General features: G+C 34.7%; 58 protein-coding genes and 1 tRNA gene (1 of these 59 cut by a window edge). 28 read left to right on the top strand and 31 right to left on the bottom strand.

Translation table 11 applies throughout. From position 1 onward, the window contains the following. Nucleotides 1-127 precede the first annotated feature (127 nt). The 3 genes from carB to rpmH all read right to left on the bottom strand — a co-directional run bounded on the left by carB (nt 128) and on the right by rpmH (nt 4,201). Nucleotides 128-2,980, bottom strand: coding sequence for a carbamoyl-phosphate synthase large subunit (gene carB / locus ACRDEC_RS08285; protein ID WP_431497867.1), 2,853 nt, complete (start codon nt 2,978-2,980; stop codon nt 128-130). Between the two features lie 43 nt (nt 2,981-3,023). Further along, a complete protein-coding gene (locus ACRDEC_RS08290; RefSeq protein WP_431497868.1) occupies nt 3,024-3,860 on the bottom strand; it encodes a GNAT family N-acetyltransferase in 837 nt (278 codons plus the stop codon). 179 nt (nt 3,861-4,039) lie between these two features. Then, complete coding sequence (gene rpmH, locus ACRDEC_RS08295) at nt 4,040-4,201, bottom strand: 50S ribosomal protein L34 (protein WP_007136275.1); 162 nt, start codon at nt 4,199-4,201, stop codon at nt 4,040-4,042. A gap of 157 nt (nt 4,202-4,358) precedes the next feature. Here rpmH and ACRDEC_RS08300 point away from each other — a divergent pair, with 157 nt between their 5' ends. After that, nucleotides 4,359-4,874 (top strand): DUF2892 domain-containing protein, encoded by a 516-nt coding sequence (locus tag ACRDEC_RS08300; protein ID WP_431497869.1) that lies wholly within the window; start codon nt 4,359-4,361, stop codon nt 4,872-4,874. Between the two features lie 160 nt (nt 4,875-5,034). Then, on the top strand, nt 5,035-5,730 hold the full coding sequence (locus tag ACRDEC_RS08305; RefSeq protein WP_431497870.1) for a TlpA family protein disulfide reductase: 696 nt from the start codon (nt 5,035-5,037) through the stop codon (nt 5,728-5,730). Between the two features lie 4 nt (nt 5,731-5,734). Here ACRDEC_RS08305 and ACRDEC_RS08310 read toward each other — a convergent pair whose 3' ends face one another. The 3 genes from ACRDEC_RS08310 to ACRDEC_RS08320 are packed head-to-tail and all read right to left on the bottom strand — an operon-like array spanning nt 5,735 to nt 7,698. Continuing rightward, complete coding sequence (locus ACRDEC_RS08310; protein WP_431497871.1) at nt 5,735-6,103, bottom strand: sulfite exporter TauE/SafE family protein; 369 nt, start codon at nt 6,101-6,103, stop codon at nt 5,735-5,737. A gap of 10 nt (nt 6,104-6,113) precedes the next feature. Further along, nucleotides 6,114-7,001 carry a lytic transglycosylase domain-containing protein gene (locus ACRDEC_RS08315; protein ID WP_431497872.1) on the bottom strand — a complete coding sequence of 296 codons (888 nt, stop codon included), beginning with the start codon at nt 6,999-7,001 and terminating at the stop codon, nt 6,114-6,116. 40 nt (nt 7,002-7,041) lie between these two features. Beyond that, nucleotides 7,042-7,698 carry an alpha/beta hydrolase gene (locus ACRDEC_RS08320; protein WP_431497873.1) on the bottom strand — a complete coding sequence of 219 codons (657 nt, stop codon included), beginning with the start codon at nt 7,696-7,698 and terminating at the stop codon, nt 7,042-7,044. A 107-nt stretch (nt 7,699-7,805) separates the two neighbouring features. Here ACRDEC_RS08320 and ACRDEC_RS08325 point away from each other — a divergent pair, with 107 nt between their 5' ends. After that, entirely contained in the window at nt 7,806-8,090 is a 285-nt protein-coding gene (locus ACRDEC_RS08325; protein WP_431497874.1) for a GNAT family N-acetyltransferase, read from the top strand. 67 nt (nt 8,091-8,157) lie between these two features. Continuing rightward, on the top strand, nt 8,158-8,499 hold the full coding sequence (locus tag ACRDEC_RS08330) for a hypothetical protein (protein ID WP_431497875.1): 342 nt from the start codon (nt 8,158-8,160) through the stop codon (nt 8,497-8,499). Here the strand turns inward: ACRDEC_RS08330 and mtaB are convergent. The 4 genes from mtaB to ACRDEC_RS08350 all read right to left on the bottom strand — a co-directional run bounded on the left by mtaB (nt 8,496) and on the right by ACRDEC_RS08350 (nt 13,342). Continuing rightward, a complete protein-coding gene (gene mtaB, locus ACRDEC_RS08335) occupies nt 8,496-9,824 on the bottom strand; it encodes a tRNA (N(6)-L-threonylcarbamoyladenosine(37)-C(2))-methylthiotransferase MtaB (RefSeq protein WP_431497876.1) in 1,329 nt (442 codons plus the stop codon). The two genes, ACRDEC_RS08330 and mtaB, sit on opposite strands and share 4 nt — an antisense overlap. A gap of 467 nt (nt 9,825-10,291) precedes the next feature. Beyond that, on the bottom strand, nt 10,292-11,689 hold the full coding sequence (gene aspA, locus ACRDEC_RS08340) for an aspartate ammonia-lyase (RefSeq protein WP_431497877.1): 1,398 nt from the start codon (nt 11,687-11,689) through the stop codon (nt 10,292-10,294). 87 nt (nt 11,690-11,776) lie between these two features. Beyond that, nucleotides 11,777-12,952 (bottom strand): GlmU family protein, encoded by a 1,176-nt coding sequence (locus tag ACRDEC_RS08345; protein ID WP_431497878.1) that lies wholly within the window; start codon nt 12,950-12,952, stop codon nt 11,777-11,779. Between the two features lie 138 nt (nt 12,953-13,090). Next, a complete protein-coding gene (locus ACRDEC_RS08350; protein WP_431497879.1) occupies nt 13,091-13,342 on the bottom strand; it encodes a type B 50S ribosomal protein L31 in 252 nt (83 codons plus the stop codon). A 221-nt stretch (nt 13,343-13,563) separates the two neighbouring features. Between ACRDEC_RS08350 and ACRDEC_RS08355 the strand changes: the two genes are divergently transcribed. Genes ACRDEC_RS08355 through ACRDEC_RS08370 form a run of 4 tightly spaced genes read left to right on the top strand, consistent with a single transcriptional unit; the run spans nt 13,564 to nt 18,653 of the window. After that, nucleotides 13,564-14,103 (top strand): DUF4199 domain-containing protein, encoded by a 540-nt coding sequence (locus ACRDEC_RS08355; RefSeq protein WP_431497880.1) that lies wholly within the window; start codon nt 13,564-13,566, stop codon nt 14,101-14,103. Nucleotides 14,104-14,107: 4 nt separating this feature from the next. Next, a complete protein-coding gene (locus tag ACRDEC_RS08360) occupies nt 14,108-15,064 on the top strand; it encodes a glycosyltransferase family 2 protein (RefSeq protein WP_431497881.1) in 957 nt (318 codons plus the stop codon). Nucleotides 15,065-15,095: 31 nt separating this feature from the next. Beyond that, entirely contained in the window at nt 15,096-16,823 is a 1,728-nt protein-coding gene (locus ACRDEC_RS08365) for a phospho-sugar mutase (RefSeq protein WP_431497882.1), read from the top strand. Next, complete coding sequence (locus tag ACRDEC_RS08370) at nt 16,824-18,653, top strand: ABC transporter ATP-binding protein (protein ID WP_431497883.1); 1,830 nt, start codon at nt 16,824-16,826, stop codon at nt 18,651-18,653. A gap of 24 nt (nt 18,654-18,677) precedes the next feature. Here the strand turns inward: ACRDEC_RS08370 and ACRDEC_RS08375 are convergent, their stop codons facing one another. Genes ACRDEC_RS08375 through ACRDEC_RS08385 form a run of 3 tightly spaced genes read right to left on the bottom strand, consistent with a single transcriptional unit; the run spans nt 18,678 to nt 23,584 of the window. Continuing rightward, nucleotides 18,678-19,394 (bottom strand): hypothetical protein, encoded by a 717-nt coding sequence (locus ACRDEC_RS08375; protein ID WP_431497884.1) that lies wholly within the window; start codon nt 19,392-19,394, stop codon nt 18,678-18,680. Between the two features lie 36 nt (nt 19,395-19,430). Continuing rightward, nucleotides 19,431-21,890 carry a TonB-dependent receptor gene (locus ACRDEC_RS08380; protein ID WP_431497885.1) on the bottom strand — a complete coding sequence of 820 codons (2,460 nt, stop codon included), beginning with the start codon at nt 21,888-21,890 and terminating at the stop codon, nt 19,431-19,433. A gap of 5 nt (nt 21,891-21,895) precedes the next feature. Then, the gene (locus ACRDEC_RS08385) at nt 21,896-23,584 is read right to left on the bottom strand and encodes a M23 family metallopeptidase (RefSeq protein ID WP_431497886.1); all 1,689 of its coding nucleotides are present in this window, start codon (nt 23,582-23,584) and stop codon (nt 21,896-21,898) included. 187 nt (nt 23,585-23,771) lie between these two features. On the opposite strand from ACRDEC_RS08385, the gene ACRDEC_RS08390 reads away from it, so the two are divergent. The 3 genes from ACRDEC_RS08390 (at nt 23,772) to rny (ending at nt 26,135) form a co-directional block, all read left to right on the top strand. Then, nucleotides 23,772-24,062 carry a hypothetical protein gene (locus ACRDEC_RS08390; RefSeq protein ID WP_431497887.1) on the top strand — a complete coding sequence of 97 codons (291 nt, stop codon included), beginning with the start codon at nt 23,772-23,774 and terminating at the stop codon, nt 24,060-24,062. An 8-nt stretch (nt 24,063-24,070) separates the two neighbouring features. Next, nucleotides 24,071-24,364: a cell division protein ZapA gene (locus tag ACRDEC_RS08395; protein ID WP_431497888.1), complete on the top strand. Its 294-nt coding sequence runs from the start codon at nt 24,071-24,073 to the stop codon at nt 24,362-24,364. 208 nt (nt 24,365-24,572) lie between these two features. Then, entirely contained in the window at nt 24,573-26,135 is a 1,563-nt protein-coding gene (gene rny / locus ACRDEC_RS08400) for a ribonuclease Y (RefSeq protein WP_431497889.1), read from the top strand. A gap of 133 nt (nt 26,136-26,268) precedes the next feature. Here rny and ACRDEC_RS08405 read toward each other — a convergent pair whose 3' ends face one another. Next, on the bottom strand, nt 26,269-26,934 hold the full coding sequence (locus ACRDEC_RS08405) for a flavin reductase family protein (RefSeq protein ID WP_431497890.1): 666 nt from the start codon (nt 26,932-26,934) through the stop codon (nt 26,269-26,271). Between the two features lie 569 nt (nt 26,935-27,503). Between ACRDEC_RS08405 and ACRDEC_RS08410 the strand changes: the two genes are divergently transcribed. The 3 genes from ACRDEC_RS08410 to ACRDEC_RS08420 all read left to right on the top strand — a co-directional run bounded on the left by ACRDEC_RS08410 (nt 27,504) and on the right by ACRDEC_RS08420 (nt 29,475). Further along, nucleotides 27,504-27,962, top strand: coding sequence for a hypothetical protein (locus ACRDEC_RS08410; protein WP_431497891.1), 459 nt, complete (start codon nt 27,504-27,506; stop codon nt 27,960-27,962). Between the two features lie 323 nt (nt 27,963-28,285). Further along, nucleotides 28,286-28,693 (top strand): hypothetical protein, encoded by a 408-nt coding sequence (locus ACRDEC_RS08415; protein ID WP_431497892.1) that lies wholly within the window; start codon nt 28,286-28,288, stop codon nt 28,691-28,693. Nucleotides 28,694-29,085: 392 nt separating this feature from the next. Continuing rightward, nucleotides 29,086-29,475 (top strand): hypothetical protein, encoded by a 390-nt coding sequence (locus ACRDEC_RS08420; protein WP_431497893.1) that lies wholly within the window; start codon nt 29,086-29,088, stop codon nt 29,473-29,475. Nucleotides 29,476-29,643: 168 nt separating this feature from the next. On the opposite strand, the gene ACRDEC_RS08425 is transcribed toward ACRDEC_RS08420, so the two are convergent. Further along, nucleotides 29,644-29,811 (bottom strand): hypothetical protein, encoded by a 168-nt coding sequence (locus ACRDEC_RS08425; RefSeq protein WP_431497894.1) that lies wholly within the window; start codon nt 29,809-29,811, stop codon nt 29,644-29,646. Between the two features lie 302 nt (nt 29,812-30,113). Between ACRDEC_RS08425 and ACRDEC_RS08430 the strand changes: the two genes are divergently transcribed. From ACRDEC_RS08430 to bla, 3 genes are all read left to right on the top strand, one after another. Then, on the top strand, nt 30,114-30,695 hold the full coding sequence (locus ACRDEC_RS08430; RefSeq protein WP_431497895.1) for a hypothetical protein: 582 nt from the start codon (nt 30,114-30,116) through the stop codon (nt 30,693-30,695). A gap of 175 nt (nt 30,696-30,870) precedes the next feature. Next, nucleotides 30,871-32,244 (top strand): tetratricopeptide repeat protein, encoded by a 1,374-nt coding sequence (locus tag ACRDEC_RS08435; protein WP_431497896.1) that lies wholly within the window; start codon nt 30,871-30,873, stop codon nt 32,242-32,244. Nucleotides 32,245-32,418: 174 nt separating this feature from the next. Beyond that, nucleotides 32,419-33,333, top strand: a complete 915-nt coding sequence (gene bla, locus ACRDEC_RS08440; protein ID WP_431497897.1) for a class A beta-lactamase, subclass A2 — start codon at nt 32,419-32,421, stop codon at nt 33,331-33,333. Between the two features lie 394 nt (nt 33,334-33,727). On the opposite strand, the gene ACRDEC_RS08445 is transcribed toward bla, so the two are convergent. From ACRDEC_RS08445 to ACRDEC_RS08455, 3 genes are read right to left on the bottom strand one after another with little or no spacing between them, the layout of a single operon-like run. Then, entirely contained in the window at nt 33,728-34,477 is a 750-nt protein-coding gene (locus ACRDEC_RS08445) for a hypothetical protein (RefSeq protein ID WP_431497898.1), read from the bottom strand. Further along, on the bottom strand, nt 34,464-35,192 hold the full coding sequence (locus ACRDEC_RS08450) for an imm11 family protein (RefSeq protein WP_431497899.1): 729 nt from the start codon (nt 35,190-35,192) through the stop codon (nt 34,464-34,466). Before ACRDEC_RS08450 ends, ACRDEC_RS08445 begins: the two co-directional genes overlap by 14 nt. Further along, on the bottom strand, nt 35,189-35,776 hold the full coding sequence (locus tag ACRDEC_RS08455) for an AHH domain-containing protein (protein WP_431497900.1): 588 nt from the start codon (nt 35,774-35,776) through the stop codon (nt 35,189-35,191). Before ACRDEC_RS08455 ends, ACRDEC_RS08450 begins: the two co-directional genes overlap by 4 nt. A gap of 70 nt (nt 35,777-35,846) precedes the next feature. On the opposite strand from ACRDEC_RS08455, the gene ACRDEC_RS08460 reads away from it, so the two are divergent. Continuing rightward, entirely contained in the window at nt 35,847-36,197 is a 351-nt protein-coding gene (locus ACRDEC_RS08460) for a hypothetical protein (RefSeq protein ID WP_431497901.1), read from the top strand. A 110-nt stretch (nt 36,198-36,307) separates the two neighbouring features. Here ACRDEC_RS08460 and ACRDEC_RS08465 read toward each other — a convergent pair. Beyond that, nucleotides 36,308-36,381: transfer RNA gene (locus ACRDEC_RS08465), tRNA-Met, on the bottom strand. Nucleotides 36,382-36,525: 144 nt separating this feature from the next. Between ACRDEC_RS08465 and ACRDEC_RS08470 the strand changes: the two genes are divergently transcribed. After that, complete coding sequence (locus tag ACRDEC_RS08470) at nt 36,526-36,918, top strand: START-like domain-containing protein (RefSeq protein WP_431497902.1); 393 nt, start codon at nt 36,526-36,528, stop codon at nt 36,916-36,918. Between the two features lie 53 nt (nt 36,919-36,971). After that, nucleotides 36,972-37,784 carry an aminotransferase class IV gene (locus ACRDEC_RS08475; protein WP_431497903.1) on the top strand — a complete coding sequence of 271 codons (813 nt, stop codon included), beginning with the start codon at nt 36,972-36,974 and terminating at the stop codon, nt 37,782-37,784. On the opposite strand, the gene ACRDEC_RS08480 is transcribed toward ACRDEC_RS08475, so the two are convergent. The 5 genes from ACRDEC_RS08480 to ACRDEC_RS08500 form a co-directional block, all read right to left on the bottom strand. Continuing rightward, complete coding sequence (locus ACRDEC_RS08480; protein ID WP_431497904.1) at nt 37,781-38,341, bottom strand: YqgE/AlgH family protein; 561 nt, start codon at nt 38,339-38,341, stop codon at nt 37,781-37,783. The genes ACRDEC_RS08475 and ACRDEC_RS08480 overlap by 4 nt on opposite strands. A 115-nt stretch (nt 38,342-38,456) precedes the next feature. Next, nucleotides 38,457-38,732 (bottom strand): HU family DNA-binding protein, encoded by a 276-nt coding sequence (locus tag ACRDEC_RS08485; protein ID WP_135527544.1) that lies wholly within the window; start codon nt 38,730-38,732, stop codon nt 38,457-38,459. A gap of 179 nt (nt 38,733-38,911) precedes the next feature. Then, nucleotides 38,912-39,862, bottom strand: coding sequence for a methionyl-tRNA formyltransferase (gene fmt / locus ACRDEC_RS08490; RefSeq protein ID WP_431497905.1), 951 nt, complete (start codon nt 39,860-39,862; stop codon nt 38,912-38,914). Further along, a complete protein-coding gene (locus tag ACRDEC_RS08495; protein ID WP_431497906.1) occupies nt 39,859-41,757 on the bottom strand; it encodes a RecQ family ATP-dependent DNA helicase in 1,899 nt (632 codons plus the stop codon). The genes fmt and ACRDEC_RS08495 overlap by 4 nt, the downstream gene beginning before the upstream one ends. A 56-nt stretch (nt 41,758-41,813) precedes the next feature. Beyond that, the gene (locus tag ACRDEC_RS08500) at nt 41,814-42,350 is read right to left on the bottom strand and encodes an AAA family ATPase (protein WP_431497907.1); all 537 of its coding nucleotides are present in this window, start codon (nt 42,348-42,350) and stop codon (nt 41,814-41,816) included. 137 nt (nt 42,351-42,487) lie between these two features. Here ACRDEC_RS08500 and ACRDEC_RS08505 point away from each other — a divergent pair, with 137 nt between their 5' ends. From ACRDEC_RS08505 to ACRDEC_RS08520, 4 genes are all read left to right on the top strand, one after another. Continuing rightward, the gene (locus tag ACRDEC_RS08505; RefSeq protein ID WP_431497908.1) at nt 42,488-42,772 is read left to right on the top strand and encodes a DUF493 family protein; all 285 of its coding nucleotides are present in this window, start codon (nt 42,488-42,490) and stop codon (nt 42,770-42,772) included. Then, nucleotides 42,773-43,489 carry a DUF4290 domain-containing protein gene (locus ACRDEC_RS08510; RefSeq protein WP_431497909.1) on the top strand — a complete coding sequence of 239 codons (717 nt, stop codon included), beginning with the start codon at nt 42,773-42,775 and terminating at the stop codon, nt 43,487-43,489. A gap of 77 nt (nt 43,490-43,566) precedes the next feature. Continuing rightward, on the top strand, nt 43,567-44,877 hold the full coding sequence (murA, locus tag ACRDEC_RS08515) for a UDP-N-acetylglucosamine 1-carboxyvinyltransferase (RefSeq protein ID WP_431497910.1): 1,311 nt from the start codon (nt 43,567-43,569) through the stop codon (nt 44,875-44,877). Between the two features lie 65 nt (nt 44,878-44,942). Further along, nucleotides 44,943-45,713, top strand: a complete 771-nt coding sequence (locus tag ACRDEC_RS08520; protein WP_431497911.1) for a sulfite exporter TauE/SafE family protein — start codon at nt 44,943-44,945, stop codon at nt 45,711-45,713. A 35-nt stretch (nt 45,714-45,748) separates the two neighbouring features. Here ACRDEC_RS08520 and ACRDEC_RS08525 read toward each other — a convergent pair whose 3' ends face one another. The 3 genes from ACRDEC_RS08525 to ACRDEC_RS08535 all read right to left on the bottom strand — a co-directional run bounded on the left by ACRDEC_RS08525 (nt 45,749) and on the right by ACRDEC_RS08535 (nt 49,296). Then, a complete protein-coding gene (locus ACRDEC_RS08525) occupies nt 45,749-48,223 on the bottom strand; it encodes a DUF5686 and carboxypeptidase regulatory-like domain-containing protein (RefSeq protein ID WP_431497912.1) in 2,475 nt (824 codons plus the stop codon). 39 nt (nt 48,224-48,262) lie between these two features. Further along, entirely contained in the window at nt 48,263-48,685 is a 423-nt protein-coding gene (locus ACRDEC_RS08530; protein WP_431497913.1) for a type II 3-dehydroquinate dehydratase, read from the bottom strand. Nucleotides 48,686-48,756: 71 nt separating this feature from the next. Further along, nucleotides 48,757-49,296, bottom strand: a complete 540-nt coding sequence (locus tag ACRDEC_RS08535; protein ID WP_431497914.1) for a porin family protein — start codon at nt 49,294-49,296, stop codon at nt 48,757-48,759. A gap of 220 nt (nt 49,297-49,516) precedes the next feature. Between ACRDEC_RS08535 and ACRDEC_RS08540 the strand changes: the two genes are divergently transcribed. Together ACRDEC_RS08540 and ACRDEC_RS08545 are read left to right on the top strand one after the other, a co-directional pair. After that, nucleotides 49,517-50,071: a porin family protein gene (locus ACRDEC_RS08540; RefSeq protein WP_431497915.1), complete on the top strand. Its 555-nt coding sequence runs from the start codon at nt 49,517-49,519 to the stop codon at nt 50,069-50,071. 191 nt (nt 50,072-50,262) lie between these two features. Beyond that, complete coding sequence (locus ACRDEC_RS08545; protein ID WP_431497916.1) at nt 50,263-50,931, top strand: outer membrane beta-barrel protein; 669 nt, start codon at nt 50,263-50,265, stop codon at nt 50,929-50,931. 70 nt (nt 50,932-51,001) lie between these two features. Here ACRDEC_RS08545 and ACRDEC_RS08550 read toward each other — a convergent pair whose 3' ends face one another. Continuing rightward, complete coding sequence (locus tag ACRDEC_RS08550) at nt 51,002-51,598, bottom strand: porin family protein (RefSeq protein ID WP_431497917.1); 597 nt, start codon at nt 51,596-51,598, stop codon at nt 51,002-51,004. A gap of 56 nt (nt 51,599-51,654) precedes the next feature. Here ACRDEC_RS08550 and xerD point away from each other — a divergent pair, with 56 nt between their 5' ends. Continuing rightward, nucleotides 51,655-52,560, top strand: coding sequence for a site-specific tyrosine recombinase XerD (gene xerD / locus ACRDEC_RS08555; protein ID WP_431497918.1), 906 nt, complete (start codon nt 51,655-51,657; stop codon nt 52,558-52,560). 6 nt (nt 52,561-52,566) lie between these two features. On the opposite strand, the gene hisS is transcribed toward xerD, so the two are convergent. Continuing rightward, nucleotides 52,567-53,937 (bottom strand): histidine--tRNA ligase, encoded by a 1,371-nt coding sequence (hisS, locus tag ACRDEC_RS08560; protein WP_431497919.1) that lies wholly within the window; start codon nt 53,935-53,937, stop codon nt 52,567-52,569. 293 nt (nt 53,938-54,230) lie between these two features. Here hisS and ACRDEC_RS08565 point away from each other — a divergent pair, with 293 nt between their 5' ends. Then, nucleotides 54,231-55,472: an ABC transporter permease gene (locus ACRDEC_RS08565; RefSeq protein ID WP_431497947.1), complete on the top strand. Its 1,242-nt coding sequence runs from the start codon at nt 54,231-54,233 to the stop codon at nt 55,470-55,472. On the opposite strand, the gene prmC is transcribed toward ACRDEC_RS08565, so the two are convergent. Next, nucleotides 55,473-56,330 (bottom strand): peptide chain release factor N(5)-glutamine methyltransferase, encoded by an 858-nt coding sequence (prmC, locus tag ACRDEC_RS08570; RefSeq protein ID WP_431497920.1) that lies wholly within the window; start codon nt 56,328-56,330, stop codon nt 55,473-55,475. A gap of 1 nt (nt 56,331) precedes the next feature. Beyond that, nucleotides 56,332-56,668 carry the 3' portion of a GNAT family N-acetyltransferase gene (locus ACRDEC_RS08575; RefSeq protein ID WP_431497921.1) on the bottom strand. The gene runs 149 nt beyond the window's last position, so only the last 337 of its 486 coding nucleotides appear in the window; the start codon falls outside the window, past its right edge; its stop codon occupies nt 56,332-56,334.

Raw genomic sequence — 56,668 nt, forward strand, 5'->3', positions numbered from 1 at the left:
TTCAACAACTAATTTTACACATTCAAGCTTTAATGCAAAATTATACTTGACTTTTCTTTCCATAAAAATACCCCCAAATAGTGTCTAACTTTTTGGGGGCAGTGCAAATTTAAATTGGGGCTTTTTTTTATTTAGTCAAGTACATTTTTCTTCTGGAATACAATTCGTAGAATTGATCGTCTTTTAAATCATCAATAAAAAGGATACTTTCTCCTGTACTTTTCATTTCAGGTCCCAAAGCTTTATTTACATTCGGAAATTTGCTGAAAGAGAAAACAGGTTGCTTGATAGCATATCCTTTCAATTGCGGGTTGAAAGTAAAATCGGTTACTTTATTTTCACCCAGCATTACTTTTGTTGCATAATTAACATACGGTTCGCCATACGCTTTTGCGATAAACGGCACTGTTCTGGAAGCTCTTGGATTGGCTTCGATGATGTAAACCGTATCGTCTTTGATAGCAAACTGAATATTGATTAAACCTACGGTTCGTAAAGCCAAAGCAATTTTCTTCGTATGATCCTTAATTTGCTGCATGACAAATTCTCCTAAATTAAATGGAGGCAATGTTGCATTACTATCCCCTGAATGGACACCGCAAGGTTCGATATGTTCCATAATGCCTATGATGTACACATTTTCACCGTCACAGATTGCATCTGCTTCCGCTTCAATTGCTCCGTCAAGATAATGATCCAATAATAATTTATTCCCCGGAATACTCTTCAGTAAATCGATTACGTGTTCTTCCAATTCCGGTTTGTTAATCACGATTTTCATTCCTTGTCCACCCAAAACGTACGAAGGACGAACCAACAAAGGAAAATCTAAGGTATCTGCTAATTTTGATGCTTCTTCAGCACTTTCAGCAATACCGAATTTCGGGAATGGAATATTCAATTCGGTCAGTAACTCGGAGAAACGTCCTCTGTCTTCGGCTAAATCCAAAGCATCAAAACTTGTTCCCAGTATCTTTATTCCGTATTTTGAAAGCTTTTCAGCCAGTTTAAGAGCCGTTTGACCTCCTAACTGCACAATCACACCTTCCGGTTTTTCGTGACGTATAATGTCGTAGATATGTTCCCAGAATACAGGTTCGAAGTATAATTTATCAGCCGTATCGAAATCGGTTGAAACCGTCTCCGGGTTACAGTTGATCATGATGGTTTCGTAACCACATTCTTTGGCAGCCAAAACACCGTGAACACAAGAATAATCAAACTCGATTCCCTGCCCTATTCTATTTGGTCCTGAACCCAAAACCACTACTTTCTTTTTAGGAGTAACAATACTTTCGTTAGAAACATATCGCTCGCCGTTTGCCGTTTCGATTTCTGCTTCAAAAGTTGAGTAATAATAAGGGGTTAATGCCTTAAACTCAGCAGCACAAGTATCCACCAGTTTATACACACGATTGATATTTTTCTCATCACGCAATTTGTATACCTGACTTTCCAGACAACCCATCATGTGACCAATCTGCCTGTCGGCGAAACCTTTTTGCTTTGCTTCCAAGAGTAAGTCTTTCGGCAAAGTATCGATTGAATATTTTGAAATTTCTTTTTCTAAAGCGTATAATTCTTCGTATTGCTTCAGGAACCACATGTCAATTCTTGTAATTTCATGAATTCTTGACAATGGAATTCCCATTGCAATCGCGTCATAAATCACGAAAACCCTGTCCCAGCTTGCGTAAGTCAGTTTTTCGATAATTTGCTCGTAGTTTTTATATCCTTTTCCGTCAGCTCCTAATCCGTTTCTTTTGATTTCCAAAGATTGAGTGGCTTTGTGTAACGCTTCCTGGAACGAACGCCCGATTCCCATAACTTCACCAACCGATTTCATCTGCAATCCTAAAGTTCTGTCAGAACCTTCAAATTTATCAAAGTTCCAACGTGGGATTTTCACAATAACGTAATCCAGAGTTGGTTCAAACAATGCTGAAGTTAACTTCGTGATTTGATTTTGAAGTTCATCCAAATGATACCCTAAAGCTAATTTAGTGGCAATTTTTGCGATTGGGTAACCCGTTGCTTTTGAGGCTAAAGCCGATGAACGCGATACGCGGGGATTGATTTCAATAGCTACAATATCTTCCTTATCATCAGGAGAAACAGCAAACTGCACGTTACAGCCTCCAGCAAAATTACCAATACTGCGCATCATCAGAATGGCCATATCACGCATTTTTTGGAATGTTGTGTCTGATAAAGTCATCGCTGGCGCCACTGTGATTGAATCTCCGGTATGAATACCCATTGGATCCATATTTTCGATAGTACATATAATAACTACGTTATCGTTTTTATCGCGAAGTAATTCCAGTTCGTATTCTTTCCATCCCAATAAAGCTTTATCAATTAAGACTTCGTGGATTGGAGACGCTTCTAAACCATACGTTAAGGCGGCATCGAAATCTTCTTTTTTATGCACAAACGCCGCTCCGGTTCCTCCTAAAGTAAACGAAGGTCGGATTACAAGCGGAAAACCAAACTTCTGAGCAATCTCTTTTCCTTTTAAGAAAGAGGTTGCCGTTTCTGCCGGTGCAGTTGGCACGTCTATTTTTTGAAGCAATTGTTTGAATTGCTCTCTGTCTTCGGTAATATTAATGGCATTGATATCGACACCAATTAATTTTACTCCGAAATCCTGCCAAATTCCTTTTTCATCCGCTTCCAGGCAAAGATTTAACGCTGTTTGTCCTCCCATTGTAGGCAAGACAGCATCGATTTGCGGATGCGCTTTCAGAATTTCGATAATTGATTTTGTCGTAAGCGGTTTTAGATAGACATGATCAGCCATAGTTGGATCCGTCATGATAGTCGCCGGATTTGAATTAATCAAAATCACTTCGATTCCTTCTTCTCTTAGCGAACGGGCTGATTGCGAACCTGCATAATCAAATTCGCAGGCTTGTCCGATTACGATTGGTCCTGAACCTATGATTAAAACCGATTTAATTGAATTGTCTTTTGGCATTGTGTAGTTATTGTTGTTTATTAATTATTATGCGTTTTTAATTTTAAATGGCGAGTGTCATTTCGTATTGTCTGATAAACATTCCTAAACCATTTGATTGCAGGAACTTTGCAGTTGCAATGGCACTATTGTCGACGTTTATGATCGTAACCGGCATAGTATCTTCCGAAATGATATAATCCAGAAGCTGTTTGCCCAAACCTTTCCTTCTATTCTCTTTGTTTACTGCAAACTGATGAATTCTTTTGGTAATCGGATTGAAAATAAGATATCCCATTAAATCCTTCTGATCGTAAATTCCGATGGAAACATTCGTTTGAAACAGATTCTCGACAGCTGTTATTGAATTTTGCCATGATGGTTTGCAATCCCAAAATTGTTGCAGCTGATTCCAGTCGTACTCTTTCAAAGGATGGATGTTTGTACTATCGGTTCCTTTTTTATTTAAATTCCCTTTATAACAACCTAACTCCCGGCTTACCTGAAACCCTAATTTTTCATAGGTGTGCTTTGCAGCAGTATTTTCAGTCAGTACTTCCAATTGAATTTGGCTGAAATTCTTTCTTTTAAGCTCCGGGATAATGAAATCGTACAGCTTTCTCGTAATACCTTGTCCTCTGCTCTCCGGGATTACTCCGGTTCCGGCATTATAAGCCGTGTTTTTTCCATCAATTACATCTTTACCATGAAGGATAACACCTATTAATTTGTCTTCTTCAAAGGCTCCGACAGAAAGTGACAAATCGATACTGTCGCTTATAATCTTATTTTTAAATTGTTCTTCTGAAAGTTTAAAAGGGAGAATGTAGTCCGAAAAAGACAGATTAAAAGTATCAAGAATTTGATTAATACCGACATTTTCTAATGTGCCAATTGTCATTTAAACTTATTTTAGATTAATTTTCTTCCTTAACCATTCTAAAATTGAGGATATAAAAATAAAAAGTTCGTTGCTAAAAGCTTACTATTATTTCAAAAACTTATGCTTTTTTTTGAACATGATATAAAAAAAAGGCGATACTAATAGTAACGCCTTTTAATATGTTCAACAGTCAAACATTATTTTTTGTGTCTTGGTTCACAAGAAACAGTTAATTTATGTCTTCCTTTTGCTCTTCTACGAGCAAGCACTTTTCTTCCATTCGCAGAAGCCATTCTGTCCATAAAACCGTGCTTATTTCTTCTTTTTCTTTTCGATGGTTGAAACGTTCTCTTACTCATAACTTTGTATCTTTAAAATCTTATATAATATCTTTGTTTTGGGTTGCTTAAAAACCGAGTGCAAATATACAACCATTTTTTTTTCTTGCAAGTGGTTTTATAAAAATAATTTTAAATCGTTTTACTATATTTGCAATTCATTATAAAAAAACAAAATATGTTTCATAGAAATATTAAACTCGTAATAGCTGCATTGTTAGTAATTGCTGGTGTTTGGCAGTTTACCGAAAGTAATATAGGCAATGGTATTTTTTTAATTTTATTAGCAGTAATTCCTGTTTTTCTTTACTTTAAGAACGAATATATTCTTTTGGCCTTCTTAAAATTGAGAAAACAAGACTTTGAAGGAGCAAAAAACTGGTTGGATAAAATAAAAAATCCGGAAACAGCCTTAATTCAAAAACAACAAGGTTATTATAATTACCTTCATGGACTGATGCTTTCACAAACCAATCTGACGCAAGCAGAAAAATACTTCAAAAAAGCGATTAGTTTAGGCTTGAGCATGGATCAGGATCTGGCTCTTGCCAAATTAAATCTAGCTGGGATAGCAATGAGCAGAAGAAGAAAAATTGAAGCAACAAATCTGTTAAACGAAGCTAAGAAATTAGACAAACAAAACATGCTGAAAGATCAGATTAAAATGATGAAAGACCAGATGAAAAAAATCTAGTTCAACAACACAATATTCCTACAAAAGCCACGTTTTTAACGTGGCTTTTTTTGTTATTTTAAGCATGTCATCGGAAATAACACACCATTCATCGAAATAAGAAACACTGTTGATTATCAACACGATAGATTTATATCTTTGCAACATAAACGCATTGACTATGAGAAAAATTTACTTACTATTTATGCTTTTCACCTTTTGTTTTTTTGGTTATGGCCAAGAGAACGGGTCGGGTTTTGCCAGTGCCGTAAGACAACATTTAAAAAAGTACAATGTCCAATCGGATTTGGCATTTGAAAATAAAGATTGGCAAAAAGGTCAGATTTTATTTGATTCTCTGGTTTCCAATTATCTGATCGGAACAACCTTTGAAGACTACACTTTAAAGAGTTTTGAAAAAAGAAAGGTCAAACTCAGCAGCTTTAAAAAACCGCTTTTCATCCTGACTTATGCTTCCTGGTGCATTCCAAGCAAAGGAGAAATTCCGGCATTAAACAAATTGGCTCAAAAATACAGCAAGGATGTGAAATTTGTAATTCTGTTTTGGGATAAAAAACATAATGTAAAAAAAATAGCCCGTAAATTCCACCATAACATCACCATATGTTATGCTCACGAAACGTACAAAAATGACGCTAATATTGTTTCGAATTTGAAACATACATTAGGATTCCCTACATCTTATTTTTTAGATCAGGATTTAAAAGTGGTCAACATAAAACGTGGCGGTGCACAACCTGACAATAAAAGCACTTATGTAAAAGCATACACTATGAATTACAATGCTTTCAGAGAAGGTTTGGGTAGCCTGCTTATTGAAAAAAATATTACCGACGAGCAGCTAACAACAAATTAGCCGTTTATTTTTCCAGCAACATTTTTCCGGCCATAATAATAAGAACAATGCTAAAAATCTTTTTTAGCATTTTTTGGTCTAGGTTTACAGCAAACTTACTGCCAAAATAACTGCCTACAACAAAGAAAATAGCAATGACAATAGCAAATTTCCAATTGATATACCCTTCTTTATAATAATTAAAAACAGCAATTGCCGTCACAGGCGCCAATAGCACGGCTAAACTCGTTCCCTGAGCCTGATGTTGCGAAAATCCAACCAGCAAAACCAATAGCGGAACCATTATTATACCACCTCCAACACCAACTAATCCGCTTAGCATTCCAGCCAAAAGACCTATTATTATTAATGATGCAATGGTTGCTGTAGTCATATTTTTCATTTTAGTTATATCCTTTTAACGGAATTTCTATAGTGTATTTCTTTTTGTTCGGATTGTCTAATTTTTTATCACGCAACCATGGATTATGGTACTTCAGGATTTTATAATTGATTCCCTGCGTTTTTGCAAACGATGCTAAATCTGTAATAGCACTGTCTACTTCAATTTTTCTGGTTGGCAAATTTTCATATAATTCGGTTTTCGGAATAGCAAACCCATATTTTACGGGGTTTTTCATAATTTCTTTCAACGCTAAAATCCTAAAAACATACCTTGCCGTTTCTTCTGTTAACAGTAAATCATAATAATCATTCACCTGCTGAAATTCTATTTGCTTTGCAATGCCATTCATACCTCCATTATACGAAGCCGCAGCCAGTGTCCAGGAACCAAATTTTTCTTTTGCCGAAAGGAAATATTTACAGGCAGCTTCAGTTGCTTTTTCAAGATGATAACGTTCATCAACCGTTTCCGTAACTTCCAGCTTTTTCTCTTTTGCCGTATCAGGCATAAATTGCCAAACTCCACGAGCTCCTGAACCCGAAACAGCATTAAGAAGAGAGCTTTCAATTACGGCCAGGTATTTAAAATCATCCGGGACATTATTTTTTGCCAAAATAGGCTCAATAATAGGAAATGCTTTGTTGGCTCTTTTTATAATCAGAATTGTTGAGGAATGCAAATTTTCATTAACCAGCAACTCTCTATCCATTCTTTCTTTGACATCGTAAATATGCAATGGTGCTTTTTCACCTGCAAAATCAATTGAATCCGGCAGCGTTGTCAAAGACGTTGCGTTTAATCCTTTATGAACTGTTGTCGCGTTAATCAATATACTACTTACTCCAATTATTGAAATAAGGAATGCTATTTTCTTAATCATTTTCATGTGCTTTTCTTTAAAAATGTAAAAATAGTAAATGCTAACCCTATTTCAGAATGATTTCCGGTAAATTGCTGTTAAACCATCTAAACCTGTTGAGAATCATCAAATGAGTACCTCCATTAATTTTAATACAATCCTTAATATTCTTAATTGGAAAAACCTCATCCGCGTCACCATGAATATGAATTACGTTTTCATCTATTGTTGTTCTGCTCCAATTCAGGACGTTTTCAATTGCCCAATCCAAATACTTTTTATCGTTAACGGAAAGATATGTTTTGTACAGCTCCAGACGTTTTTTAATCAGATCTCCCTGACCGTATTTTAATAAAAATTCAAGATGGGAAATCCAGCTGGTAGGAATGAGTTTGTATGCTTTTGTATTCTTGGCCAACTTCATTCGCAACGGAAATTCCTCATTGCATTTCACACTTGATATAATGATTATTTTTCTGAACTGCATTATTTTTGACATTTCCTGAACCAAAATACCTCCAAAAGAAACACCAATCAGGATTGCATTTTCATGCTGTATTTTGGCAGTCATTCTTTTGGCGTAATGCTCCAATGTTTCTTTAGGTTCCGGCAAAAACCACTCTAAAAAATGCGCTTCAAAAAGCTTTTCAGGCAATTTTATCCTTTCAAAAATTTTTGGACTGGCAGCCATTCCCGGCATAAAATAGACATGGACTTTATTCATTATTTAACTCTTTTAATAGCAAAGCCGGTTAATTATTCTTAATTTTGCATAAAAATAATTTATTTGATTGACTTGTCTCCATGGTCAATATTATTTTTTTAAAAAATATGGAAATCAAAGACAATACTTTTTCTAGACAGTTCGAAGCTTTAGCTGACGGAAAGCTGATTACGGTTGAATATTCTTTTCAGGAAAAGAAAATATTCTTAACAAGGATGAGCGTTCCTGAAAATTTTGACAACGAAGAATTCATCTCCGACTTTCTAAAAGACATCATGGCCATTGCTATTGAAAGAAAATTAAAAGTAGTCCCAATCTTACCAAAAATAGCTGCTTTTTTCAAGAAGAACCCAACTTATAAAGAATTACTCCCGCCGGGAATCAGAATATAAATTAAAAAGCCGTTTCAAAAATGAAACGGCTTTTTTGTTTTTTCGAAAAAACATATATCTTTATTCCATGAGTTCAGAAGAAACAAATCACAAAATCATCGAGTTTTTTGAAAACGTAGAAAAATATTACGGATGCAGAACCGAAATCACGGAGGGCTTGACCGGAGATTCCACTAACTTTGATGTGGATCACACCACTTGGAATCTGTCGGAGTTTACCTTAATTCGTTCTGCGTATCGAAACAATGGCGGTAAATTCATGTTAGAAGGCGACACTATGTATTATGAAATAGATGCTACTTCAATCATCCGACTTGAAGAACCCGGTCGTAATAAATTTGAATTTATAGAACAATATAGCGAAAATGTATTTCGGATTACGAAAATCAGGTTTCACTATAAGTACTAAACCTCAACACTCAAAAACTCCATTCGCACACTACCGTCATCATCAATTCTTGTCAGATTAATATCGTGCAGGGTATTGACTAATTCCGGATTCCAGGGCGTTTTTACTTTGACATAATTTTCCGTAAATCCGTGAATATACCCTTCTTTGTTCTCGCCTTCAAACAAAACAGTTCTGTCAGTTCCTAATTGACTTTCATAGAAGGCTCGGCGTTTTTTAACCGATAAACCGCGCAGCATTTTGCTTCGTTTCGCCCGAACATTTCCAGGAACGACTCCTTCCATCGTTGCAGCTTCTGTGTTATCTCTTTCAGAATACGTAAAAACGTGCAAATACGAAATATCCAATTCGTTTAAAAAATTATAGGTTTCCAGAAACAATTCGTCTGTTTCACCTGGAAAACCAACAATAACATCTACACCAACACAAGCATGAGGCATTACTTCGCGAATTTTAGCTACTCTGTCAAAATACAATTCACGCAGGTAACGGCGTTTCATTTTTTTCAGGATTGTATTGCTTCCTGATTGCAGTGGAATATGGAAGTGCGGGACAAAAGTTCTGCTTTTGGAAACAAAGTCAATCGTTTCGTTTTTTAATAAGTTGGGCTCAATTGAAGATATTCTCAAACGTTCAATTCCTTCTACTTTGTCCAAACTCTGAACCAATTCGTAAAAAGTATGCTCGTGTTTTTTATTTCCAAACTCTCCTTTTCCGTAATCCCCGATATTCACACCGGTAAGTACAATTTCTTTAATGCCTTGTTGTGAAATTTCTTTGGCGTTTTTTAGGACATTATCCATCGTATCACTACGTGAAATACCACGAGCAAGCGGAATAGTACAATACGTACATTTGTAATCACATCCGTCCTGCACTTTCAAAAACGCACGGGTTCTGTCTCCAATCGAGTAACTTCCCACATAAAAATCCGCTTCTTCAATTTCGCAGGAATGCACTTCGCCCATATCGTTTTTGGACAAATCATTAATATAATCCGTGATTTTGAATTTTTCTGTTGCGCCTAAAACCAAATCCACACCATCAACATCTGCTAATTCCTCCGGTTTCAACTGTGCATAACAACCTACGGCAGCGACAAAAGCCTTATCATTCAGCTTCATGGCTTTTTTTACAATCTGCTTGAACTGCTTATCAGCATTTTCGGTTACAGAGCAGGTATTGATAACATAAATATCAGCAACCTCTTCAAAATCGACACGGTCAAAACCCTCTTCCTGAAAGTTTCTTGCAATGGTTGATGTTTCTGAAAAATTCAGTTTGCAACCCAAGGTATAAAAAGCAACTTTTTTCTTGTTCTCCATAAAAATCCTTAATCAATGAAATCGTTGTCAAAAAATTAAGTCCGCAAATTTAAGCACAAAAATCGGTTTGAAAAAATTAATAAAAACTTATATATCAATAATTTACCCAATACAAACAAAGCCAACCTCACGTATTACGTCTCAATCTCCAATGACCACGTTACTTAACGGGGCAAACGGGGTCCCGGACATCATTGACCACGTCATACCACGTGGTCAATGACGTTACAGACGTGGTAAACGAGGTTATGAACGTGGTTTTTGGCGTTCCGAACGTCATCAGGCACGTCCCTTAACGTGGTTTTTGACGTCCCGGACGTGGTAAATGAGGTTGCGAACGTGGAAAGATACGTTACTCAACGTGGTTTTTGACGTTCCGAACGCCATCAGACACGTCACCTAACGTGGTAGTTGGAGTCCAGAACGTCATAAACGGAGTCCAGAACGTGGTCATTAGGGTTTTGGGTTTACTTAATTGCTTTGGGAGCCAGCATATTTTCCGGATTTAGAATATCGTCCAGTTGCTCTTTGGATAGAATCTCATGTTCTAATACCAAATTGTACACACTTTTGCCGGTTTCCAAGGCTTCTTTGGCAATTTTTGTACTGTTTTTATACCCGATATACGGATTTAAAGCGGTCACAATACCAATGCTATGCAATACCATTTCGCGGCAATGCTCCTCGTTTGCTGTAATTCCATCAATACATTTTGTACGCAAAGTATCCATTCCGTTAGCCAATAAAGTCATTGATTCCATGATAGCATAAGTCAATACCGGCTCCATTACGTTCAGTTGTAATTGCCCTGCTTCGGCAGCCATCGTAACGGTCAGATCATTTCCGATAACCCGATAACAAACCTGATTCATTACTTCCGGAATTACAGGATTTACTTTCCCTGGCATGATAGAAGAACCCGGTTGCATTGGCGGTAAATTGATTTCATTAAACCCGCATCTTGGACCTGAAGAAAGCAATCTCAAATCGTTGCATATTTTAGAAATTTTAATGGCCATCCGTTTCAATGCCGATGAATAAATCACATAAGATCCCGTATCCGGTGTCGCTTCAATTAAATTAGGAGCAGAAACTATGGCTAATCCTGTTACTTTTGCTAAATTCTCAGCACACATTTTGGCATAACCCGGAGCTGCATTTAATCCGGTTCCGATGGCAGTTGCTCCCATATTGGTTTCCAGAAACAAATTAGAATTCTGTGTCAATCGGTCAATTTCTTCTTCCAAAGTAGCTGCAAAAGCTTCAAATTCCTGCCCTAAAGTCATAGGAACCGCATCTTGTAATTGCGTTCTTCCCATTTTTAAAACATGTTTGAACTCTTCTCCTTTTTTTCGGAAAGACTGAATTAAGTCCTTAAGATGCACAATCAGCTTCATATTCGAATGAATTCCCGCAATCCGGATAGAAGTCGGATAGGCATCGTTTGTAGATTGGGATAAATTGACATGGTCATTTGGCGAACAATACTGGTATTCTCCCTTTTGATATCCCATAAGTTCCAAGGCACGATTGGCTAAAACTTCATTAATATTCATATTGGTTGACGTCCCTGCTCCTCCCTGAATCATATCGATTGGAAATTCTTTATCGAATTTACCCGAGATAACTTCTTTAGCTGCTGCTACAATTGCATTTTTTAGTTTTTCATCTAACAATCCTAATTGGAAATTAGTTTCGGCAGCGGCCCACTTTACATAGGCCAACCCTTTGATAAATTCCGGATACTGATACAGTTTTACTCCTGAAATATGAAAATTATCGATAGCTCTCTGAGTCTGGATTCCGTAGTAAGCAGCAGCAGGAACCTGCAAATCTCCTAATAAATCGTTTTCTGTTCTGTACATGATTTTCAAAAATTTAGAGAATAAATTTACAAAAAAAACCACGACTGCTTTTACAATCGTGGTGTTATAATTTGCTTAAAGTTTAAGCTATTCCTTTCTCCATTTTTTGGTTTCTTCAAAAACATGCTCTAAGATCTTCGCATCTTCTTCTGAAAATTCGACATGACGGCGAGACATTACCACTTTAGCAACTTCAAAAGCTTTTTTAGTGAGATAGGTTGTAAAACCCGAAGCACCACCCCAAGAAAAACTTGGTACAAAGTTGCGTGGAAATCCACTACCGAAAATATTAGCACTTACACCTACTACTGTTCCTGTATTGAACATCGTGTTAATGCCGCATTTACTGTGATCACCCATCATTAAACCGCAGAACTGTAATCCGGTTTTAGCAAAACCTTCTGTTTCATAGCTCCACAATTTTACTTCTTCATAATTATTTTTCAAATTGGAATTGTTACTGTCGGCACCAATGTTACACCATTCTCCTAAAACAGAATTCCCAAGAAAACCATCATGACCTTTGTTTGAATACCCAAAAAGAACCGAATTATTAACTTCGCCTCCAATTCTACAGTGAGGACCAACAGTTGTTGCGCCGTATACTTTAGTTGCCAGTTTGACCTGAGCCTCTTCACATAATGCGAATGGCCCTCGAATAACTGACCCTTCCATAATTTCAGCATTTTTTCCAATGTAAATTGGTCCTGTTGAAGCATTTAGTGTTACAAACTCTAACTTCGCTCCTTCTTCAATAAAAATATTTTCCGAAGAAAGCACATTAACACTTTTTGGAATCGGCTGAGAGCTTCTTCCTTCGGTTATTAATTCAAAATCTTCCCGCAACGCCGCATCATTCTTAGCAAAAATATCCCAGGTATGTTCTATTTTAATACAATCTTCATTGAATTCGATAATTTCGTACGTATCAAAATCGACTTCCTCCTGAGTATCATTAGTATAAAAAGCCACAACCTCGTCCCCATGAAAAATGGCTTGATTCGCTTCCAGGCTACTTACCATTTCGGATAAAATTTCATTTGGCAAAAACGAAGCATTAATCATAACATTGTCTTCCATTTCAACCATTGGAAATTTATCCATTAAGTATTCTTCAGTCAAAGTCGTTGTGGTATAACCCAAATGTTTCTCCCATTTTTCACGAATGGTGAGAATTCCAATACGGATATCGGCAACTGGACGTGTAAACGTAAAAGGAAGTAACGCATTGCGGACAGTTCCATCAAAAAGTATATAGTTCATTTTTTAAGTATTATTTCATACCGTTCGGCTTCGCCTTGGGTCTAAGTTGAGAGTACCAAAGTTACAAAGTTTTCGGACAGATTAAAATAAAAAAAGCCTCTCGGAATGGAGAGGCTTTTGTATAGGATAAAACAGCTATTATTTGCTGAATTTAGCGTATTTGTTTTTGAATTTATCAATACGTCCTGCAGTATCGATAAGTTTAGATTTACCTGTGTAGAAAGGGTGAGAAGTTCTAGAAATCTCCATTTTGTACACTGGGTATTCAACACCTTCGTGAGTAATAGTTTCTTTAGTTTCAACTGTAGATTTAGTAACAAAAACATCGTCATTTGACATGTCTTTGAAAGCAACTAATCTGTAATTTTCCGGGTGAATTCCTTTTTTCATGATAAATCTTTTTATTAATGGCTACCTTAGGTCTTGATGCTTTTTTATTTCAAAAAGGTATCAACTGACAGTAACTTTTTGTTTTAACTTTATTATTTTAGGGTGCAAATGTACAACTATTTTTTTAAAATCAAATGATTAAGTAACTTTTTTTGAAACACAAAGACTAATCGTAGATACAGTAGAATTCTTATATTTGTACATTAATTTAAAACCTGATAATGGAAAATCAAAAATCAACTTCAAAGCCGCAAATTGAATTTGGGCTTTTTTACGGACTTGCAATGGTACTGTCATTTGTAATTATTTATGTCTTAAATGTTGACCCGTTTGAAAACCCTTTAATTGGAACATTAAGCAGTGTTTTCAGTTATTTATTATTTCCAATAGTTTTCATATACATGGGAATCAACGCTTTCAAGAAAAAAAATCAAGGTTTTGCTTCTTTAGGAGAATGTCTGAAAACAGGTGTAACCATTGCTTTTATTGCTGCTTTACTGCTTGCCGTTTTTAATGTTGCTTTTAATTATGTTTTCCCTGAATACATAGAAGAAATTTTAAATCAGACCAAAAAAGTCATGCTGAAACAAAACCCAAGCATGACAAGCGATCAGATAGAAACAGCCCTTTCTATAACAAAAAAATTCTCGTCACCAGTATTTTCTGTTCCAATAACATTATTAATGTTTTCTTTTCTGGGATTGATTTATTCGTTAATTATTGGTTTAATAGTTAGAAAAGACCGTCCACAATTTAATTAATTACATGAATATTTCCGTTATAATTCCTTTACTCAACGAACAAGAATCGTTGCCTGAATTAACATCATGGATTACTAAAGTCATGAATGCGAATAATTTCTCTTATGAAGTTATTTTTATTGATGATGGAAGTACTGATGATTCCTGGCAGACTATACAGCAATTATCAGACGAAAATCCAAACATAAAAGGCATTCGTTTTTTAAGAAATTATGGAAAATCACAAGCATTACACGCTGGTTTTGCCAAAGCCGAAGGTGAAGTAATTATCACCATGGATGCTGATTTACAAGATAGTCCTGATGAAATTCCCGGTTTATTTTCTATGATTACTCAAGAAAATTATGATTTGGTTTCAGGATGGAAGAAGAAACGTTATGACTCGGTTGTTGCAAAAAACCTGCCTTCTAAATTATTCAATTGGGCTGCCAGAAAAACTTCCGGCGTGGAATTGAATGATTTCAATTGCGGACTTAAAGCCTATAAAAATATAGTCATTAAAAACATAGAAGTTTCAGGCGAAATGCACCGTTACATTCCTGTTTTGGCCAAAAACGCCGGATTTTCAAAGATTGGAGAAAAAGTAGTACTTCACCAAGCCCGAAAATATGGCGAATCTAAATTTGGAATGAGCCGTTTTATCAATGGCTTTCTGGATTTAATTACCATTTGGTTTTTATCAAAGTATGGCAAAAGGCCTATGCACTTATTTGGCGCTTTTGGCGTTTTAATGTTTATTATTGGATTCCTTTCCACTTTTTTAATTATCGGGTTAAAATTATTCAGGCTATATTCAGGCTATGAAACCATATTAGTAACCAGCAATCCTTTGTTTTATATTGCATTGACAGCAATGATCATAGGAACACAATTATTTTTAGCCGGATTTTTAGGAGAAATCATTTTAAGGACTAAAAACAACGAAGAAAGGTATAAAATTTCAACCGAAATAAACCTTTAGGACATTCAACCTGTACTTTTAAATTAAGAAAATGCACATCGAACAACATATTTTAGATCAGGTAAATATTTGGTTAACACCAACATTTGATGATAAAACGCAGGAAGCAATCAAAGAAATGATGACTTCTTCTCCTAAAGAACTGGAAGACAGTTTTTATAAAAACCTGGAATTCGGAACCGGAGGAATGAGAGGTGTCATGGGTGTAGGAACTAACCGTATCAATAAATATACTCTAGGGAAAAACACTCAGGGATTATCCGATTATTTAAAAAAATCATTCCCTAACGAACAACTCAAAGTTGCCATTGCTTACGACTGCCGTCATAACAGCAATACATTGGCAAAAGTAGTTGCTGACGTATTTTCAGCAAATGGGATTAAAGTGTATCTGTTTTCAGATATGCGCCCCACTCCCGAACTTTCGTTTACTGTAAAACATTTAAACTGTCACGCAGGAATCGTTTTAACCGCGTCACACAATCCGCCGGAATATAACGGTTATAAAGTATATTGGCAAGACGGAGGCCAACTCGTACCACCACAGGATAACGAAATTATTCAGGTTATCGAAGCCTTGAACTATGACCAAATCAAATTTGAAGCAAAAGAGGATCTAATCGAATACATTGATACAGAAATAGACGAAGCTTTTGCACAATCTACTATTGAAAATGCCGGTTTTAATACTTCGGCTGCAGCCAAAGAAAACTTAAAAATCGTTTATACGTCATTACATGGAACTTCTATAAAATCGATTCCGAATATTTTGGCAAAAGCAGGATATACAAATGTAAATATTGTTGCTGAACAAGCCGAACCTAATGGCGATTTCCCAACCGTAAAATCACCAAATCCGGAAGAGCCCGAAGCATTGACCATGGCTTTGGCTTTGGCAGAAAAAACAAACGGGGATATTGTTATTGGAACGGATCCCGATTCGGACCGACTGGGTGTTGCTGTTCGCGATAATGATGGAAAAATGATTCTCCTTAACGGAAATCAAAGCATGGTTGTCATGACACATTTTCTGCTTCAGCAATGGAAAAAGCAAGGAAAACTAACTGGTACAGAATTTGTTGGTTCAACAATTGTTTCAACACCGATGATGCTAGAACTGGCTTCCGGCTATGGAGTAGAATGCAAAGTAGGATTGACCGGTTTTAAATGGATTGCCAAAATGATTAAGGATTTTCCAAACCAAAAATTTATTGGCGGCGGAGAAGAAAGTTTTGGTTTTATGGTTGGCGATGCAGTTCGCGATAAAGATGCGGTAGCTGCTACACTTCTGGTTTGCGAAATGGCGGCTTTAGCCAAAGAAAAAGGAAGCACTTTATACCAAGAGTTGCTTCAAATGTATGTCGATTATGGTTTTTATAAAGAGCATTTAATTTCTATTACAAAAAAAGGAATTGAAGGTGCCAACGAAATCAAACAAATGATGGTTGATCTTCGTGAAAAACCTTTAAAAGAAATCAATGGCGAAAGAGTCGTTATGATTGAAGATTATCAAAATGCGACTGCCAGAAATCTTTTTACGGATGAAGTCAGTACTTTAAATATTCCAAAATCAAATGTATTGATATATTATCTGGAAGACGGAAGTAAAATTTGTGCCAGACCAAGTGGAACGGAACCAAAGATTAAATTTTACTTTAGCGTGAATTGTGCTATTGAAAATACGAATGAAGTCCCGGAAGCTGAAATTTACTTAGACAACAAAATAAAAAACATTATTGCTGAAATGCAATTGAACTAAATGAACAGTACTTTTTTTAAAATATTACGTTACGCGTTACCTTACAAAAGATTTGCATTTTTAAATGTCTTTTTCAACATTTTATATGCCATTTTTAACACGTTATCATTCGTAATGCTGATACCGATGTTGAATGTGATGTTTGACAAAACCAAAAAAGTCACAATTGAGCCTGTATACACTGGATTTACAAGCCTTCCCGCCTATTCCAAAGACTATATTGATTATATTGTCACCAAAACAAGTGACGAAAAAGGCCCTCAATTTTCGCTTTTACTGATGATAGTTTTAGTAATAACGATGTTTTTACTGAAAAATCTTTTTAATTATCTGGCGATGTATTACGTTACTTTTTTGCGTAATGGTACTTTAAAGGATTTGCGTCTTGCCTTGTATGATAAAGTAATTCACCTTCCGCTTTCCTTTTATTCTGAAAAAAGAAAAGGAGATGTTATGGTTCGTTTGACCAATGATGTTGGAGAGGTTCAATTTTCATTTTTATCCATTCTTGAAATCATCGTCAAAGAACCGTTAACTATCGTTTTCACGATAGTTTCCATGTTTTACATCAGTACAAAATTAACTTTGTTTGTGTTTTTCTTCATTCCGTTGTCAGGTTTTTTAATATCGCTGGTTGGGAAAAGTTTAAAACGAAAATCGAATCGGGTTCAACAGGAATCGGGAATTTTCTTATCTATCCTTGATGAAACATTAAGTGGCTTAAAAGTCATTAAAAGTTATAATGCCGAACCTAATTTTCAAGGGAAATTTACACAGTCTGCTCAAAATCTGTACAGATTCTCTAACAGCTTGGTCAACAGAAATAATTTATCAACACCGATAAGTGAATTTTTAGGAATTGTTGTTATTGCAACCCTGTTGTGGTTTGGTGGAAATATGGTGCTAATTGAAAAAACATTGGAAGGAACTGCCTTTATTGCTTATATGGGATTGGCTTACGGTATTTTAACTCCGGCAAAAGCAATTTCAAAAGCTTCCTATACTTTAAAAGGAGCTATGGCGGCGGCAGATAGAGTTCTTGAAATTTTAGGACAGAAAAATGAAATTACTTCCAAAGAAAATGCGATTCTAAAAAATACTTTTGAAGATAAGGTTGAAATTAAAAACATCAACTTCCGTTATGAAGAAGAAAATGTACTGAAAAACTTTTCTATTGAAGTTCCTAAAGGAAAAACCATTGCACTTGTAGGACAATCCGGCAGCGGAAAAAGTACTATTGCCAATCTACTGACACGCTTTTATGACGTCCAGGAAGGAACTATAAAAATAGACAATATTGACATCAAAGATATGAATCTGCAGTCTCTTCGCGGTTTGATGGGATTGGTTACACAGGATTCGATACTTTTTAATGATACTATCAAAAACAATATCCTTTTAGGAAAAGAAAACGCTACGGACGAAGAAATCATTGAAGCCTTAAAAATCGCCAATGCTTATGAATTTGTAAAAGATTTGCCTTTGGGTATCGAAACCAATATTGGTGATTCCGGAAATAAATTATCCGGTGGTCAAAAACAACGATTGTCTATTGCTCGTGCTGTTTTGAAAAACCCTCCGATTATGATTTTGGATGAAGCAACTTCGGCATTAGATACTGAAAGTGAAAAATTCGTTCAGGTTGCATTGGAAAACATGATGCAAAACAGAACCTCAATCGTAATTGCACACCGATTATCAACCATTCAAAAGGCAGATAATATCATAGTGATGCAAAAAGGAGAAATCGTTGAACAGGGAACTCACGAAGAACTCTTAGCATTAAAAGGAACCTACAACAAATTAGTTATGATGCAGTCATTTGAATAATGCAACGTACTTATTTCAAAAAAATTATCCGATTGGAGAGTAATCTTCTACTTTCCAATCTTTAGATAATAAGTTTACATAATGGTAATGCACTTTATCATTTTTATCAAAAGCTCCATTTTTATTAATATCTTCAATAGTTCTGAAGTACATTCTGTTTTGGACTTCAACAATATTCCAATCAATTAACTCTTGTAATTCTCCGGAAAGTTTGGTGAATTTTGCACCACTAAACTCACTGATATAAAGCGATTTTATATCATTTACATCAATCTTACCATCTTTATTTGTATCTGAATCAACCAAAGAATAAACTAAAATTTGCCTCTTGGTTTTTGCAGCAATCAGATTTAGAAAAGTGGCAGTCTGAATTTGAATCTTCTTATCAGTTAACGGTCTTAAAGCCGTGGAATCAATATGCTGAAATTTTATATTTTCAAAATAGCCGGTTAATTCAAATCGGTTATAATTAGACAACGCGTAACTTACGGAATTCGTCTTACTGGATCCGTAACTTCCATTTACTTCCGAAACACGAACATCACCTATAGCGTGAAGCAGGTATCTTGTCCCTTCCATATGAATAGGCAAATCGGCAATTTCAATTTCTTCAGTCGTTTTTTTAACAGGCTCGGCTACTGTTTTGGTATCTTCATAAATCACCTTTGGTTTTTCCTTATTTTGGCAGCTGGCAATTAAAACCAACAATGGAAAAATAGTATATATAGGGAATTTTTTCATGTCTCAGAATTTATATCAAATATAAGATTTTTTGAATTACAACTTCATATTCAGTTTTAAACTAAAAACACGGGTAGTCAAATAATTAGGAACCCCATATTGAGATTTTGTATATACATCCCTAACCCAGGTATTTGTAATGGCATTTTGATTATTAAATAAATTAAATATCTCCAACCCTAATGATAGTTCTTTGAATTTTTTTAACCAATTTCCTTCTTCTTTAGCTCTGGCTCTGTCTGTAAAAACATAGGAGAAACCAGCATCCGCACGACGGTAGTCACGCAAACGAAATTGATAGTCATACGGATCTGCGTAAGAAGGCGAACCTCCCGGCAATCCTGTATTGTAAACTAAGTTCAGGTACATTTTACACGCTGGAATATTTGGAATGTAGTCTTGAAAAAGAATTCCGAATTTTAATCTTTGGTCTGTAGGCCTGGCAATATATCCTTTGTTTTCAATATTTTCTTCCGTTTTAAGATAACCGAAACTCAGCCAAGACTCCGTGCCGGGAACGAACTCTCCATTTAACCTTAAATCGAGTCCTTGTGCATAAGCTTTCGCATTATTATCGGCTTCATATCGAATCCTGACATTATCTAGAGTGTACGGATTGACATCGGTTAATGATTTATAATAAATTTCAGAAACCAATTTAAATGGTCTTTCCCACATTTTGAAACTATAATCGTTTCCTAAAACAATATGCACCGATTGTTGGGCTTTTACATTTGGCCTTACCTTTCCTTGCGAATCCCTTAATTCTCTGTAAAAGGGCGGCTGGTGATACAATCCTCCCGAAATCCTGAAAAGCATGTCTTTTTCCCAATCAGGTTTTATAGCAAATTGCGCTCTAGGGCTAAAAGTAGTCTGCGCTTTACCATCGATATTATCACCGCTTACCTGCCATTGGTGAGCTCTTATTCCAATATTGGTAAAAATATCATTATTTCCCCATCGTGAACGTCGGTTCCATTGTACGTACCCGGAAAACCTGTCAATATTAGCATAATTTACCGCTCTTAAATTACTATAAGGCACTAATGGTCCAACATAAGGATTATAAGGCTGTTCGTTAATTGGCAAATCAATAATCGGAGGATTTAATGAAAAACCCGCAGAATCAATTACCTCCCACTCTCTCAGTCTGTCACGGATATCTTCACGTGTGTATTTAATTCCCCATTCAATCTGATTGTCGTCCTTTTTATGAGATCCTTTGACTTCTGCATTTATAATTAAAGCATCCAAATCGTTTCTGGCATGGCTTAACTGAGAACCGATGGCTTGTGAAAAATTAACATCACCAAAAGTTTCAGAGCCTAAATTTGAATCCACTTCACCCAAACGGTATTGGGCCAGGATATCAAAATATTCCTGTTCCATGGTATGGTAAGCTGAAGCAATAAATTTCAGATTAAAATTATCGTTTACAGCATAAGACGATTTAAAAGCACCAAAAAAAGTAGTATATCTGTCTTTTTCCTGTCCTTCATAAACAACCAAAAGCGCAATAGGTTCGCTAAGCGTTCCAAAATTAGTCTGACGCGATAATGGTCTGTAATCGTATTTATTTTGAGAAATGTTTCCTAAAAAACTAAGTTGTAACTTCGTGTTTGGCGTAAAAGTGACATACGATTGAACATCCGCAAAACGAGGTCTGAAATTGGTTTCCGTTTGTTGACTATTTACCAGCAAACTATTGTCACGATATCTGACACCGGTAATGGTAGTCCATTTTTGATTGTTTGAAGCTGTTTCAACTGCTAGACTTCCGCCGAGGAAACTCGCTTCAAGTGCAGCCCCAAATTTCGTAGGACGACGGTATGTGATATCTAAAACCGAAGACAATTTGTCTCCGTATTTCGCTTGAAAACCTCCTGCAGAAAAATCAATATTCTGAACCATGTCCGTATTCGTAAAGCTCAATCCCTCTTGTTGTCCGGAACGCACTAAAAAAGGACGATAGACTTCAATTTCGTTCACATAGACTAAATTCTCATCATAATTACCCCCACGAACAGCATATTGCGTACTCAATTCGTTGTTAAAATTAACTCCGGGTAATGTTTTCAGGATATTTTCGACCCCGGCATTGGCTCCGGGAATCAATCGGACAGTTTTAGGTGAAATAGTAGTTACTCCTTCAACCCTTTTGTTTCTGTTATTTGTGATTACTACCTCGCCTATTTGCTCAACATTGCTTTTAAGGATAATATTAAATTCATAATCTTCATTTGGCTTTAATTCCAAAGAAACTACCGCTGCTTTAAGCGAGAGATGTGAAAATTTTAAATTCGATTTTACGTTGGCCGGAATAGTCAGAATATAAAACCCATTAGCATTTGATATGGTTTTCTTTTCCTGAAAAGTAATATTTGCATTTTCTACCGGTTGGTTGTTTTCGTCAAGTATGATCCCTTTAACCCTTGCTGTCTGAGCAAATGAAAATAAAGAAAAGACAAAAAATAATAGTGTGAATTTGGTTTTCAAAATAGTTATTTTGTTTTAAAAAAATATGATTCAAATGTAGTTGAATTCCCTAAATTATCCTTAACAATAATTTTAAAATCATTTCGGCCGTTTTCGAAAATGTTATCTGATAAATTATGTGTTAACCGATGGGATTTGGATTCATATTCCATTAAAATCCATTTCCCGTTCAAATAAGCATTGTATTCTTTAATCCCTGACAAATCATCAAAAATAGAAATTTTTAATGTTTTCTGATCTTCTAAATCATCACCTTCCTTAAAATTAGCATTGTAAACTTTAGGCGCAACCAAATCTTTCATCAAAAAGAATTTACCCAGGTTTTTTGTCCTGATGGAAAATAGGCTGTCTTTTTTGTAGGTGCTTCGGTAAACTGCTTTACCATCATCAAGATTGGCTATAAACATTTTCTCTCTTTCTTTTGTCGGAATGTCGGTAACATCAAAAGTAATGGTCATGTTTTCCAACGCTGCAACAGAATCATCATGCAGGAATAATTCATTGTTTTTTACATCGAAATTCAGGAAGAAATCTTCATCAAAAGTATTTGCCGGAATAAATACCGAAATAGCATCTTTAGCATAGCTATTGTCATTTCTGGCTTTTAACAGATAAGGTGTCTTTTTTTCCACTTCATACACTGCTGGTAATTTAGCATACGAAATAGGAATATTTACAATACTGCTGTTGCCATTAAAATCCTGAACGACAATTCTGTAATTCAGGGAAAAATTAGAAAACACACTGATAATTCCATCATTTTTAATCTCTTTCATAATACTGTTTGGATATTGAGATCCTACAAACAATTTCTGATACCGTTGTTTTTGAGACTGGTATCTCGGATAATCGATAAAAGTGTTGATGTATTTTGTTTCTTCAAACGAAAAGGTCTCAAATTCATACCCGAAATAAGGCAATCCGTTTAAAAAAGTGGTTACTTGAAAAACACCATTCTTGCCATAATTAAAATCCGAGGTATCGTAAGCGTTTATCCCAAAAGCCAATTTACCGCTTGCAACCACCTGACCAGCAAGATATGTGCCGTCGCTTTGTAATGAAAGATTAATAAAAATAGGCTTTGCAGAATTATTTACTTGTGAAGAATCTCCTATCGGATACGCTAAAAGTCCTGTAATCTGAGGCGCTTTGGTATCTTTAATTTTAGAATCAAAACCAAAAAAAAGTGGGTTAATAATCTTTTCCGTTTTAGTATCGCGAAACTCAAAATGCAAATGCGGTCCGCCCGAACTTCCCGTATTCCCGGAATAAGCAATGAGATCTCCTTTTTTTACAGGTATTTCGTCCGGCTTGGGAAACATTTCAATTTCAAAACTTTGTTTTGTATATTGCTCCTTATTCACTTTTTTTTGAATCAAAGGACTGTAAATCTGTAAATGTGCATACACCGTAGTAAATCCGTTGGGATGGTCTATATAAATTGATTTCCCGTAGCCTCCTGTTCCAATTTTAATCCTTGAAACAAACCCGTCAGCACTGGCATAAACCGGAATTCCTTCCCTCTTTTCGGTTCTGAAATCAAGTCCAGAATGAAAATGATTCGGTCTTAATTCACCAAAAGAACCAGCTATTGAAAGAGGAATGTCCATTGGAGAACGAAAATAATCTTTGGGATACTTATCTTGGGCTAAAACTGAATTAATAAATAATAGTGTGGCAACTAAAAATCTCATAAAAAACATTTTGCGCTAATATAGCGAAAAATTCTACAAAACGGAAGCAGGAAACATATTGATAACACTAACATTTTTAATCAATTGAGAACTAAAATTGATAAAATTTATTTTTTTTTTCAAAGTTATTGTTATAATTGAATAGGAATATTAACTTTGTGAAGTTATGTAATGAATTTTTGTTGGAATGAGCGAGATTGGTGCAATAGTTGATTCTCTTGAAGTTAGATTTCAAAGGCTTTTCAAAAAAATGGAAAGTTTACAACAGGCAAACCAAGAATTGACGGTGAAGTTGGAAGAATCTGATGCGATTATAGAAAATCAAAACCAGGAAATTAAAAATTTGAAATCCGATTTCGACTCCATAAAAATTACAAATTCATTACTCGGTAGTGACGAATATAAACGAGATACGAAACTAAAAATAAATTCATTAATTAGAGAAATAGATTATTGTATTGCGCAACTTTCTGATTAGAAAGAATAATGAGTGAAAAACTAAAAATAAAAATATCGATTGCAGACCGGGTTTACCCATTAACGGTAGATCCAAGTCAGGAAGAAGGGCTCAGAAGCGCTTCAAAAAAAATTGATGCAATGATAAAACAGTTTGAACAGAATTATGCCGTTCGCGACAAACAGGATGTTTTAGCAATGTGCGCGTTACAATTTGCTTCTCAAGTAGAACAAAAACAAATTGACAAGTCAACAATAGAGGAAACAGCGAGGTTGAAACTTGAAAAATTAAATGAATTATTAGGCGAATATCTTGACAAATAACACGTTCTTTACATACACTAAAATACTACCTACATTAGTACTTATTTGATAAACTCAACACTAACAAATTAAAATGAGCAAATCATCGTAACTATAGCAAGCCTTTCAGTAGGAAGCTTGAACTGCGAGTTAGCTCAAAACTTGTCAATACGAGTTTATACAATTCTCCTAATGTAGGTTTTTTTATATATAAACCTAGAAAACAAACATGGACATTTTAACAATAATTATTGGAATAGTAATAGGAGTAGCTGGCGGTTTTGGAATTGCAAAATTCATGGAGAAAAGCAATGTTTCCAATTTAATTAAAAACGCAAAAAAAGAAGCTGCATCTATTCTAAAAGACGCAAATCTTGAAGCTGAAAATACCAAAAAAGATAAAATCTTACAAGCTAAAGAAAAATTTATCGAACTGAAATCGGAGCACGAACAAGTAATTTTGTCTCGTGATCGTAAAGTAGCGGAAGTTGAAAAAAGAGTCCGTGACAAAGAATCACAAGTTTCTAATGAATTGGCTAAAGCCAAAAAAGTGAACGATGATTTTGAAGCAAAAACTAATGAATATCAAACAAAAATTGAGTCATTAGAAAAGAAAAGCTCAGAAATTGACAAAATGCACAAAAGTCAGGTAGAACAACTTGAAGTTATTTCAGGTCTTTCTGCAGAAGACGCTAAAAATCAATTGGTTGAAAGCTTAAAAGCTGAAGCCAAAACCAATGCAATGGGCTATATTCAGGAAACTCTTGAAGAAGCAAAACTGACTGCACAACAGGAAGCAAAGAAAATCATCATCAACACTATTCAACGTGTTGGAACAGAAGAAGCGGTAGAAAATTGCGTTTCTGTTTTTAACATTGAATCTGACGATGTAAAAGGCCGAATTATTGGGCGTGAAGGTCGTAATATTCGTGCTATTGAAGCTGCAACCGGTGTAGAAATTATTGTAGATGATACACCTGAAGCCATTATTCTTTCTTGCTTTGACCCTGTTCGAAGAGAAATTGCGAGACTGGCTTTACACAAACTAGTTACTGACGGGCGTATTCACCCAGCTCGTATTGAAGAAGTTGTTGCAAAAACAACCAAACAAATTGACGATGAGATTATCGAAGTTGGTAAACGTACCGTTATTGATTTAGGAATTCATGGTTTGCATCCTGAGCTAATAAAAGTAGTAGGACGTATGAAATACCGTTCTTCTTACGGGCAAAATTTATTGCAGCACTCCAGAGAAGTATCTAAACTTTGCGGAATCATGGCTGCTGAACTTGGATTGAATGTAAAACTGGCCAAAAGAGCAGGTTTACTTCACGATATAGGTAAGGTTCCGGATACGGAAAGCGACTTACCTCACGCACTATTAGGAATGCAATGGGCCGAGAAATACGGTGAAAAAGAAGAAGTATGCAATGCTATTGGAGCGCACCACGATGAGATCGAAATGAAATCGTTACTTTCTCCTATCGTACAGGTTTGTGATGCTATTTCAGGCGCAAGACCGGGCGCAAGACGTCAGGTGTTGGATTCCTACATTCAGCGTCTAAAAGACCTTGAAGACATCGCTTACGGATTTAATGGCGTTAAAAGTGCTTATGCTATCCAAGCAGGTAGAGAATTACGTGTTATTGTAGAAAGTGAAAAAGTAAGTGACGATAATGCTTCTAACCTTTCTTTTGAAATTTCACAAAAAATACAAACCGAAATGACGTATCCAGGTCAGGTGAAAATCACTGTGATCAGAGAAACAAGAGCGGTAAATATTGCTAAATAGAGCATCATTTTTCAAATACACAAAAGGGCTGCATATTGCGGCCCTTTTCTTTTCACATTTACTTCAGATGTGTCTAAAGCTACTCCAATCGTTTGTATTTAAGGAATTACGGCAAATAAAACCTACTTCCGTTTTAACCATTTAATACGAACTCTCTATCGTAGGTATTGTATAAATTTTCCGGTATTTCTGCAAGTGTAGATTCATGAACTTTATTTCCAAGAGTATAAAATTCTTGAAAACTCATAATTAAAGGCTTCCATTTATCAGGATCAACCCGGTTCGGATTGTTATCTAAAATGATAGATTCATCCAAGTAAACCCTTGTTATTTTTAGTTCAACAGTTATGATATTTCCCCGTTGATTAACATCCTCTTCGGCTAATCCATGAATGGCTTCTACAACGGCTTCCATTTGCACTGGGCATTCTTTGACCCTAACCGCTTTTATGGTTTCAGAAGGTGTTTTTGTAAGTCCGGCAATTTCAAATTTATTTTCCACGAAGCGGTATCCTTTTGCTATTTTTCCTTTTGACACAGGATTAGATCCCGTCGTTTTTGCAAGGAGATTAACTGATCCTGCCTGATTTACAGAGGGCAAGTTTAAAACACACTCTTTTGTATTTAAAAGATTTTTAGCGGTTTGAGAGGCCGTTCCAAGGCCAATAATACAACGCCAGCCTAACCAGAAAACAGAGGATATAGGAGCAAGATTATCTGAGCCTTTAGGGTTTTTAGTACTCATAAGCACTACAGGTGTACCGAAATACAAAATGGAGGGGTGACTTTTAATGTGCATAATCTAATGATTTTAGGCTCCAAAAATCTTGTTTTTAATAGTCTTAAAAAATCCGAAACTTGCTGTGTTAAAGTTGTCTGTTTAATTTTCCAATTGAGAATAGTTATTTTCGTGTTCTGTGTAGTCGTTGTCTCAAATCGTTGTCGTGCCTTATTTTTATCCCGTTTCGGTATAATTCTATTAAAAATTTTATCAATTGGCTGTAATATGCTAGCTGACCTTTCTTGTATTTGTATCTCCAGAACTTAAGAGTATCTACTTTAATATTTAATTGATGTGCTGCATTAGTTTTACTACTCTTTTATTGCTCATAGCTATGGCCATTAGTTTGAAATTTAAATGGTATTGATTTTTCATATCTTAAGGCTTTTTTACTGTTTTTAATATTTAAAATTTTTGATTTAAATATTTGATTATTAATAAATTAATTAATCTTGTAGGATTTATTTTTTTGTGGTAAAAAAATAATTTTAAAATTTTTACCACAAAATCTGTGGCAAAATTTTTTAATATGAAAAAAATGCCACAACTTTTGTGGTAAAAAAAATAATTTAAAAAAAATGCCACAAATGAAAAACAATACTATAAGAAAATTATTGGGTTTTACTCAAGAGGAGATTTCTATAGTATTGAGCATTACCAGGAGTCAATGGAGTATGTACGAAATAGGGCAACGTGATTTGCCACTGGCAGCAAAAAAAGAATTAACTGCCATTTTGTTGTATCTTCAAAAAACTAAAGAAATCTCAAAAGTAAAAAAAGAGTTTCTCGCATTGGAACAGACTAAAATAGAGGAATGGCTATTGAAAGAACTCCGAAATATTGAATATAAAAAACAATTGTTGTCCAAAAAAATAGATGCAATGGAAAATAAAAGAGTAGAATGTTTTGCTGCTCTGGATACAATATATTTTCTTGAAGAACAAAACCTAGATGCGAATACATCTTTGTTGCAGCACATAAAACGAAAAGCCCTCGACACACTGAATAATAATTCTTTGTATAAATTAGAGAGCATACAAATGTAGAAAGAGCAATTGGAACTATTAAAAAGTAAATTGGAAAAAAGAATGAAGGATATTTAAGTAGCTTGTAAACCAGATTATAAATGTATAATTCCGAATTCTTTACTCATTATCGGTCAATTTGTATAACAGCCAGATATGTTCCTTTATTAAAAATAATCACTGTATAAATCGCAAAAACAACCTCACTAAGCGATATTTCGCTTGCCAAAACATACAAAAAAGACCTTTTTCGGCAATTTGCTACACCTTCGGCAATGGCATTATTTTTTTTGAATTGTGCATTGTTACTTTGCCCTATTATTAATTTTTTAAAACATTTAATTATGTATTCATTAACCAAGATTGCCAACGTGGCAGATTGTGATGCTCTAATAACATGGGCAGAAAAAGAAAAGTCTGATTTAGCTTTTAAAAAGATTTCCGTAGAACGCATTACTACAAACTACAGTAGTACTTCTGTTGAAATCGAAGCTATTTTACAAGGAGTTGTTGCAGAAATTGCAGCTGTTGAAACCGTACTTGGAATACTGCCAGAAGGCCCAACCAAAGATTCTGAAGAGAAAAGAAAAAAACGGCTAGAGTACAAAAGGTTCTTACTGGAAAACAGAAAAGAAAGTTATGGATCTGTAGCGCTGCTTGAAAAAGAACTAGACCTAGAGCGTATCAATAAAGAACTTTCGGAAGTCGATGTCTTTATTTCAGGTGTTGCAACGCATAAAACTGCTTTGTAAATTAGTTTTTCTCTTCCCCCAAAGATTCCCCCTATATAAGAGACCCTGCCATCAGGGTCTTTTTTATTGTTTACCACATAGGTAATAGAGAATGGATAAATAGGTGTTTTCTATTCTCAATTGCAATGCTTTATAAATCCTTATAGTAATAAAAAGAAGCCTCACAGCATCTTACAAACCTCATGGTGAAGTGACTATAAATTATTAACTACTGCTCAATTGTCTAAAAACTTAAAATTAGTACCAAAGAATTTATTGGATTTTGATGAAGTAATGAAATTGTTACTAGATATTATTAAGCATCTTTTTTTATATCATTTTGTGAGAGTTGCGTATATTTGAGAGTTATAGGCAATACTTCAGGATTGCGTTTAAAAGACATAATTAAAAGAATGATTGAAGAATTTTCATTTATTGGATTAATATTAATTCCTGCGATTTTTTTCATCAGCAGAAAAGTATTGCGAGAAAAAAAGCCTTTTTTAATAATTTTAGCTGTTTGCATAGTTTGCGCAATTTTAGCAACTGTTAAATTAAAATCAGTAGAAAGTGGAAAGCCAAATTTTACGCTTATTTGGTTTTGTCCATTATATTCTCTTTTACTTTACAGAATAATGTTAATTCCATTTTGGGCTAGAAAAAAAAGAGAGCCGAAAATTCCACCAAGTGAATTATTCTACACAGGAAATGTCAATCTTTTTGCAGATAAACTTTTCGGTTTATTGTTTATAATATTGAGTATTATGTTGCCTATGTATTTAATAACTAAAAATTATTGGTAAAAGTACTGCCTATAACAGCCGTTTGGCAAGATTGCGAATTTTGTAGTGAATTCACGTTTCCATTTCGCAAGAACTTTTATCTTTAACAGAAAATAAAAAGTTTCGAACTTCGCAACCATCGCCAAGCGTCGGGACGTTAGCGGCAACCCTACAAAAATTGCTAAAATCCTATTTCGTATCATTAAGTTCTTCTTCCTCATTTTCGAGTGGAAATTCATTCTCATTTAAAAACGTTTCCAACTCTTTTTCGTCCTTTGTGTTCCGTTTTATAAGAAAAACAACAAGAATAATTCCGAAAAACAGCACTGAACCAAGTATGTACCAATTAATTTCCATTTCTTGTTTTTATTAAAGTTATGGAAATTGGCCTGAATGGTTGTGTTTGGGATATTATGAAATTGTTAACTTTGAATGTTTAAAGGCAGCCGCTAACAGCCGTTTTGGCATGATTACGAATTTTGTGGTAAATTCATGTTTACATTTTGTAAGAAATTTTATCTTTAACAGAAAACAATTGGTTCCGAAGTTCGCCACTTCGTGAAGCCACGGGACGTTATGCGTCATGCTTGGGCGACAGTGCAAACCAGAGTTGACCTGTAAGGAATACAAAATAATAAATCTAAAATCACAATCAGACAATGACAAATAGAGCTTTGACAACATTAGCAATAAGATTTGCTGCACTTTTACTTTTTATGAAAATATTTGACCAGTTTGGTTCCTATTTTCTATCAATATATTACACAGCGGTAATTCCTCTTTTTGAAAAGCAGTTGCATACACCCTTTGACAAATTTTACTACAACGGGACTTTCTTAATCCTTACTAATTTTTTAATTTCAAGTATTTTGTTTTTTAAAGCTGAGTGGGTTGCATCAAAGTTAATCAAGAAGGACAGCGACATTAGTATTGGACTGACACCTGAAAAGCTAATTAAGGTCATACTGTTGACAACTGGCATAACTTGGCTTGCTACTGCTATTTACTTGCTCCCTGACCTTTACGACTACGTTCAAATGTTGATTGCGAAAGCTAATCATGAAGAAATTTCAAAGAAGGTAGATTTTAGCCCAATCTATTATATCTTAAAGACAACCTTTGCATTACTTTTCGTTTTCCGCGTTGACAAAGTAAGCTTCTACCTCGAAAGAAAAATGAATCAAAGACATTCAGTAGAAACCATTCAGCTTGAAGACCATGACAATAGCACGAACGCATAACAGCACCTACCCAAAAGGCGGGGTTTCGTGTTCCAAAGACAGTTTAGTGGTTAATGGAAGTTTAGTTTTTCAAATCAAGTTTTGTGGTAAAAGTCCCGCCCTTCGGGTAGCTGCAAACCGTTAGCTGTTATTTTAGTAGAACAAAGACGAAAAAATTAAATTATAAAAATCAACAATGTTTAGAATAACTTCCTATTTAATACTATTAATATCATTTGCAACTTATAGTCAAACTGATTCACAACATTACTTTGAAAAATCAAAACTATTATTTGAAGAAAAAAATTACGAAAATGCGTTATCAACTATCGATAATGCATTAAAAACAGATAGCCTAAATAGAGATTATTTAATCCATAAAATAAATATTCTATATAACTTTTCAAAATGCAATGAGGCTATTGAAGTTTTTGATAAAGTCTATTCTATTAAAAATGAGGTAGATGATCAGTTAATAGTTATCTGTTGCCAATTAGAAGATTGTCGTAGCATTGAAAAAAAAGAAAAAACAACACTATTACTTAAAACCTATATTGACAAAAACCTATATCAAAACAATGAAATAATAATTGTTCTAGCCCAGAGATTATTGGAGCAACAAGATTATGAAAACGCAATAGTGTATTACAAAGAATATGTCCTACTAGAACCTCACGATATTGAAGCAATAATAGATTTAACAAAAATAGTATATAAATTTAAAAGTAGTAATGAAGCAATTAAAGAAATATCAAAAGGACTAGAAAACAACAAAGACAATGTTCAGTTATTACACTATTTGGCTAGTTGCTATTATAATACTAAAAATTATGACAAAGCACTCGAAATACAAAATCAAATTATGAAATTGGAATACAACAGCGAGAACATTGCTAGTAGATCAAAGCTGTATGAATTACTTGGCAGAAAAAAAGAAGCATATGAAGATAATAAAGCGGTAATAAATTTAGTGAAATGCAATACCGAATATTATCTTAAAGTTTTACAATATGAAGCTGACAACCGACTTTATGAAAATGTAATTAAGCATAGTAATGAATTGATTGTATGCGATTCAAAAACAGAAAATACTCTACTTGACGGATTATACACATCATCATTTTTTTGTGGAAACATTGAAAAAGGAATGTTTTTTTTAGATAAAAAAATATCATTAATTCCTGATAATTTTTATCCATATTATCTAAAAGCTTCAATTCTGATTGAAAAAAATCAATTTAAAGATGTTTTAAAATATTTAGATTTAGCATCAAATGTAAAAGATATTACAACTGAGAATTTATATCAAATAAGTGTTATAAAATTATCGTATTATATTCTGATTGAAGATTATAAAAGTGTGGTGAATTTATGGAAATTAGGAGGAATTAAATCATTAGATAATAATTTGTTTTTCATACTAGATGAAAATTTTGAAAAAGAAAAACCAGAATTTAAATTAGATTTTAACAAAACTACAGGTCTAATAAACTCAACATTAACTGTTCCGTCTAAAGTGGTTAAATTATTAGAAAATGAATATCGCTTAAAATTAAAGCGTGAAAAATAAAAACAACCGCTAACAGCCATTTGGCGAGATTGCGAATTTTGTAGTAAATTCATGTTTACATTTTGTAAGAAATTTTATCTTTAACAGAAAACAATTGGTTCCGAAGTTCGCCACTTCGCAAGCGTCGGGACGTTGGTGGCAATTTTAAAAAAAACGTAAACAAAAGAACAGAAAATGAATAAAATTCTTCAATTAACAATTTTACTTTTATTATTTGTAACAGGTTGCAAAGCACAATCAGACAAGACCGATTTACTTAGAAATAAAATTGAGCAAATATTATCCGACAAAAATGCAGTAGTTGGAGTTTCAATAATTGGGAACAACGGAAGAGACACACTTTCGATAAACGGAGACAAGCGATTCCCTATGCAAAGTGTCTTTAAGTTCCATATAGCATTGGCAGTACTGTCAGAAATTGACAAAGGGAAACTTTCCTTACACCAAAAAGTTGAGATTAGTAAAGATGACCTTTTACCAAAAGATTTTTGGAGTCCACTCAGAGACGAAAATCCTAATGGTGGAACATTTACCATTGAAAGGCTAATTCAATATTCTGTTTCACACAGTGACAATACTGCTTGCGATATATTGATACGGCTTATTGGAACTCCAAAAACGGTTGAAGGATACATAAAGAAAAGTGGTATAAATGATATACAAATCACCTTCAACGAAGAAGAAATGCAGAAGAGATGGGAAAATATGTTTCAGAATTGGACTACACCGAAAGCAGCAAGTCAAACTCTTAAATTATTTTATGAGAATAAAAACAATTTGCTTTCCAAAAGCAGTTATGATTTTTTTTGGAAAACGAATATAGAAACAACAACAGCTTTGGGCAGAATCAGAGGCCAACTCCCTAAAGAAATTATTGTCGCTCATAAATCGGGGTCTTCGGGTACAAATAAGGAAACTGGCATTATGGATGCTGTAAACAATATTGGAATTGCCTTTTTGCCAGATGGGAAGTACTTTTATATTAGTGTTTTTGTGACAAAATCGCATGAAAATTCTAAAACGAATGATAGAATTATAGCGGATATTGCGAAAGCTACTTATGACTTTTATACAAAAACGGATAAATAGAAAAACTGCCACCAACAGCCGTAGCTGTTGCACAACCTCTAAAAAAAAATATCATTTAAAATAAATCATAAAAAACAAGCTCGTTTAAAGCAATTTAAGCGAGCTTGTTTTTTGCTTCCAATACACTAGTGGTAAATATTAACTGACTCAAAAGGACTCTTTTTAAGTCGTAAAAGACAGATATTAGATGCCGGTAATGGTGTTGGCAATTATAATTTTTCCGCAAATCCGAATAAGATTTTAAATCCTGGAGAAGTTTTAGCCATTAGTATAAAATCAAAAATAGCCACGCCTAGAAAAGTAGTTTTAGAAGGTACTCTGACTTATCTTGCTATTTAAAAGAAAACTCCAAAATGATTAATTCATTTTGGAGTTTCACATATACTTCTTAGTTTTATTTTATACTAACCATTTCTAATGTATACATTTTCCTCACTCCTTTTATCATATCAGAATATTCCAATATTTCTAATGGATAATATTGCTTTATAATTTCTCGGTCATTAATTATGGGGTGAAAATTTGATTTAATTTTTTCAGTAACCCACATCTCACGAGTGTAAGTGTAAGAACTGATTAGATTACTGTATTCTGATAATTCAGGCTCGGAAAAAGTGTAAACTACTCTAAAACATGAATATCCATTAATACTCTTCGTTTGAGTTTTAAATTCCTTTACCTCTTTAATTTCGTTTTCAGAATATTCAAAAAATTCATCATCACCCTCAAATCTCCTTGTTTTAGCATTAATCTCTAAAACCTCTTCCTCTAAATCATTTCGAATTTTATATTTTTTTACTATTTTATCCTGATACTCGAGACAAAATTTCACATTATCATCGGCAATTAGCGTACTATTAAATAATTGAGCAAAAGAAGCTTCATTTGCTTTTATGACTTGATTTATCTTGAATGTATCTACTGGAATCCTAGCAATTCTACGCTCAATTATAGTGGATTCCTTCATGTCTTTTAGAAACTCTTTTTGATAATCTTTTTTCGACTGATCGAATAATTCCTGATTTATTATATCCATTTTGCAGTTAAAGACAATTGTCCCCAATTTAGGGACAATTGCTTTATTTTGTGCCATACCTGAAACGGTAAGTAGCATAACTATTATTGTTGCGTTAAAATTTGCCATATACTCTTTCTCTTTCTCCGTTATGATACCATTCTTGCAATGATAATTCTATCGGTCTAAATTCAATTCCTGTACATTCTTGTTTTTCAATTTCATTTTTAAGTTTTTCAGAAACAATTCCTCTGCCACTATTTTCAAAGAATCTAATAAAAAAAAGATCAAGATCCATTTTATCCTCGAAAGAAATGTCTTTTAAACTAATGCTTTTGGGGTATTCTAAAGAATTAACTATCGATAGAAACTCCTCAGCATAAGAAATTTCGACAGATTCCGTTACTATTTTTCTCGTTTCAATATTCAATATTAATGCTTTTGTCTTTTTAAAATCAATATATTCAAAAGGCATTTCACAAATGTGAGTCTGCCAATAATTAGAATATGTTGAACCATCTTGAATAATATATGTAGGGAAAAATTGGAAGCCATAACAATTAAATTGGTCTAAAATCTCCTTTAATTTATTACTTATAACAAGTGATCCAAATGAAAAACCTACATTACTATATGTATCAATTATATCTGTTTGTTTTGTTATAGGGTACAATATAGGAATAGATAAAATTGGACTTCCCTCAATTTTTTTAAAAGGAAACTTATCTATAAAATCAGAATTGTCTGAAACATTACAATTATGCTTAAAATCTTTAACTTGAGGAATTTTACCTACTAATGTTTCATTTCGGCCATATTCAATTGCAAAATATTTCGTCATCATAAAACTAATTCATTTAAGTGAGAGTTAGGGTGATTAATTACCCATTCTCTAATATTATCGGTTAAATTTGAAATAAAATTATAACATTGTTGAGGCGTTGCATTCGGATTATACTGATAAAAGAGATCCATTTTTAGTTCTATTAAATCATTATAAGCATTGTGATTAGGCTGATTTCTCCATGCAGCAACAGCAATGCCATTTAAAGATTCATTCATATGGAAACCATATTTGGCTGCTCTTTGGACTACTTCATGCCCCTTTTTTGCCCAAGGTATCAAATGATGTGCTTGTCTAGGGTCAACACTTGAAATTGCCATTCCCAATACTTTCCTTAGTTGGCTCTGCTGACCAAATGTAAGAATTCCATTTTTTATTTTCCAAGTTAATTTTACTTTCGTGGTTACAGCATAAACCGTCGGTACAGTATTAGCTAACTTAAGCCCAAATTTTGTTCCAGCTGTAAACCATCCAGTGACTGGAATTGCACTTGCATAACTTAATGCTGCATTTAAATTGTCTCCTTCTAAAGTGTAAATAACCCCGCTTATCAAATCAGCTGGCTCTCCAATAACTGGAGCCAATCCGAAAAGATCCAGTCCAGTATGCAGTAAATCTCTGAAAGTTTCCTTTAATAGTTTTGCTTTACTCCAATTGGGATGGACTGATTGTAAAACATGGTATTTTATAATTAGCGGATATGAAAGTAAAAAGGATTCCTCAGATTATATTTTGTTTCCTGACAGAGATGTTAGTTCAGACACAATTAAGAATAATTTATCTCGCTCATTCACCCATTACAGAAAGGGAGCTGGTATAAATAAAGACGTAAGTTTGAAGAATTTAAGGAAAACATACTTATCATGGGTTAACTCAGTAATGACTAAAGACACAGTGTTACTTTCTTCTCATGGTTCTAAAGAAGTACTAGAAAAGTATTATTTAGACCCCACAATTTTATCAGCAGTAGAAAAAGGAGCTTTGGAGATAAAGATTTTTGGATAAGATTCCTCACTCCAGTTCCTCACTCCATAGAGTATTCGGTTTTTGTAAAACAGGAAAATATAAGCAAGAAAAAACCCTAACTATTTGATTAGTTAGGGTTTTGCTTTTTGTAGCGAAGACGGGAGTTGAACCCGTGACCTCAGGGTTATGAATCCTGCGCTCTAACCGACTGAGCTACCTCGCCATTATTCGGTTATTGCATCTCTCAATGCGGGTGCAAATATAACACTATATTTAAAGGTTGCAAATATATTTTTAAAAAATATTATTATTCAAAAATATTTTTTTTTCAAACATAATTGTATATATTTCCAAAAAATAAATTATAATGGAAACCAAAATACGTTACGAACTCGAATTCCCCATAAACTCTTCACCTCAGTTATTATATCAATATATTTCTACACCTTCCGGCCTACAGGAATGGTTTGCAGACAATGTCAATTCCCGTGGCGAATTTTTTACATTTATTTGGGATGATTCTCAGGAAAAAGCCAGATTATACTCCAAAAAAACCGGCGAGAAAATTAAATTCAAATGGATTGACGATGACAATCATGATACGGAATATTTTTTCGAAATGAGAATTCTTGTCGATGAAATCACAAAAGATGTATCTTTAATGGTTGTAGACTATGCCGAAGAAGGTGATATCGAAGAATCTAAACTATTGTGGGAGAATCAGGTTTCTGATCTCAAACATGTAATTGGTTCTGTCTAGTTTTTAAACATTATTACACTTATATTTGCCCTGTAATTTTTCAGGGCTTTTTTATGCAAAATACTTCCATGCTTCAAAACAATCGTGCTTTTCTATATGGAGATGCCGTTTTTGAAACCGTAAAAATCTTAGACAATAAAATTCTTTTCCTAGAAGACCATTATTTCAGATTAATGGCTTCAATGCGTATTTTGCGAATGGAAATTCCCATGAATTTTACGATGGAATTCTTTGAAAATCAGATTCTGAATGTAGCCAAAATTGAAAATACAGAAACTTCGGCCAGAGCAAGAATTACTGTTTACAGGAATGACGGTGGTTTTTATTTACCCGAAAACAATAACATTTCATATCATATTTCGGTTGCCGGAATAGAAAATCCATTATATAAAATTGAAAAATCGGTTTATGAAGTCGATATTTACAAGGATTTCTATGTTTCAAAACAATTAATTTCGACCTTAAAAACCACAAATAAGCTAATCCATATTACTGGCAGTATTTATGCCGATGAAAATGGCTTAGACAACTGTATCTTGCTTAATGAAGAAAGAAATGTAACCGAAGCGCTGCAAGGAAACATTTTTATGCTTAAAGACGGCATTTTAAGCACTCCTCCGCTTACCGAAGGCTGCTTGAACGGAATTATGCGCAAACAAATTTTATCGTTAGCTAAAACCCTTGAAAATATAGAAGTAACGGAATCACCTATTTCTCCTTTTGATTTACAGAAAGCCAATGAATTATTTATTACAAATGTGATAAAAGGAATCCAGCCGATAACTAAATATCGTAAAAAAGAGTTTGAAACCGTTTTGTCAGGCCAGCTTATTACAAAATTAAATACAAAAGTAAGACTGGGTTAATTAAAAATAGGGTTTTCAGGTGCGTTTGACCAAATCAGATAATCCCCACCCTGTTCCATTATTTTTTCTTTCCAGAAATCTGTTGACGATTTACCAATAATTTTATTACGAAGGCCGTTTTCAGAAATAATCCAGGAATTTGAGTCCAGCTCATTTTGCAATTGTTCAGCATCCCAACCAGAATAACCTAAGAAAAAGCGAATATTATTTCGGCTTATTTTCCCTTCATTGATTAAATCTTTGGTCGATTCAAAATCGCCACCCCAAAATATCCCGGAGGAGATTTCAATACTGTTAGGAATAAGTTGCGGTATATTATGGATAAAATACAAGTTATCCTGTTCAATAGGCCCGCCGTTATAAATTTTAAAAGGAGCTGTTATTTCCGGTATTAAATCTTGTATCGTATAACCAAGAGGTTTGTTTAAGATAAATCCTACTGAGCCTTCTTCGTTATGGTCTGCAAGTAAAACCACCGATCTATTGAAAGATAAATCTCCTGTAATAGAAGGTTCTGCCACTAGCAAATTTCCTTTTTTTGGCTTTACAGAAATCATAATATTAAGATTTAGACTTAAATTTAACAAAAATTTTAAATAGCAACCAAATTAAATCGTTGAAAAGCAAAAAAAAGCCACGCAATGCGTGGCTCCGTACTTTTATAACAAACTATTATTTGTTAACTGATCCTTCTAATTCAGCACCAGCTTTAAATTTTACTACATTTTTAGCAGCAATTTTGATAGTTTTTCCAGTCTGAGGGTTTCTTCCATCTCTAGCAGCTCTAGACGAAACTGACCAAGATCCAAATCCAACAAGAGATACTCTTCCGCCTTTTTTCAAAGTACCTTCAACGTTTCCTAAAAATGATTCTAAAGCTAATTTAGCTGCAGCTTTTGTAATTCCTGCATCAGCAGCAATAGCATCGATTAAATCTGATTTGTTCATAATAATTGTTATTAATTGATTGGTTAATATTAATACTTACACCTACAAATTTAATAGGATTTCCTTACCATACAACACTTAAGCTATTTTTTTGTTGTTTTTGTTAATAACTTAAGTTCTTTGTTGATAAATAGACTTTGTTTTTATCAAATCGGCGTTAACCCTATCATTTATTGGGCTTAAAATGCAAGAGTCTTTTCTGAAAAAGTCATTCCGTTAAGCAATTCATGCACCAACATCTTCTTTTTTCCCGGAAATTGCAATGACAAGATATGAATATATCCGTCATGAGCAGCAATTTTCATTTCTTTTTTTGTAGCTATAACACTTCCGGCCGGATTGTCATGAGCCACAATTTCTTTCCTTACATCATAAATTTTCACGTTCCACTGTTCCTCTCCATCTTTAAAATTACAATAAGCAGTCGGATACGGACTCAGACCTCTTATCAGATTATAAATCTCGGTGGTATTTTTAGTAAAATCAATTTTACAATTTTCTCTGTCTAATTTATAGGCTGTTTTTATATCCGAAGTATCCTGCTGAATGGTAGTTGTTGCTTTTCCTTCAGAAATAAGAGCTAAAGTTTCCAAAACCGTCCTGCTTCCTAAATGCATCAGTCTGTCATGAAGTTCGCCGGCATTTTCCGATTCTGAAATTTCGATTGTTTCGCTCAAAATCATAGCACCTGTATCAATTTTTTCATCAATAAAGAAAGTAGTAACTCCCGTTTTAGTTTCCCCGTTGATAATTGCCCAGTTAATTGGTGCCGCCCCTCTGTAATTAGGCAGCAGCGAAGCGTGTAGATTAAACGTTCCTAACTCCGGCATGGCCCAAACTGCTTTTGGCAACATTCTGAACGCCACCACAATATGCAAATTGGCATTCAGCGCTTTGAGTTCCGCTAAAAAAACTTCATCTTTCAAATTGGCAGGTTGTAACAATGTCAGATTTTGCGCTACAGCATATTCTTTTACTGCAGAGAATTTAACTTTTTGACCACGTCCTGCCGGCTTATCCGGTGCCGTTATAACAGCGGCTATTTCGTGTTGTTTTTGCTTTACAATGGCATCCAAAATTCCTACTGCAAATTCCGGCGTTCCCATAAAAACAATTCGTAATGCTTTCATTTCTTACTAAGTGTATATTGATTTTTTGTATTGAATGTAATAATGCCGTGTTCCAATAACTGTTTCAGGGCTTTTAATATTTCTGATTCTTCGACAGGAAAAACAGCAGCTACATCTCTTGAAGTCATTTCTTTTTCTGAAAGTAATGCTAGTATTTCTGTCCGAATGGTTCCTAAATCATGCTTTTGGGACTTCTTATTACTGCAAAAAGAACAAATTCCGCAATCGTCAGGATTTTTCTCTCCAAAATAATCAAGCAGTAATTTACTCTTGCAATTACTTTCATCTGAAACATACCGAATTACAGCTTCCAGTTGATTTTTCTTTACCAGATTTTGCCGCTGCAGATCTTTTGAAACCCTGTTTATTGTTCTGTCATCTTCTCGAACTTCGAGAAAGGTAATCTTCGATTCGTTTTGCTGTGAAAAATAATCAACGATATTGAGATTTTTCAATTTCTCCAGCAAATTTAATACTTTAGCTTCAGTTGAGTTCGCTTTTTTGGCAATAAAAACAGTATTAATATTCGTTTGAAGATCAAAAATCCCGGGATATGTCCTTAAAATAACAGCAATTATCGGTTCATCGTCAGGATTTAAACTGATATACCGAATGACTTCCTTCGATTCAATTAAAAACTGAATCTGTACTTTCTCCGAAAATTCCTGAGAAAGCGAAATAACTCCCTGACGGTCTAAAAACTGAAGCGAATTAAACGTTTTTATTACCGGAAACTTATATTGTCCACAAAATTGATTCAAGCTAAACGAAAACTCTTCATTAATTCCTTCTCCATAACCAATCCGGAAGTAATTGCAGAGCTTTACAAAAACTTCCTTCAGAAAATTTGTATCCGGCAATACCGAAATAAATTGGCTTTCCGCCTGAATAACATCTGACGGAGATGAAATTAAAACCGCAAATGCTTTTTCACCATTCCGTCCTGCCCTACCGGCTTCCTGATAATAACTTTCAAGATTTTCGGGCAAATTGATATGAATCACCGTTTTTACATTAGGCTTGTCAATCCCCATACCAAAAGCACTTGTAGCAACCATAACCGTCACTTCGTCTTTCATCCAGGAATTCATGTTTTTTTCTTTCTCTTTCACGGGCAAACCGCCGTGGTAAAAAGTAGTCTTATGCCCTAATGCACTTAACTGCGCGGCATACTCGTGGCAATTTTTTCGATTTCGGACATAAATAATAGAAGATTCTGGGTTTTTCTGCAGAATTTGATGCAGTTTATGCAGTTTATCTTCTGCTTTAATTATAAAATAGCCCAAATTATCCCGTGCAAAGGATTTCTGAAAAACATTTGGATTCTCTAAGCCTAAAAGACCAATAATATCTTCCTGGACAACTGGTGTTGCTGAGGCAGTAAGTGCTATAAAGGGAATTTTGGAGAAATGAGATTTTAATTTTTTAATCTTCAGGTAAGAAGGTCTGAAATCATGCCCCCATTGTGACACGCAATGTGCCTCATCAATAGCTATTAATGAAATAGGCAATGCTTTAATTCTTTCTAACACCCAATCCTGTTCCAGCCGTTCCGGTGAAAGGTATAGAAATTTATAATTCCCAAATTGGCAATTGTCCAGCAGTTCAATCAATTCATCCGGTTTTATGGAACCCGTTAATGCAATTGCTTTAATATCCCTGTTTTGCAATTGATTTACCTGATCTTTCATCAAGGCTACCAAGGGAGAAATAACAAGACACAATCCGTCATTGACTATTGCAGGAACCTGAAAACACAATGATTTTCCGCCGCCGGTTGGCATCAGACCAAATGTGTCGTTCCCTTCTAAAACCGACTGGATAATACCATCCTGAACAGGCCTGAAAGCAGTGTAATGCCAATATTTTTCAAGAATTTGTAATGCTCTTTGCATTTTCTATATTTAGGGTAAAGTTTGTAAAGAATAAGACTTTAAAACTTATAATACAATCATTTAAGATGCCCTAAGATAAAAAGAATTCTGTTATCCATACTATCTTTTGGCACTTCAATAAGATCGTACCCATACTTTTCGTAGGTTTCAACCAGGTGATTGTAAATTAATTTTGCCTGTTCGTAATTCTCATAACGCTCATTATCTGCAATATAAATATCTTTCCAAGGCGGTAAAATAAATATTTTGGTGTATTTATTTTCGTGACAAGCGGCATCAAAAAAAGCAGGATAACTATCTCCTATATAATGCATATAGGCCAATACATCCGGGATACCACGATCTAAAAAGACAACATCGTGTGACTCATTTTGAGCACTTATGAACTGTTTTTTTCTTCCTTCCAAAAGCAATTCACTGAAAAGCAGCGGGTTTTCAAGAAACAATTGTTCGATTCCTTGTTTTTTTGCCTCCAGAATCACTTCTCTCGAAATTTCAGGATAACAGCAATGACCTCTAGCTATCAATCCATCGATAATAGTAGTTTTTCCTGTCCCAGGACCACCAATAATAACAACAATTTCTTTCTGCACTTTGTAAAAAATAAAGGCGCAAAAATACTTAAAGTAATTGGGATTTGAAAAAATGATTTAAAATAATCCTAAATCATCGTCTCTATTAAAAAAATCTAAAATCAAAACCTTATATTTGCTTTTATTTTAATTTGAATATGGATAAGAAAACCACCGAGTTTTATGCACGATTAAAAGAAGAACTCAACAACGCTAACGTTTGGCCTGCCAAATATTTATTTAAATTTATTGTCCCTACGGAAATAGAAAAAATTAAAGCGGTTGAAAATGCTTTTGATCGCATGGGAGCCGTAATAGACACACGTCAGTCCAAAGCCGGAAAGTTCACAAGCGTTTCTGTGGATGTGCAAATGCCAAGTGCTGAAAGCATTATTAAAAAATACCAAGAAGTTTCAACTATTGAAGGTATAATTTCCCTATAAATGGATACAAAATACATAAAAGAGATTGCTGCTGATGTAGTGCAGAATTTAGAATACAATTCTGAAAGAAAAGCACTCATCATCCCTGAATACGGTCGTTATTTACATAAATTAATAGACCAGGCCACAGCTATTGAAGACAGGACTGAACGGAATAAAGCAGCAAAATACATCATATCAGTGATGGGAAATCTGAATCCGCATTTACGTGACGTGCCTGATTTCCAACATAAACTTTGGGATCAGATTTTTATTATGTCTGATTTTAAGTTGGATGTAGATTCTCCGTACCCGATTCCATCGCGTGAGGTGTTAAAAATGAAACCTGATCCGCTGAAATACCCGCAGAATTTCCCTAAATATCGCTTTTACGGAAACAACATCAAGTACATGATTGATGTGGCAAACAAGTGGGAAGACGGTGACTTAAAAAACGCTTTATGTAAAGTCATTGCCACGCACATGAAAAAATCGTATTTGAGCTGGAACAAAGACACTGTAACTGATGCCGTTATTTTTGAACATTTACTGGAACTTTCCGGAGGAAAAATCAATCTGACACAAAGCTCGGAAGAATTACTAAATTCTAATGATTTAATGCGTACAAACAAACGCATGTCAAATAAGATTCAAACCAACAGCAATAGCGGAAAACCGAAAATCACAAAAAACGGAAAGCCAAAACCTTTTATCAAAAACAATAATAATCCGAAATAAATAGTTTTGAGTTATGAGTTATAATAATCCTAACTTATAATTCATGACCATAATCATAACTTATATCACACACAAAAATGGGAACTTTTAAAATTGAAGGCGGTATCCGATTAAAAGGAGAAATCACACCACAAGGGGCTAAAAATGAAGCATTGCAAATTTTATGCGCCGTGCTTTTGACCCCAGAAAAAGTAACAATAAACAACATCCCTGATATTATTGACGTCAACAAACTAATTACTTTATTAGGCAATCTTGGCGTTAAAATCCAAAGAAATGGACCTGGCTCAGTCACTTTTCAAGCAGATGAAGTCAATGTAGGTTATCTTGAAACAGAAGCTTTCAAAAAAGAAGGCGGTTCTTTACGTGGTTCTATCATGATTGTAGGCCCGCTTTTAGCACGTTTCGGAAAAGGATACATTCCAAAACCGGGTGGCGATAAAATTGGAAGAAGAAGATTAGATACTCATTTTGAAGGATTTATCAATCTTGGCGCAAAATTCAGATACCAAAGAGAAGATCATTTCTATGGTGTCGAAATAGATGGCAGATTGAAAGGTGCGTATATGCTATTGGACGAAGCTTCGGTAACAGGAACAGCCAACATTGTTATGGCTGCAGTACTTGCTGAAGGAAAAACAACTATTTACAACGCTGCCTGCGAACCTTACCTACAACAGTTGTGTAAAATGCTGAATTCGATGGGCGCAAAAATTACAGGTGTAGGCTCTAACTTAATCACCATTGAAGGTGTTGAAAGTCTTGGCGGATGCGAACACAGAATTTTACCTGACATGATCGAAATAGGTTCTTGGATTGGCCTTGCAGCTATGACAAGAAGTGAAATAACGATTAAAGATGTTTCTTGGGAAAATTTAGGTGTAATTCCGAATGTGTTCCGAAAATTAGGAATTACATTAGAAAAAAGAGGGGATGATATTTACATTCCGTCTCATGAAAACGGATATGAAGTAAAAACAGATATTGATGGTTCTATTTTAACCATTGCTGATGCGCCATGGCCGGGATTTACTCCTGATTTACTAAGCATCGTTTTAGTGGTAGCTACACAAGCAAAAGGTGACGTTTTAATTCACCAGAAAATGTTTGAGAGCCGTTTGTTCTTTGTTGATAAACTAATTGACATGGGCGCTAAAATTATGCTATGTGATCCGCACAGAGCTGTGGTAATGGGACATGATTTCCAATCTCAATTGAAAGCAACCACTATGTCTTCTCCTGACATCAGAGCTGGTATTTCGCTGTTAATCGCAGCACTTTCTGCTAAAGGAACAAGTACAATTCAAAACATTGAGCAGATTGACCGTGGATACGAAAGAATCGACGAAAGATTAAGAGCCATTGGAGCTAACATAGTCCGTGCTTAATTTAAAACAATAATTCAAAATATAATAATCCCATAGCGAAATGCTTTGGGATTTCTTTTTAGAAGATGGAAACCAGCATACTTATTTTTCTTTGTTTAGCCTCTTTTTTTGCCGGCTTCGTTGACGCGATTGTGGGCGGCGGCGGATTAATCCAGACGCCTGTTGCTTTAATACTATTACCCAATTATGCCGTTTCAACCATTATTGGATCCTTAAAAATCCCTGCATTTAGCGGAACAAGTTTTGCTGCTTTTCAATATTTGAAAAAAGTAACTATGAATTGGAAATTACTCATTCTTATGTCTGTAATTGCCTTTGCTTCTGCTTTTACAGGTTCCACCCTATTAACTTATGTGAGCAATGATTTCATGAAACCGCTGCTTCTGGTTGTACTTTCGTTATTGGCCGTTTACACTTTCATGAAGAAGAATTTCGGTCAGCATCAGGAAAAATTAATGTCATTAAGGCAACAAATAATTTACGCTGTCATCATTAGTCTTACCGTTGGTTTTTATGATGGTTTTATCGGTCCCGGTACAGGAAGTTTCTTTGTAGTTGCTTTTATTTCATTACTGGGATTTGATTTTCTTCACGCTTCAGCCAATGCTAAAATGGTAAATTTAGCAACCAATTTTGGTTCCATATGCCTATTTATTTTAAAAGGAAAAATCATTTGGGCAATTGCTATTCCAATGGCATTATGCAATGCTCTTGGCGGTTTTATTGGCGCCAAATTGGCCATCGCAAAAGGCAACGGATTTATTCGTGTTTTCTTTTTAATTGTTGTAATCGGAACATTGATTCGTTTCGGATACGATGTCTTTATAGGTAAATAATAGCCTTTAGATTTCTTTGAAACCCAGTCTCTTTCCTATTCGAGGACATTCAAAAATTTCAAACCAAAAACGACTCCATCGGTCTGGAACCCGCTTTGATACGATCTGACATAATCAAATCGGAAGATTTTGTATTTTCCAAATCCTAAATTATTCAATCCGGCGGAAAATTCGTGGTAAGGTTTTCTATCAGGAACTGAAAGATTATGATACCCTAAAATCAAGTTGGCTTTCAATTTATTCAGCAACGGTACTTTATTCGTCACAAACCCTTTATCATCGTATTCGGAATGTACTTCGAAAAAAGCATCATTTGTACTGTTTGTATAGTAAGGCAATAGGTTAAAAACATTCAGGTAGTTATCCGACTGTCCAATATGCGTCTGGTTTCCGGCAAAATGCTTATAATCTACAAATGAAATATCAGAAGCATTGTAAAATTTCCCTACAGTAAGATTTACTCCCAGACTTCCTTTATTGCCAAGGTTAAAATCTTTGTCCACTTTTCCTGATAAATAATCGAAATTATAACTGTTCAGATTCCCTCCAAACCCTTTTTCATACGTAAAATATACCGTAGGATATTTATCATTTGTGATATTGAATTTACCGTCAGGACGCATCCAATACTCTTGTCCAAAATTAATTTTCCCTGTAATTTTAGCCTTGATTAAATTGTGCTTAACAATCGCCGGAGTAACTTCATCGAAAGGCCGTAACGGATTGTTTGAAGTATATAAATCATCGCTTTTTATAATACTGAAATCAGTGTTGTTAAACAATGGTTTCCGTTCGGAATATTCTACATTGGCAAAAACAGTAAAACTATTAATCACTTCCTGACTGTATCCGATTTTAGCAAAATTTTTATCGTACAGCTTTATGAAATTATTCTTAAAAAACAGCGTACTAACCGAATTTACAATATTCGAAATTGGATTTCTTTCGTTAAACTGAACAATGCTACTACCTCCTGAAATGTTCAATGAGGCATTATTATGATTATTGAATTTTCTTGAAAACTCTCCTTTAATCCTTAATTTTTGTTCTGCAAAACCATAGTTAAAAGTCGTTTTTGCCTGTATAAAAGTCCTGTCTTCTTCTTTGGTTTTTAGAAACGAAAAACCGGAACTCAGCGCATATCCCTGAACTGTATTGAATTTGACAGACAGTAATGGTCCATTGTAATTGAATGACCAATTTTCATACGAATTCTGATAGCTATAACCCATTAACACATCTCCTATCCCGAATTTATTCTTCTTTTTATCAATGGAATCCAGGTACACTTTTGATTTTCTTAAAGTCTGAATACTGTCTTTCTTAACATAATCATTGCTTTCTTCCAAGGTTAACGGTATTGGTCTGATGGTATTCCAGAAACTGTCTTCCTTTTTATTGGCTTCTTTCTCGAAAGTAAGCACTTCCCTTGTAAATGTTTTTTTATCAAATTTAGGCTCAAATTCAAAATTGCTGTACACATAAGTAAACCTTCCTGAAATATTAATTCCCATCAATCCGGCAATAAAGTCGAGACTTTGGGTGTTTTTTGTCCAGATCTTATCCTTTGGATTATAACTAAAACTTTGTTTCAAGACCAAATTATCCATAAACGGCATTTGTACTCTAGCTCCTTTTATAACTGCATCTATAGCGTAAATTGCCCAGGAATCTTCTACAATATAGATATAGCCTTCAATAACCGGCTCTGCATCTCGTCTTGGAATTACTTTTATCTTATTAATTTGCTGCTTGTCTTCGGTATAAAAACTTCCTTCAATCTTAAATTTATAATAAGCAAATGCATTATCGCTCAAAGGCGAAATAAGATTAGTCTGAAAGGGAATGTAATTTTCATAGAAATCAAAATCAACTGATGCAGCATTATTGAAACTGAAACCATTATCTTTTCCGCTTACTTTTGAAGCTACTATGGTTTCTTTCATTTTATCTGGCTTTTGAAAATTTAATTTCGATACTGTTTCTGACAAATACAAAATCCCCGTTCGAGTAGAATCTAAAGCCCCGTCAAAGTCACCTAAATCCTGTCCTAATATTTTCTTTGGTGCGTCTTTAATCCTGATTAATCCTCGGGAATAAAAATCAGCGTTGTATTTTGATGTCTTATCAGCGTTTTCCTTTTTAGCAGCAATCGCATTTCGTATAATCTGCTTAGCAGGATCTTCCTGATTACTGACAGTAACTTCACTTAAAGTAATATTTTCTTCTGTTAATTCAACATTTAGCTGGTATGGAAAAACATCTATTGTTACTGGTATTCTTTTGGTTTTAAAACCTAAGTATTGAACAACGACAACATAATTTCCCGGTTTTTTGAGACTCAGTTCATACAAACCGCTTTCATTTGTAGAAGTGCCGTTATACGTATTTTCAATAAGTATGGTTACTCCCGGAAGTCGATTGTTCTTATTGTCTGTAATTAAGCCTTTTACCTGTGAAAATGAAGCAATTGTGCACAACAAAAACAGCACCAGTGATATTTTTCTCATTAGAAATTTTTAGAATAAGACTGAGTTATCCGAAAAAAGTTACGCAAGATCTATAAAAGATAGCAAGGCCAGTTCATAACTTTTTAAACCAAAACCAATTATGACTCCTTTAGCGTTAGGAGAAATATACGATTGATGGCGAAAAGTTTCTCTGGAAAATGTATTTGAAATATGAACTTCAATAACAGGTGTCTGTATCGCTTTTATACAATCTCCTATACCAATTGAAGTATGAGTATACGCTCCGGCATTAAGAATTATGCCATCATGATCAAAACCAACTTCTTGCAGTTTATTAATGATTTCTCCCTCAACATTGCTTTGATAGTAACTCAACTCAACAGTTTGGAACTTACTCCGCAGTGTGCTAAAATAGCCTTCAAAATCCTGACCGCCGTAAATTCCAGGCTCTCTCTTTCCAAGAAGATTTAGATTTGGCCCGTTTATAATGATGATTCTCATTTTAGTTTTTTGTAAAAATAGAAAAACCATCCCGATTGCGAAATGGTTTAACAAATTAATGCAACTATTTTTTAGAACATAAATCCTACAGATAATTGCCCTACTGAATTTTTAAAATCTGCATTTTTATCAATTTCGGTGAGTCCTAATGTGTATCTGCCCTGAATAAAGAAGTTTTCGGTGAGTTTAAATCCTAAGCCTCCCGCCAGCGCAAAATCAAATTCATTGATATCTGTCGAAGTGTCTATTTTTTTGGACAGCAAAAAAGAAAACTGCGGACCAACATCGATACTTACAGTTTTTCCAAGATTAATTTTTACCAAAACAGGAACTGAAACATATCCTAGTTCAGATTTAAATTCTTCAACTGCATTCTTGTAAGATGCTCCTTGTGTTGAATACAATACTTCAGGTTGTAAAGAAAAAGCATCTATTATTTTTATTTCTCCTACCAAACCTGCATGATAACTGGTAATAGCATCCGTCTGCAATGTTGAACCCTGAAAATTAGCATAGTTTAAACCTGCTTTCACTCCCAGTCTAAATACTTGGGCATGACCAAAATTTACTGTAAATAATACTAGAATGATACTAAAAATTACTTTTTTCATAATTATTGACAATTAAAGATTATTCTTAATAAGAACTTTAATTTAGAAAAAAAATTGTATCCGATAAATTTTACAAATAAAAAAAACACCACCAACTCCTTAAAAATAAGAATAATAGCCTTAAAATTGTTGGTAAAATTGTTAATAACTAAAATTAATATCTTGTATTTCAGGAATTTATAAGTTCTAAATTCACTATAGTAATTTTAAAACTAAACAAATGAAAAAAGTAGTATTAACTGCCGCAGCACTATTCGCATTCGGATTTGCTAACGCACAAGAAGTAAAATTCGGGGTTAAAGCGGGGCTTAACTTAGCAAATTTGTCTGGAGATTTAGAGAACACCTCTATGAAAGCCAGTTTCCATGTTGGTGGATTTGCTGAAATCAAGCTTTCTGACAAATTTGGAATTCAACCGGAAGTATTATACTCTGTACAAGGTGCTGATGTTGACGGCGGGACTTACGAGTTCAGTTACGTTAATGTTCCTGTTATGGCTAAATTTTACCCAATTCCACAATTAAGCTTAGAAGCAGGCCCGCAAATTGGATTTTTAACATCCGCTAAAGGCAAACCGGACAGCGGCCCAGATGTAGATGTAAAAGAGTTTTTAAAATCTACAGATTTTGGAGTTAATGTAGGTGCCAGTTACAACATCACTGATAATTTCTTAGCCGGATTGAGATACAACATTGGCTTAGCCAACATCTCAGATGAAGAAAATGGTGATATAAAAAATGGTGTTCTATCGTTATCCGTAGGCTACAGGTTCTAATTTTAGTCGCAAAAACCTACAAAAACCTCCTTTATGGAGGTTTTTTTAGTTAATAAATATTTAAATTTTAATCCTAAAAAACTCATAATGAATTTGTTAAATTCCGAAGTGATTTGCAGCAATACAACCCTTGTTTTTTCGAAAGGAAATTATTCTATATTCGCATATAATTTTTAAAATTAAATAAAACAATGAAAAAAGTATTATTAACAGCAGCGGCTTTATTCGCATTTGGATTTGCTAACGCACAAGAAGAAGCTAAATCTTTCGGATTTTCTAAAGGAAACATTATTGTTGAAGGAAATTTAGGATTTTCAAGTGACAAAGACAACGAAAGTTTCAATGGAACTGACGTTGAAGAAACTAAAACAAATGCTTTCAATTTTAACCCTAAAGCAGGTTATTTCGTAACTGATAAAATTGCTGTTGGAGTTGAATTAGGAATTGGATCTAACAAAGAAGAAAACACAGTTTTCGGTTCACCTAACGTTACTAATGAAATTAAATCTAACTCTTTCGGAGCTGGTGTATTCGCAAGATATTATTTCTTAGAATTAGGTCAAAGATTCAAAACGTATACTGAAGCTGGTTTAGGTTTTGGTTCTACAAAAAACAAAACTAACGGTACTGAGACTTCTAAAGTTAATTCTTTAAACTTAGGAATCGATTTAGGTATCAACTATTTCGTAACTGAGAAATTTGCTATCAACTTCGGTTTAGCTAATGTATTAGGTTACTCTTCTGCTAAAACTGAATTCCCAGGTGGTGGAGAAGAAAAATCAAATGAACTTAACGGAAACTTCAATGTTTTCAATAACTTCTTCAATACAGCTCAATTCGGTTTGACTTACAAATTCTAATTTGTAGCTATATAGTATTAAAAAAACCACGCCAATGGCGTGGTTTTTGTTTTTATACTCATTCAAAAAATTACATTTTAAACCCGATTCCTACTTGAAAAACCATGTTTTTAGAATCGCTGTCTTTTACAACTTCATTTAAACTCTGCGTAAAACGACCCGTAATAAAAGCACCTCCACCAAAATTGAAAGAAACACCAGCAGCAATTGCCGTATCAAAACTGTTGACCTCATCCTCAGTTGTGGAGCCATTATCTGATTCTGTTTTTTCTGAAACTTTCAAGCCAAATTGCGGCCCGGCCTCAATACTAAACAGTTTTCCTATGTAAAGTTTTGCCAAAATAGGCACATTTACATAATCAATCTGATAGGTTACTTTGTAATTCGAACCTATAAGTGGCTTAACAGTTGTCTCAAACCCTTGTCTTGAATAAACGACCTCAGGCTGAATAGCAAATACATTTCGAACGACAGGAACCTCACCTAAAAAACCAATATGAAAACTAGTTCTGGGATCCGGACCTTCATCAAATTCACCCTTAGATACAGTTGAGTAATTCAAACCACCTTTAATTCCAAATCTGGAATTGTTTGTGTCCTGTGCCGCAATATTACCCGCAAATGCGAATAAAAATGCTCCTAATGTCAATTTTTTAATTAATTTCATATCGTATATATTTAATAATTAATCAACGTAAAAATAGTAAGAAAATTATACCATTCATGAAAAACAACTGGCATTCTTATATTAAAAACTTTCAATCATATCTGAAAATAGAAAGAGGATTGTCTAAAAATTCTATTGAAAATTACACCTTAGATATTGAAAAACTCTGCAGGTATTTAGAAGTCCAAAACATTGAAATTTCACCTGTAAAGATTCAGGAAGAAACCGTCCAGCAATTTATTTATGAGGCTTCAAAAGAAGTAAATCCGCGTTCGCAAGCCAGAATTATTTCTGGATTAAAAAGTTTTTTTAATTATCTTATTTTTGAAGATTACCGCGCTGACAATCCCATGGAACTGATTGAAACACCGCGTTTAGGACGAAAATTACCCGACACACTTTCCATTGAAGATATCGACAGACTGATTGCCGCCATCAATTTAGCATCAAATGAAGGTGAACGCAACCGTGCCATGCTGGAAACTCTCTACGGCTGCGGATTACGTGTCTCAGAATTAGTATCGCTCAAAATTTCAGACTTATTCTTCGCCGAAGGTTTTATCAAAATAACCGGAAAGGGAAACAAACAGCGTTTTGTTCCCATCAGCAGCTACACGCAGAAATACATTGAAATATATAAGAAAGAAATAAGGCCTCATCTTCCTATCCAGAAAGGACATGAAGACACTTTATTTCTAAATCGACGCGGAAGGCAATTGACAAGAGCAATGATTTTTACAATAATAAAAAATCTGGCTGTAGAAATCCATTTAAACAAAACAATCAGTCCGCATACATTCCGTCATTCTTTTGCAACACATTTACTTGAAAATGGTGCCGATTTACGTTCAATTCAGCTCATGTTAGGACATGAATCAATTACAACAACCGAAATTTACATGCATGTAGACAGAAAGCATCTTAATCAGATCATGCAGACTTTCCATCCCAGAAATAATTAGTTATGGCTATTGAAGTTCTGATTTCAAAGCTTCAAAAGAAAGTTTCTTCTGTTCGCCGGAAACTAAATTTTTCAATGCATATTCATTATGCTGCATTTCATCACCACCAACAATCACAGCAAAAGGAATTCCGCGTTTGTCAGCATATTGAAATTGCTTTCCAATCTTCACATTATCCGGGTACATTTCCACTTTAATTCCTGATTTCCTCAACTCAGTAATTGCTTTCATGGCGTATTTTGTCTCGTTTTCTCCAAAGTTTAAAAAAATCGCTTTAGTAGTTGACGTTACCGTTTCCGGAAATAAATTTAATTCTTCAACAACCAGATAAATACGGTCTAATCCGAAAGAAATCCCAACACCGCTCATATTTTTCAATCCGAAGATTCCGGTCAAATCATCATAACGGCCTCCACCACCTATAGAACCCATCGAAACACCACTTGGCGGAGCTACTTCAAAAATAGCACCCGTATAATAATTTAAACCACGAGCCAGTGTAACATCTAAATCTAAAATAGCGGAAGATAAACCTAAATCAGCAACATTGTCACATATAAATTGCAGTTCTTCCACTCCTTTCATTCCTTCAGATGAAGAAGAAAGCAACGCTGATAATTTTTGTATTTTCTCCGAAATTGATCCGGTAAAATGAAACAAGAGCTGCACTTTTTCGATAGCCGATTCAGAAATTCCTTTTTCAATCATTTCTTTCTTAACGCCATCCTCTCCTATTTTATCGAGCTTATCGAGTGCTACTGTAAAATCAATTAACTTATCAGAAGCCCCAATTACCTCAGCAATTCCTGATAGTATTTTACGATTGTTGATTTTAATCGTTACGCCTTCCAGTTTTAAATCTGTAAAAACAGCATCGTACAATTGCACTAATTCTACCTCCTGCCATAATGAAGTGGAACCCACCACATCAGCATCACATTGATAGAATTCTCTAAAACGTCCTTTTTGAGGTCTATCTGCTCTCCAAACCGGCTGGATCTGATAGCGTTTAAACGGAAATTCTATATCATTTTGATGTTGTACCACATAACGAGCAAACGGAACGGTTAAATCGTAGCGTAATGCTTTTTCGGAAATACTTGCAGCAAGTTTGTTACTGTCTTTTTCCGCTAAATGAAGTTCGTTGGCTTTGGCTAGATAATCTCCTGAATTTAAAATCTTAAAAATCAGGCGATCTCCTTCTTCTCCGTATTTTCCCATCAGGGTTTCGGAATTTTCAAAAGTAGGTGTTTCAATAGGCTGGTATCCGAACTTCTCAAAATGAGTGCGTATCTTTTGAATAATGTATTGACGTTTTGCTACTTCCGCAGGTGAAAAATCACGGGTTCCTTTTGGTATGCTTGGTTTTGATGCCATATATTTAGATTGTTATCTCTATAGAGTTTTATAATTTTTAGGGTACCGAAGTTCCGAAAATCATGATGTAGCCCTGATGGAAGCGTCATCCTTTTTTCCTTATACAGAAACCCGTTTGTAAAACGAATGTCGATTTAGGGAAAAAAGATACAGCGCACAGCAGGAACAACAGTCATCTGAAAATCCAGGCGATTCGCTCCTAAAACTTTGCAAATATCTTACTTTTTACCCTATTTATAAAAATTAACCTTCAAAACTTGTAACAAAAAATGTACTTTGGAGTCCAATTCACTATGTTTGGATTATTCAGAGAAAATGTCAGAATCGCGCTGGGTTCTATAAAAACACAGTTGCTTCGCACCATATTAACGGTGCTTATCATTGCTATTGGAATTACTGCTTTGGTCGGAATTCTAACCGTGGTTTCAGCACTTGAAAACACCCTTTCCAGCGATTTTGCTTCGATGGGCTCTAATACTTTTACCATCAATCAATACGATAATCTTACCCGGACTAATGGTAATGGTGAACGAAAAAAAATAAATCCGATCATCTCTTATCCGGAAGCCAGAGATTTTAAAGAGAATTTCAATTATCCGTTAACAAATACTTCCATTTCGTTTACAGCTACTTCAAATGCTGAAGTAAAATATGAAAATACCAAAACAGATCCGGAAGTTTCGGTTTTAGGTGTTGATGATTATTTCCTTCCGAATTCCGGTTTAGAAGTTGCAAAAGGCCGTAATTTTACTGCTTTCGACATTGCAAACAACAATTACGTTTGCGTTTTAGGTTCCGATTTTGAAAAAGGTTTATTGAAGGATTTAAATCCGATAGACAAAACCATTTCCATTCGAGGCGCAAAATTCAAAGTCATTGGTGTTTTGGAAGAAAAAGGATCAACTTTCGGCAACAGCCAGGATTTAAGAGTCATGATTCCGATACAAGTGGCACGAACCTTATTTACCGCTCCAAACATCAATTATACGACCAGCGTAATGGTTGAAAACAAGGAGTTATTAAGCCAAGCAGTTGATGATGCCATGATTGCTATGCGAAAAGTCCGTAAATTGAATCCCATTGAAGATACTAATTTCGGAATATCCCGTAGTGACGATTTAATTAATAAAATCCTTGGTATCACACAATATTTAGGCATTTCAGCTTGGGTCATAGGCATTATTACCATTTTTGGATCTTCCATTGCGCTGATGAATATTATGCTGGTTTCAGTAACCGAAAGAACGCGTGAAATAGGAGTAAGAAAAGCACTCGGAGCTAAGAAAAGCACCATTGCTATTCAGTTTTTTATGGAAACACTTGTGATAGGACAATTAGGAGGACTTTTAGGTGTTATTTTAGGAATTCTAATCGGCTTTGCTCTTGCTACAGCAATTGATTTTAAATTCGTAATTCCGTGGCTTGCCATTACAGCTGCATTTATTGTAAGTTTTATTGTGGCTGTTGTTTCCGGTTCTTATCCTGCAATAAAAGCTGCCCAACTGGATCCGATTGAAGCGCTGCGTTACGAATAATTACGGTTTTACAGCAAAAGTCATTCTGTCGTTTCCGTAAATATCTTTCCGTAATTGGCTGTTTTTAAAATTATTTTTCTCCAGTAATTCTTTCATTTCTTCTCCGAGATATTGATTGATTTCGAAGTATAATTGTCCGTTTTCTGAAAGGTTTTTTAAAGCTAATTCAATAATTTTTCTATAGAAAACCAAAGCGTCCGTATCTTCCACAAACAAAGCCAAATGCGGCTCGTAAGCCAGTACATTTTTATTGATTTCTTCTTTTTCCAAATTCCTGACATAGGGCGGATTGGAGACAATTATATCGAATTGTTGCGCCAAATCCTCCGTTTCCAGTATGTTTCTGTGAAGAAAAGCAACCTTCACATTGTTTCGAGCAGCGTTTTTTTGGGCAATTGCCAATGCTTTTTCAGAAACGTCAATCGCATACACTTCGGCATTTGGTCTGTTTTTAGCCAATGAAACAGCGATGCATCCGGCTCCTGTTCCGATATCTAATATCCGAAGAGGATTTTCCGACTCGAGAATTGAATTATTTGATAAAATCCACTCCACCAGCTCTTCTGTTTCGGGTCTTGGAATCAAAGTGTTCTCATTGACATAAAACGGCAATCCAAAAAATTCCGTTTCCCCAAAAATATATTGAATCGGTTTATGTTCTTTGAGTTGTGCCAAAACCGTTTCCCACTGGAGTAATTGGATTGTGTCAATTTCGAAATTAGGATTCAGAGCCAAATCTACCCGTTTCATCTGATGAAAAGCATCCAAAACAATATAAAAAAAACTCTCGATTTCTTTTTCGTCGAAAATTCCAGTAAGTTCCTGGACAAATTGAGTTCTGTAGGTTTTTAGAAGCATATTACAAATCTTTTATCATCCAGACCGGACACGATGAATGTCCTGTGTTGCCCATTGGTCCATCGAGATATTCGAAACCGGTTTTTTTATACAGTTTCTGAGCGGCTTCCATGTATGGCATCGTTTCTAGGTAGCATTGCTTGAATCCAAATTTTTTAGCTTTTTCAAGACAGCTGTTCATCATTTTAGAACCAATGCCCAAACCTCGTGTTTCTGCCAGAAAATACATTTTTTGCAGTTCACAGACTTCCGACGAACCATTCGCTAAAGGCGCAATTCCCGCTCCACCGATGATTTTCCCTTCTTTCTCCACCACAAAATACATTGATTTCGGATCA

This window comes from Flavobacterium sp. (genome assembly GCF_050696275.1).
Lineage (GTDB): Bacteria > Bacteroidota > Bacteroidia > Flavobacteriales > Flavobacteriaceae > Flavobacterium.

What these genes read in the sequence shown, in the direction of transcription:
- rpmH (WP_007136275.1), bottom strand. Translation starts at nt 4,201, where the DNA reads ATGAGTAAGAGAACGTTTCAACCATCGAAAAGAAAAAGAAGAAATAAG.
- rny (WP_431497889.1), top strand. Translation starts at nt 24,573, where the DNA reads ATGGACATTTTAACAATAATTATTGGAATAGTAATAGGAGTAGCTGGC.
- ACRDEC_RS08435 (WP_431497896.1), top strand. Translation starts at nt 30,871, where the DNA reads ATGTTTAGAATAACTTCCTATTTAATACTATTAATATCATTTGCAACT.
- ACRDEC_RS08385 (WP_431497886.1), bottom strand. Translation starts at nt 23,584, where the DNA reads ATGAGATTTTTAGTTGCCACACTATTATTTATTAATTCAGTTTTAGCC.
- ACRDEC_RS08325 (WP_431497874.1), top strand. Translation starts at nt 7,806, where the DNA reads ATGGAAATCAAAGACAATACTTTTTCTAGACAGTTCGAAGCTTTAGCT.
- ACRDEC_RS08320 (WP_431497873.1), bottom strand. Translation starts at nt 7,698, where the DNA reads ATGAATAAAGTCCATGTCTATTTTATGCCGGGAATGGCTGCCAGTCCA.
- ACRDEC_RS08445 (WP_431497898.1), bottom strand. Translation starts at nt 34,477, where the DNA reads ATGGCAAATTTTAACGCAACAATAATAGTTATGCTACTTACCGTTTCA.
- ACRDEC_RS08350 (WP_431497879.1), bottom strand. Translation starts at nt 13,342, where the DNA reads ATGAAAAAAGGAATTCACCCGGAAAATTACAGATTAGTTGCTTTCAAA.
- ACRDEC_RS08545 (WP_431497916.1), top strand. Translation starts at nt 50,263, where the DNA reads ATGAAAAAAGTATTATTAACAGCAGCGGCTTTATTCGCATTTGGATTT.
- ACRDEC_RS08475 (WP_431497903.1), top strand. Translation starts at nt 36,972, where the DNA reads ATGCAAAATACTTCCATGCTTCAAAACAATCGTGCTTTTCTATATGGA.
- ACRDEC_RS08540 (WP_431497915.1), top strand. Translation starts at nt 49,517, where the DNA reads ATGAAAAAAGTAGTATTAACTGCCGCAGCACTATTCGCATTCGGATTT.
- ACRDEC_RS08305 (WP_431497870.1), top strand. Translation starts at nt 5,035, where the DNA reads ATGAGAAAAATTTACTTACTATTTATGCTTTTCACCTTTTGTTTTTTT.
- ACRDEC_RS08470 (WP_431497902.1), top strand. Translation starts at nt 36,526, where the DNA reads ATGGAAACCAAAATACGTTACGAACTCGAATTCCCCATAAACTCTTCA.
- murA (WP_431497910.1), top strand. Translation starts at nt 43,567, where the DNA reads ATGGGAACTTTTAAAATTGAAGGCGGTATCCGATTAAAAGGAGAAATC.
- ACRDEC_RS08415 (WP_431497892.1), top strand. Translation starts at nt 28,286, where the DNA reads ATGTATTCATTAACCAAGATTGCCAACGTGGCAGATTGTGATGCTCTA.
- ACRDEC_RS08395 (WP_431497888.1), top strand. Translation starts at nt 24,071, where the DNA reads ATGAGTGAAAAACTAAAAATAAAAATATCGATTGCAGACCGGGTTTAC.
- ACRDEC_RS08365 (WP_431497882.1), top strand. Translation starts at nt 15,096, where the DNA reads ATGCACATCGAACAACATATTTTAGATCAGGTAAATATTTGGTTAACA.
- ACRDEC_RS08495 (WP_431497906.1), bottom strand. Translation starts at nt 41,757, where the DNA reads ATGCAAAGAGCATTACAAATTCTTGAAAAATATTGGCATTACACTGCT.
- ACRDEC_RS08480 (WP_431497904.1), bottom strand. Translation starts at nt 38,341, where the DNA reads ATGATTTCTGTAAAGCCAAAAAAAGGAAATTTGCTAGTGGCAGAACCT.
- ACRDEC_RS08345 (WP_431497878.1), bottom strand. Translation starts at nt 12,952, where the DNA reads ATGAACTATATACTTTTTGATGGAACTGTCCGCAATGCGTTACTTCCT.
- ACRDEC_RS08505 (WP_431497908.1), top strand. Translation starts at nt 42,488, where the DNA reads ATGGATAAGAAAACCACCGAGTTTTATGCACGATTAAAAGAAGAACTC.
- ACRDEC_RS08530 (WP_431497913.1), bottom strand. Translation starts at nt 48,685, where the DNA reads ATGAGAATCATCATTATAAACGGGCCAAATCTAAATCTTCTTGGAAAG.
- ACRDEC_RS08390 (WP_431497887.1), top strand. Translation starts at nt 23,772, where the DNA reads ATGAGCGAGATTGGTGCAATAGTTGATTCTCTTGAAGTTAGATTTCAA.
- hisS (WP_431497919.1), bottom strand. Translation starts at nt 53,937, where the DNA reads ATGGCATCAAAACCAAGCATACCAAAAGGAACCCGTGATTTTTCACCT.
- ACRDEC_RS08315 (WP_431497872.1), bottom strand. Translation starts at nt 7,001, where the DNA reads ATGAAAATGATTAAGAAAATAGCATTCCTTATTTCAATAATTGGAGTA.
- ACRDEC_RS08420 (WP_431497893.1), top strand. Translation starts at nt 29,086, where the DNA reads ATGATTGAAGAATTTTCATTTATTGGATTAATATTAATTCCTGCGATT.
- ACRDEC_RS08290 (WP_431497868.1), bottom strand. Translation starts at nt 3,860, where the DNA reads ATGACAATTGGCACATTAGAAAATGTCGGTATTAATCAAATTCTTGAT.
- ACRDEC_RS08565 (WP_431497947.1), top strand. Translation starts at nt 54,231, where the DNA reads ATGTTTGGATTATTCAGAGAAAATGTCAGAATCGCGCTGGGTTCTATA.
- ACRDEC_RS08430 (WP_431497895.1), top strand. Translation starts at nt 30,114, where the DNA reads ATGACAAATAGAGCTTTGACAACATTAGCAATAAGATTTGCTGCACTT.
- ACRDEC_RS08485 (WP_135527544.1), bottom strand. Translation starts at nt 38,732, where the DNA reads ATGAACAAATCAGATTTAATCGATGCTATTGCTGCTGATGCAGGAATT.
- ACRDEC_RS08300 (WP_431497869.1), top strand. Translation starts at nt 4,359, where the DNA reads ATGTTTCATAGAAATATTAAACTCGTAATAGCTGCATTGTTAGTAATT.
- ACRDEC_RS08520 (WP_431497911.1), top strand. Translation starts at nt 44,943, where the DNA reads ATGGAAACCAGCATACTTATTTTTCTTTGTTTAGCCTCTTTTTTTGCC.
- ACRDEC_RS08360 (WP_431497881.1), top strand. Translation starts at nt 14,108, where the DNA reads ATGAATATTTCCGTTATAATTCCTTTACTCAACGAACAAGAATCGTTG.
- ACRDEC_RS08405 (WP_431497890.1), bottom strand. Translation starts at nt 26,934, where the DNA reads ATGCACATTAAAAGTCACCCCTCCATTTTGTATTTCGGTACACCTGTA.
- aspA (WP_431497877.1), bottom strand. Translation starts at nt 11,689, where the DNA reads ATGTACAGAACAGAAAACGATTTATTAGGAGATTTGCAGGTTCCTGCT.
- ACRDEC_RS08535 (WP_431497914.1), bottom strand. Translation starts at nt 49,296, where the DNA reads ATGAAAAAAGTAATTTTTAGTATCATTCTAGTATTATTTACAGTAAAT.
- mtaB (WP_431497876.1), bottom strand. Translation starts at nt 9,824, where the DNA reads ATGGAGAACAAGAAAAAAGTTGCTTTTTATACCTTGGGTTGCAAACTG.
- prmC (WP_431497920.1), bottom strand. Translation starts at nt 56,330, where the DNA reads ATGCTTCTAAAAACCTACAGAACTCAATTTGTCCAGGAACTTACTGGA.
- ACRDEC_RS08410 (WP_431497891.1), top strand. Translation starts at nt 27,504, where the DNA reads ATGAAAAACAATACTATAAGAAAATTATTGGGTTTTACTCAAGAGGAG.
- carB (WP_431497867.1), bottom strand. Translation starts at nt 2,980, where the DNA reads ATGCCAAAAGACAATTCAATTAAATCGGTTTTAATCATAGGTTCAGGA.
- ACRDEC_RS08550 (WP_431497917.1), bottom strand. Translation starts at nt 51,598, where the DNA reads ATGAAATTAATTAAAAAATTGACATTAGGAGCATTTTTATTCGCATTT.
- ACRDEC_RS08425 (WP_431497894.1), bottom strand. Translation starts at nt 29,811, where the DNA reads ATGGAAATTAATTGGTACATACTTGGTTCAGTGCTGTTTTTCGGAATT.
- ACRDEC_RS08510 (WP_431497909.1), top strand. Translation starts at nt 42,773, where the DNA reads ATGGATACAAAATACATAAAAGAGATTGCTGCTGATGTAGTGCAGAAT.
- bla (WP_431497897.1), top strand. Translation starts at nt 32,419, where the DNA reads ATGAATAAAATTCTTCAATTAACAATTTTACTTTTATTATTTGTAACA.
- ACRDEC_RS08310 (WP_431497871.1), bottom strand. Translation starts at nt 6,103, where the DNA reads ATGACTACAGCAACCATTGCATCATTAATAATAATAGGTCTTTTGGCT.
- ACRDEC_RS08355 (WP_431497880.1), top strand. Translation starts at nt 13,564, where the DNA reads ATGGAAAATCAAAAATCAACTTCAAAGCCGCAAATTGAATTTGGGCTT.
- fmt (WP_431497905.1), bottom strand. Translation starts at nt 39,862, where the DNA reads ATGAAAGCATTACGAATTGTTTTTATGGGAACGCCGGAATTTGCAGTA.
- ACRDEC_RS08450 (WP_431497899.1), bottom strand. Translation starts at nt 35,192, where the DNA reads ATGATGACGAAATATTTTGCAATTGAATATGGCCGAAATGAAACATTA.
- ACRDEC_RS08330 (WP_431497875.1), top strand. Translation starts at nt 8,158, where the DNA reads ATGAGTTCAGAAGAAACAAATCACAAAATCATCGAGTTTTTTGAAAAC.
- ACRDEC_RS08370 (WP_431497883.1), top strand. Translation starts at nt 16,824, where the DNA reads ATGAACAGTACTTTTTTTAAAATATTACGTTACGCGTTACCTTACAAA.
- ACRDEC_RS08525 (WP_431497912.1), bottom strand. Translation starts at nt 48,223, where the DNA reads ATGAGAAAAATATCACTGGTGCTGTTTTTGTTGTGCACAATTGCTTCA.
- xerD (WP_431497918.1), top strand. Translation starts at nt 51,655, where the DNA reads ATGAAAAACAACTGGCATTCTTATATTAAAAACTTTCAATCATATCTG.
- ACRDEC_RS08375 (WP_431497884.1), bottom strand. Translation starts at nt 19,394, where the DNA reads ATGAAAAAATTCCCTATATATACTATTTTTCCATTGTTGGTTTTAATT.